Source organism: Thalassolituus sp. (assembly GCF_984348125.1).
The window spans coordinates 112,675-164,298 of record NZ_CFHJLR010000006.1 but is presented as its reverse complement, the minus strand read 5'-3'; the positions used below and the strand labels follow the sequence as shown (position 1 = coordinate 164,298).

The 51,624-nt window shown below is 54.1% G+C and carries 59 protein-coding genes and 1 pseudogene (1 of these 60 only partly in view); 15 read left to right on the top strand and 45 right to left on the bottom strand.

Features of this window, described 5'->3' with window-relative positions:
* Positions 1-101: 101 nt before the first annotated feature.
* Positions 102-599 (top strand): annotated as a pseudogene (locus AC5E51_RS06655) (ISL3 family transposase); the annotation flags it as partial.
* A 75-nt stretch (positions 600-674) separates the two neighbouring features.
* Here AC5E51_RS06655 and aroE read toward each other — a convergent pair.
* From aroE to AC5E51_RS06625, 6 genes are all read right to left on the bottom strand, one after another.
* A complete protein-coding gene (gene aroE / locus AC5E51_RS06650; protein WP_068435095.1) occupies positions 675-1,499 on the bottom strand; it encodes a shikimate dehydrogenase in 825 nt (274 codons plus the stop codon).
* Positions 1,500-1,523: 24 nt separating this feature from the next.
* Positions 1,524-2,471, bottom strand: coding sequence for an oxygen-dependent coproporphyrinogen oxidase (gene hemF / locus AC5E51_RS06645; RefSeq protein WP_068435093.1), 948 nt, complete (start codon positions 2,469-2,471; stop codon positions 1,524-1,526).
* Between the two features lie 17 nt (positions 2,472-2,488).
* Entirely contained in the window at positions 2,489-3,034 is a 546-nt protein-coding gene (gene tsaC, locus AC5E51_RS06640) for an L-threonylcarbamoyladenylate synthase type 1 TsaC (RefSeq protein WP_068435091.1), read from the bottom strand.
* Positions 3,035-3,286: 252 nt separating this feature from the next.
* A complete protein-coding gene (locus tag AC5E51_RS06635; RefSeq protein ID WP_301377865.1) occupies positions 3,287-4,099 on the bottom strand; it encodes a chemotaxis protein CheW in 813 nt (270 codons plus the stop codon).
* Positions 4,100-4,168: 69 nt separating this feature from the next.
* The gene (gene dprA, locus AC5E51_RS06630; RefSeq protein WP_301377866.1) at positions 4,169-5,419 is read right to left on the bottom strand and encodes a DNA-processing protein DprA; all 1,251 of its coding nucleotides are present in this window, start codon (positions 5,417-5,419) and stop codon (positions 4,169-4,171) included.
* A 74-nt stretch (positions 5,420-5,493) separates the two neighbouring features.
* Complete coding sequence (locus AC5E51_RS06625) at positions 5,494-6,555, bottom strand: LysM peptidoglycan-binding domain-containing protein (protein ID WP_297533322.1); 1,062 nt, start codon at positions 6,553-6,555, stop codon at positions 5,494-5,496.
* Positions 6,556-6,660: 105 nt separating this feature from the next.
* On the opposite strand from AC5E51_RS06625, the gene def reads away from it, so the two are divergent.
* The 6 genes from def to AC5E51_RS06595 are packed head-to-tail and all read left to right on the top strand — an operon-like array spanning position 6,661 to position 12,815.
* Positions 6,661-7,182: a peptide deformylase gene (gene def / locus AC5E51_RS06620; RefSeq protein WP_301377867.1), complete on the top strand. Its 522-nt coding sequence runs from the start codon at positions 6,661-6,663 to the stop codon at positions 7,180-7,182.
* A 3-nt stretch (positions 7,183-7,185) separates the two neighbouring features.
* Complete coding sequence (fmt, locus tag AC5E51_RS06615) at positions 7,186-8,136, top strand: methionyl-tRNA formyltransferase (RefSeq protein WP_301377868.1); 951 nt, start codon at positions 7,186-7,188, stop codon at positions 8,134-8,136.
* 2 nt (positions 8,137-8,138) lie between these two features.
* Complete coding sequence (gene rsmB / locus AC5E51_RS06610) at positions 8,139-9,491, top strand: 16S rRNA (cytosine(967)-C(5))-methyltransferase RsmB (protein WP_297533323.1); 1,353 nt, start codon at positions 8,139-8,141, stop codon at positions 9,489-9,491.
* A 24-nt stretch (positions 9,492-9,515) separates the two neighbouring features.
* Entirely contained in the window at positions 9,516-10,889 is a 1,374-nt protein-coding gene (gene trkA / locus AC5E51_RS06605) for a Trk system potassium transporter TrkA (protein ID WP_068435082.1), read from the top strand.
* A 1-nt stretch (position 10,890) separates the two neighbouring features.
* Entirely contained in the window at positions 10,891-12,339 is a 1,449-nt protein-coding gene (locus tag AC5E51_RS06600) for a TrkH family potassium uptake protein (RefSeq protein ID WP_068435081.1), read from the top strand.
* A 23-nt stretch (positions 12,340-12,362) separates the two neighbouring features.
* On the top strand, positions 12,363-12,815 hold the full coding sequence (locus tag AC5E51_RS06595) for a hypothetical protein (protein WP_297533324.1): 453 nt from the start codon (positions 12,363-12,365) through the stop codon (positions 12,813-12,815).
* A gap of 9 nt (positions 12,816-12,824) precedes the next feature.
* On the opposite strand, the gene vapC is transcribed toward AC5E51_RS06595, so the two are convergent.
* The 3 genes from vapC to AC5E51_RS06580 form a co-directional block, all read right to left on the bottom strand.
* Positions 12,825-13,223 carry a type II toxin-antitoxin system tRNA(fMet)-specific endonuclease VapC gene (gene vapC / locus AC5E51_RS06590; RefSeq protein WP_297533325.1) on the bottom strand — a complete coding sequence of 133 codons (399 nt, stop codon included), beginning with the start codon at positions 13,221-13,223 and terminating at the stop codon, positions 12,825-12,827.
* The gene (gene vapB, locus AC5E51_RS06585; protein WP_297533326.1) at positions 13,223-13,453 is read right to left on the bottom strand and encodes a type II toxin-antitoxin system VapB family antitoxin; all 231 of its coding nucleotides are present in this window, start codon (positions 13,451-13,453) and stop codon (positions 13,223-13,225) included. Before vapB ends, vapC begins: the two co-directional genes overlap by 1 nt.
* Before the next feature lie 99 nt (positions 13,454-13,552).
* Positions 13,553-14,386 carry a hypothetical protein gene (locus AC5E51_RS06580; RefSeq protein ID WP_297533327.1) on the bottom strand — a complete coding sequence of 278 codons (834 nt, stop codon included), beginning with the start codon at positions 14,384-14,386 and terminating at the stop codon, positions 13,553-13,555.
* Positions 14,387-14,625: 239 nt separating this feature from the next.
* Between AC5E51_RS06580 and AC5E51_RS06575 the strand changes: the two genes are divergently transcribed.
* The 3 genes from AC5E51_RS06575 (at position 14,626) to AC5E51_RS06565 (ending at position 18,057) form a co-directional block, all read left to right on the top strand.
* A complete protein-coding gene (locus AC5E51_RS06575; protein WP_491778339.1) occupies positions 14,626-15,465 on the top strand; it encodes a DUF6160 family protein in 840 nt (279 codons plus the stop codon).
* A 177-nt stretch (positions 15,466-15,642) separates the two neighbouring features.
* On the top strand, positions 15,643-17,130 hold the full coding sequence (locus AC5E51_RS06570; RefSeq protein WP_068435962.1) for a SulP family inorganic anion transporter: 1,488 nt from the start codon (positions 15,643-15,645) through the stop codon (positions 17,128-17,130).
* A 72-nt stretch (positions 17,131-17,202) separates the two neighbouring features.
* Entirely contained in the window at positions 17,203-18,057 is an 855-nt protein-coding gene (locus tag AC5E51_RS06565; protein WP_301377869.1) for a universal stress protein, read from the top strand.
* Positions 18,058-18,144: 87 nt separating this feature from the next.
* Here AC5E51_RS06565 and AC5E51_RS06560 read toward each other — a convergent pair whose 3' ends face one another.
* The 11 genes from AC5E51_RS06560 to AC5E51_RS06510 form a co-directional block, all read right to left on the bottom strand.
* Positions 18,145-21,288: an efflux RND transporter permease subunit gene (locus AC5E51_RS06560; RefSeq protein WP_301377870.1), complete on the bottom strand. Its 3,144-nt coding sequence runs from the start codon at positions 21,286-21,288 to the stop codon at positions 18,145-18,147.
* Positions 21,289-21,297: 9 nt separating this feature from the next.
* Positions 21,298-22,206 (bottom strand): efflux RND transporter periplasmic adaptor subunit, encoded by a 909-nt coding sequence (locus tag AC5E51_RS06555; protein WP_491778338.1) that lies wholly within the window; start codon positions 22,204-22,206, stop codon positions 21,298-21,300.
* A 26-nt stretch (positions 22,207-22,232) separates the two neighbouring features.
* The gene (locus AC5E51_RS06550; RefSeq protein ID WP_491778337.1) at positions 22,233-22,991 is read right to left on the bottom strand and encodes a DNA adenine methylase; all 759 of its coding nucleotides are present in this window, start codon (positions 22,989-22,991) and stop codon (positions 22,233-22,235) included.
* Positions 22,918-23,133, bottom strand: coding sequence for a zinc finger domain-containing protein (locus AC5E51_RS06545; RefSeq protein ID WP_491778336.1), 216 nt, complete (start codon positions 23,131-23,133; stop codon positions 22,918-22,920). Before AC5E51_RS06545 ends, AC5E51_RS06550 begins: the two co-directional genes overlap by 74 nt.
* Before the next feature lie 135 nt (positions 23,134-23,268).
* Positions 23,269-23,496 carry a hypothetical protein gene (locus tag AC5E51_RS06540; protein WP_491778335.1) on the bottom strand — a complete coding sequence of 76 codons (228 nt, stop codon included), beginning with the start codon at positions 23,494-23,496 and terminating at the stop codon, positions 23,269-23,271.
* Complete coding sequence (locus AC5E51_RS06535; protein WP_491778334.1) at positions 23,496-25,262, bottom strand: hypothetical protein; 1,767 nt, start codon at positions 25,260-25,262, stop codon at positions 23,496-23,498. The genes AC5E51_RS06540 and AC5E51_RS06535 overlap by 1 nt, the downstream gene beginning before the upstream one ends.
* A complete protein-coding gene (locus AC5E51_RS06530; protein ID WP_491778333.1) occupies positions 25,259-25,990 on the bottom strand; it encodes a hypothetical protein in 732 nt (243 codons plus the stop codon). The genes AC5E51_RS06535 and AC5E51_RS06530 overlap by 4 nt, the downstream gene beginning before the upstream one ends.
* On the bottom strand, positions 25,987-27,006 hold the full coding sequence (locus AC5E51_RS06525) for a hypothetical protein (RefSeq protein ID WP_491778332.1): 1,020 nt from the start codon (positions 27,004-27,006) through the stop codon (positions 25,987-25,989). The genes AC5E51_RS06530 and AC5E51_RS06525 overlap by 4 nt, the downstream gene beginning before the upstream one ends.
* Positions 27,006-30,542 carry a hypothetical protein gene (locus tag AC5E51_RS06520; protein ID WP_491778331.1) on the bottom strand — a complete coding sequence of 1,179 codons (3,537 nt, stop codon included), beginning with the start codon at positions 30,540-30,542 and terminating at the stop codon, positions 27,006-27,008. Before AC5E51_RS06520 ends, AC5E51_RS06525 begins: the two co-directional genes overlap by 1 nt.
* A gap of 1 nt (position 30,543) precedes the next feature.
* The gene (locus AC5E51_RS06515; protein ID WP_491778330.1) at positions 30,544-30,930 is read right to left on the bottom strand and encodes a hypothetical protein; all 387 of its coding nucleotides are present in this window, start codon (positions 30,928-30,930) and stop codon (positions 30,544-30,546) included.
* The gene (locus AC5E51_RS06510) at positions 30,927-34,730 is read right to left on the bottom strand and encodes a phage tail tape measure protein (RefSeq protein ID WP_491778329.1); all 3,804 of its coding nucleotides are present in this window, start codon (positions 34,728-34,730) and stop codon (positions 30,927-30,929) included. The genes AC5E51_RS06515 and AC5E51_RS06510 overlap by 4 nt, the downstream gene beginning before the upstream one ends.
* Here AC5E51_RS06510 and AC5E51_RS06505 point away from each other — a divergent pair.
* A complete protein-coding gene (locus AC5E51_RS06505) occupies positions 34,729-34,977 on the top strand; it encodes a hypothetical protein (RefSeq protein WP_491778328.1) in 249 nt (82 codons plus the stop codon). The two genes, AC5E51_RS06510 and AC5E51_RS06505, sit on opposite strands and share 2 nt — an antisense overlap.
* Positions 34,978-35,056: 79 nt before the next feature.
* Here AC5E51_RS06505 and AC5E51_RS06500 read toward each other — a convergent pair whose 3' ends face one another.
* The 23 genes from AC5E51_RS06500 to AC5E51_RS06390 form a co-directional block, all read right to left on the bottom strand.
* Positions 35,057-35,833 carry a phage tail tube protein gene (locus AC5E51_RS06500; RefSeq protein WP_491778327.1) on the bottom strand — a complete coding sequence of 259 codons (777 nt, stop codon included), beginning with the start codon at positions 35,831-35,833 and terminating at the stop codon, positions 35,057-35,059.
* On the bottom strand, positions 35,833-35,988 hold the full coding sequence (locus AC5E51_RS06495; protein WP_491778326.1) for a DUF7210 family protein: 156 nt from the start codon (positions 35,986-35,988) through the stop codon (positions 35,833-35,835). Before AC5E51_RS06495 ends, AC5E51_RS06500 begins: the two co-directional genes overlap by 1 nt.
* Before the next feature lie 31 nt (positions 35,989-36,019).
* Positions 36,020-36,448, bottom strand: a complete 429-nt coding sequence (locus AC5E51_RS06490) for a phage tail terminator protein (protein WP_491778325.1) — start codon at positions 36,446-36,448, stop codon at positions 36,020-36,022.
* A complete protein-coding gene (locus tag AC5E51_RS06485) occupies positions 36,448-36,948 on the bottom strand; it encodes a phage protein Gp36 family protein (RefSeq protein WP_491778324.1) in 501 nt (166 codons plus the stop codon). The genes AC5E51_RS06490 and AC5E51_RS06485 overlap by 1 nt, the downstream gene beginning before the upstream one ends.
* Positions 36,948-37,280, bottom strand: a complete 333-nt coding sequence (locus AC5E51_RS06480; protein ID WP_491778323.1) for a DUF2190 family protein — start codon at positions 37,278-37,280, stop codon at positions 36,948-36,950. Before AC5E51_RS06480 ends, AC5E51_RS06485 begins: the two co-directional genes overlap by 1 nt.
* Entirely contained in the window at positions 37,277-37,615 is a 339-nt protein-coding gene (locus AC5E51_RS06475; protein WP_491778322.1) for a hypothetical protein, read from the bottom strand. The genes AC5E51_RS06480 and AC5E51_RS06475 overlap by 4 nt, the downstream gene beginning before the upstream one ends.
* Positions 37,616-37,624: 9 nt before the next feature.
* The gene (locus AC5E51_RS06470) at positions 37,625-38,560 is read right to left on the bottom strand and encodes a major capsid protein (protein WP_491778321.1); all 936 of its coding nucleotides are present in this window, start codon (positions 38,558-38,560) and stop codon (positions 37,625-37,627) included.
* An 11-nt stretch (positions 38,561-38,571) separates the two neighbouring features.
* Positions 38,572-39,552, bottom strand: coding sequence for a hypothetical protein (locus AC5E51_RS06465; protein ID WP_491778320.1), 981 nt, complete (start codon positions 39,550-39,552; stop codon positions 38,572-38,574).
* A 249-nt stretch (positions 39,553-39,801) separates the two neighbouring features.
* The gene (locus AC5E51_RS06460) at positions 39,802-40,152 is read right to left on the bottom strand and encodes a Mor transcription activator family protein (RefSeq protein WP_491778319.1); all 351 of its coding nucleotides are present in this window, start codon (positions 40,150-40,152) and stop codon (positions 39,802-39,804) included.
* The gene (locus AC5E51_RS06455) at positions 40,149-40,592 is read right to left on the bottom strand and encodes a gp16 family protein (protein ID WP_491778318.1); all 444 of its coding nucleotides are present in this window, start codon (positions 40,590-40,592) and stop codon (positions 40,149-40,151) included. Before AC5E51_RS06455 ends, AC5E51_RS06460 begins: the two co-directional genes overlap by 4 nt.
* Before the next feature lie 244 nt (positions 40,593-40,836).
* Positions 40,837-41,055 carry a hypothetical protein gene (locus tag AC5E51_RS06450; RefSeq protein ID WP_491778317.1) on the bottom strand — a complete coding sequence of 73 codons (219 nt, stop codon included), beginning with the start codon at positions 41,053-41,055 and terminating at the stop codon, positions 40,837-40,839.
* Positions 41,052-41,600, bottom strand: coding sequence for a hypothetical protein (locus AC5E51_RS06445; RefSeq protein ID WP_491778316.1), 549 nt, complete (start codon positions 41,598-41,600; stop codon positions 41,052-41,054). Before AC5E51_RS06445 ends, AC5E51_RS06450 begins: the two co-directional genes overlap by 4 nt.
* Positions 41,593-41,817, bottom strand: coding sequence for a hypothetical protein (locus AC5E51_RS06440; RefSeq protein WP_491778315.1), 225 nt, complete (start codon positions 41,815-41,817; stop codon positions 41,593-41,595). Before AC5E51_RS06440 ends, AC5E51_RS06445 begins: the two co-directional genes overlap by 8 nt.
* Positions 41,801-42,445, bottom strand: coding sequence for a DUF3164 family protein (locus AC5E51_RS06435; protein ID WP_491778314.1), 645 nt, complete (start codon positions 42,443-42,445; stop codon positions 41,801-41,803). The genes AC5E51_RS06440 and AC5E51_RS06435 overlap by 17 nt, the downstream gene beginning before the upstream one ends.
* A gap of 231 nt (positions 42,446-42,676) precedes the next feature.
* A complete protein-coding gene (locus AC5E51_RS06430; protein WP_491778313.1) occupies positions 42,677-43,387 on the bottom strand; it encodes a hypothetical protein in 711 nt (236 codons plus the stop codon).
* Positions 43,384-43,704 (bottom strand): hypothetical protein, encoded by a 321-nt coding sequence (locus tag AC5E51_RS06425; protein ID WP_491778312.1) that lies wholly within the window; start codon positions 43,702-43,704, stop codon positions 43,384-43,386. Before AC5E51_RS06425 ends, AC5E51_RS06430 begins: the two co-directional genes overlap by 4 nt.
* Positions 43,701-43,973: a hypothetical protein gene (locus AC5E51_RS06420; RefSeq protein WP_491778311.1), complete on the bottom strand. Its 273-nt coding sequence runs from the start codon at positions 43,971-43,973 to the stop codon at positions 43,701-43,703. Before AC5E51_RS06420 ends, AC5E51_RS06425 begins: the two co-directional genes overlap by 4 nt.
* An 11-nt stretch (positions 43,974-43,984) precedes the next feature.
* Positions 43,985-45,124, bottom strand: coding sequence for an ExeA family protein (locus AC5E51_RS06415; protein ID WP_491778310.1), 1,140 nt, complete (start codon positions 45,122-45,124; stop codon positions 43,985-43,987).
* Positions 45,118-46,845, bottom strand: coding sequence for a hypothetical protein (locus AC5E51_RS06410; protein ID WP_491778309.1), 1,728 nt, complete (start codon positions 46,843-46,845; stop codon positions 45,118-45,120). Before AC5E51_RS06410 ends, AC5E51_RS06415 begins: the two co-directional genes overlap by 7 nt.
* A 2-nt stretch (positions 46,846-46,847) precedes the next feature.
* On the bottom strand, positions 46,848-47,738 hold the full coding sequence (locus AC5E51_RS06405; RefSeq protein WP_491778308.1) for a hypothetical protein: 891 nt from the start codon (positions 47,736-47,738) through the stop codon (positions 46,848-46,850).
* A 12-nt stretch (positions 47,739-47,750) separates the two neighbouring features.
* Positions 47,751-48,047, bottom strand: a complete 297-nt coding sequence (locus AC5E51_RS06400) for a helix-turn-helix domain-containing protein (RefSeq protein WP_491778307.1) — start codon at positions 48,045-48,047, stop codon at positions 47,751-47,753.
* The gene (locus AC5E51_RS06395; RefSeq protein ID WP_491778306.1) at positions 48,044-48,247 is read right to left on the bottom strand and encodes a hypothetical protein; all 204 of its coding nucleotides are present in this window, start codon (positions 48,245-48,247) and stop codon (positions 48,044-48,046) included. Before AC5E51_RS06395 ends, AC5E51_RS06400 begins: the two co-directional genes overlap by 4 nt.
* Before the next feature lie 12 nt (positions 48,248-48,259).
* Positions 48,260-48,475, bottom strand: coding sequence for a helix-turn-helix domain-containing protein (locus AC5E51_RS06390; protein WP_491778305.1), 216 nt, complete (start codon positions 48,473-48,475; stop codon positions 48,260-48,262).
* Positions 48,476-48,569: 94 nt separating this feature from the next.
* On the opposite strand from AC5E51_RS06390, the gene AC5E51_RS06385 reads away from it, so the two are divergent.
* The 4 genes from AC5E51_RS06385 to AC5E51_RS06370 all read left to right on the top strand — a co-directional run bounded on the left by AC5E51_RS06385 (position 48,570) and on the right by AC5E51_RS06370 (position 50,922).
* Complete coding sequence (locus AC5E51_RS06385) at positions 48,570-48,935, top strand: helix-turn-helix domain-containing protein (RefSeq protein ID WP_491778304.1); 366 nt, start codon at positions 48,570-48,572, stop codon at positions 48,933-48,935.
* A 53-nt stretch (positions 48,936-48,988) separates the two neighbouring features.
* A complete protein-coding gene (locus AC5E51_RS06380) occupies positions 48,989-49,702 on the top strand; it encodes a hypothetical protein (protein ID WP_491778303.1) in 714 nt (237 codons plus the stop codon).
* Positions 49,703-49,772: 70 nt separating this feature from the next.
* Complete coding sequence (locus AC5E51_RS06375) at positions 49,773-50,381, top strand: DUF4124 domain-containing protein (protein WP_491778302.1); 609 nt, start codon at positions 49,773-49,775, stop codon at positions 50,379-50,381.
* A gap of 94 nt (positions 50,382-50,475) precedes the next feature.
* Complete coding sequence (locus AC5E51_RS06370) at positions 50,476-50,922, top strand: hypothetical protein (protein WP_491778301.1); 447 nt, start codon at positions 50,476-50,478, stop codon at positions 50,920-50,922.
* Positions 50,923-50,981: 59 nt separating this feature from the next.
* On the opposite strand, the gene AC5E51_RS06365 is transcribed toward AC5E51_RS06370, so the two are convergent.
* Both AC5E51_RS06365 and AC5E51_RS06360 read right to left on the bottom strand, forming a co-directional pair.
* A complete protein-coding gene (locus AC5E51_RS06365) occupies positions 50,982-51,254 on the bottom strand; it encodes a hypothetical protein (RefSeq protein WP_491778300.1) in 273 nt (90 codons plus the stop codon).
* Positions 51,244-51,624: the 3' portion of a hypothetical protein gene (locus AC5E51_RS06360; RefSeq protein WP_491778299.1), read on the bottom strand. 39 nt of this gene lie beyond the right edge of the window; 381 of the gene's 420 nt are visible here — the last part of the coding sequence; its start codon lies beyond the right edge, outside the window — the gene reads right to left on this strand; the stop codon is at positions 51,244-51,246. The genes AC5E51_RS06365 and AC5E51_RS06360 overlap by 11 nt, the downstream gene beginning before the upstream one ends.

The following is a 51,624-nucleotide window of genomic DNA, read 5'->3' as shown; positions in this document are numbered from 1 at the left end:
ATCTCCATTACCATTTGTTTTTCGAAATGTAAGTGACAATCATTACTATTACGTTGGGCGAAACTTTACGGTTCCGTAACTATAAAGTCAATTGCTAATCGGCTCACGACGTCTCAGACCGCGAGCGTCTCATCATGGAAACCTGGACAGGGGCCTTCCCCCAGCTCCTGGCAGCCTATGAGCACAAGGAGCGGTTCTACCACATCTGGGGCTGTGCCACCCGGCGGGATGCTGAGAAGGCGTTGGCTGCCTGGGTTGACGGCATCCCGCAGGGGCAGAAGGAGGTCTGGAAGGATCTCGTTAGCGCCGTCAGTGGCTGGCGTGAGGAGGTGCTGACCTACTTCGAGACCGACATCCCAATCACCAACGCCTTCACGGAGTCGATCAACCGGCTGGCCAAGGACAAGAACCGCGATGGCCGGGGCTATTCATTCGAGGTGATGCGGGCCCGGATGCTCTACACCACCAAGCACAAGAAGAAGACGCCACAGACCAAGGAATCTCCGTTCCTGGGCAAGGCCACCATGACCTACAGCATGGGTCTCCCCGAGGCCGAGAAGAACTACGGCGTCGATCTATCAACCTTCTGGGAGGATTAAGGTTTTGGTGGATCAGAGGGGATCATCAACCACTTAATCCGGATACCCTTATTTTACTGCTTGCTGTAAACAGGCTTAGCGGCGACGTTCATTCCGTAACGATTGCATCACCCGCGCAGTCTGGGGGCGTACCCCGCGCCAGACATAGAATGCCTCAGCGGCTTGCTCGACCAGCATGCCCAGACCATCGATGGTGCGAAGAGCACCGTGATCTTCAGCCCACTGGTTAAACACGGTCGTATTGCTTCCATACATCATGTCGTAGGTCGTTGTATTCTGATGGATGACCGATACAGGTATCGGCGGCATTTCGCCAGCCAGACTGGCAGATGTGCCGTTGATAATCAGATCAAAACTGCCGTCGATATCGGTAAAGCCACAGGCTGAAACACGACCGAGGTCGGCAAAATCTTTTGCCAGCGTCTGCGCTTTTGATTCGGTACGGTTGGCAATGACGACCCCTGCGGGCTGTTGCTCCAGAAGTGGTTGCAGTACTCCCCGAACAGCACCTCCGGCGCCGAGGATAAGGATGCGTTTTCCCTCCAGAACCACCGAGTGGTTAATCATCAGATCTCTGACCAGACCAGCACCGTCGGTATTGTCGGCGAGCAACGTACCATCAGGCATCTTCTTTAACGTATTAACCGCCTCTGCGCGTTTAGCACGGGCGGTTAATTCATTTGCTAAGCGGTAGGCATTCTCTTTGAAGGGAACCGTCACGTTTAATCCGCTGCCACCGTGTTCAATAAAGCGTCTGACTTCACCCTCGAAGTCATCCAATGGTGCCAGCAGCGTTTTGTAAAATAAGTCCTCACCGGTCTGCTCAGCAAAGGCATTCTGAATATCAGGTGACTTGCTGTGCGAGATCGGATTGCCGACTACTGCATAGAGGTCGGTCATTGCGTCTCCTTACTGCTGCCGGTACTACACCCAGTCCCGGTGAGGCAGAAAATCTTTGTAAAGGCGTTCTTCGGGACTACCTGGTTCAGGGTTCCAGTCGTAATCCCAATGCGCGACAGGGGGCATCGACATGAGGATGCTCTCCGTGCGCCCGCCGGTTTGCAGGCCAAAAATAGTACCGCGGTCAAATACCAGGTTGAATTCGACATAACGGCCTCGTCGGTAGCATTGAAACTTACGTTCCCGCTCGCCCCATGGCATGCCTTTGCGGCGTTCTATGATGGGGACCACCGCATCAATATAGCCATTGCCGACCGCCTGCATAAAGGCGAAACTGCGCTCAAAGTCGACTTTACCATCCCAGTTGTTCAGGTCATCGAAGAAGAGGCCACCAACGCCACGGGTTTCATTCCGGTGTTTCAGGAAGAAATACTCGTCGCACCATTTTTTGTATTTCGGGTAAATATCTTCTCCGAATGGGACGCACAGGTCTTTAGACACCTGGTGCCAATGCACCACATCTTCTTCAAATGGGTAATAAGGCGTGAGGTCGAAGCCTCCGCCAAACCACCAGACAGGCTCTTCACCTTCTTTCTCGGCGACGAAGAAACGTACGTTAGCGTGCGAGGTCGGGATGTACGGGTTCTCTGGGTGGATCACCAGAGAGACCCCCATCGCCTGAAAACTACGACCTTCAAGTTCAGGGCGGTTAGCCGTGGCTGATGCTGGCAGTTTGGCGCCGCGAACATGCGAGAAATTTACACCGCCTTTTTCGATGGTGCCGCCGGTGATCACTCGTGTACGACCGCCGCCAGTGAGCGCCATCGGGTTGTTACCTTCCTCTTCGCGGTCCCAGGCGTCTTCGACAAAGGTGGCTTTTCCGTCTGCCGCTTCGAGCGCGGCACAGATTCTGTCCTGCAGGTCGAGCAGGAAAGATTTTACTGCCTGAATATCACATGAAGTGTTGGCCATTGGGTCTCCTGAGTTGCTCAGCGCAAGCGCTGGCCGTCGAGTGTTCGGATTTCAGAGGGTTGGCGTCGTCCGCCCAGCGCACCGGGTAGCAGGCAATTGATACCTGACGGGAAGTACTGCCTGACGCGCAACAGTGTTCGGGCGGGTTCTTTACCTGCCGGATTCGCTGAGGTAGACACCAAAGGGCCCACTTCATTGCAGAGTGCGCGCACCATCGGATGATCGCTGATCCGGATAGCGAGACTGCTGTGTTTGCCACGCAACCAGACAGGTACCGAATCATGGCAGGGCAGAACCCAGGTCACCGGGCCGGGCCAGGTGGCCATGACGGTGTTTCTATCGTCGTCGGACAATGGCTTGATCCAGTCCTGAAACTGCTCCAGCGATGAGCCTACCAGTACGAGGCCTTTATGCTCAGGGCGTGATTTCAGATCAAGGATTCTATGCACTGCCTGCTTATCGGTCGGGTCGCAACCGAGGCCCCAGACAGCTTCCGTCGGATAGGCAATAACGCCACCAGAGCGGATACAACGCAGGGCCTGATGTAAATGCCAGGGATTCACAGAAGGGTTCCGGTAACTTTGATTGAAAAGATTGCGGAACCCTACCTCAAGCCCGGCGTGGCGGCAAGGAGGCGACCTTGAGGTAAGGCATGGTGAATAAGGTAACCTGTTATTTTGGCAGCTTAGACAGTAAAGCTACGGCCTGCTCTGGGGAGAATCCATCCGATGCTGGAGCAAAGCCCATACTGTGTACAGCGAGGCTCAGTTAAGCGCGAGGGTTAGTAGTCTACCTGGTTTCTACTTAGCTTGTTTCTATTTGGTCAGATGAGCCGGTTCCAGGCGGATGAATAACTCGCCTTCGCTTTTTTGCAGGAAACCATCGTAGCAGGCATGTTGCAGTTCCTGCTCCTCATCAGGGAGCCAATGGCGATTGTCGAACTCGATAATCTGATCAATCGAGTCGAGTTCAATACCGTAGGTTCTGCCTGCTGCCCGCAATATCACCACCACGGGCTTAAGCATTTCTTCGAGGCGTGCGGTTGCCTGATCAAATAATCGTAATAACACCTTCAGGGTGGAGTGCTTCTCGTCATTCAGAATGCGGTTGGCCTCTTCGGCTTTATCTTCCTCATGCGCCATTTTCAGCAGCCGGGTCGCCAGAGAATGGATGCGCTTATGTGGCTCATCGAACTGAGCCATGATTTTGTGCAGCTCTTCGTCATGCGCTTTGTATTTGTCGTACCAGAGGCCAAAAGCGCAAAGATGAGGGTCGACTGCCTTTTTGAATTCTTCGCCATGATTGATGCTGTGCTCAAGCGCTGTAATCCAGTCAATGTGATCCTGGCGGCGTTGCTTCAGCATGGAGATTAGCTGTTTACATTCTTCGAGTTGCGAGGTTGAGCCAATCAGACGGCTGAAATTAAACAGAGGAATCTGTGTTCCCTCGTAGGTGAACATACGGCGAATGCCAGATTTGCCGCCGGGCACATCATGTGGGTCGATTGCATCCAGTGTGGTGATGTACTGAATCGAATCCACGGGTAGAGCGTACTTTGCCCGTGGCAGATGGAAGGTAAGATAGCTTCCTGCCACATCTGACTGTGTGGCAACGGCGGTCTGGTTCATCGGTAGCTCCTCCTCATTCGATAAAGTGTAGATCAGGCCGGACGCTTTACCATTCGCGGTATAAGGATTTCACCGTACCCGGCAGTATCCGCCCGGTGCCTGTAACAGCCAGCCTTCAAGTTCCAGCATCAGAAGTTCTCCGAGCAACTCAGATATTGGGCGTGAGCTGCGAAGAGCAATCACGTCGACCGGCGTCGGATTAAAATCAATGTGATTGAGCAGTTCAGGAGCCTCGGCGCTGGGCGTGGCCAGGTCATTGGTGCTTTGGGTGTGCGAAGAGTTGTTTGCTGTATCAGTAAAGCCCGTGAGCCCTGGTTGCTGCGGTGCGTGCCTGGGTAGCTGCTGTTGTTTCTGGTGGGGTTGCTGGAATGGTTGTTGAAATGACATGCCGGTTGAAAGCGTGGCCTCAAGGATTTGCTGCGCGTTTTCGACAAGTAGCGCGCCTTCGCGAATCAGTTGGTGCGGCCCCCGGCTGAGTGGGTTGCCGAGTGCTCCCGGTACTGCCAACACATCTCTGCCCTGATCGGCGGCCATTCGGGCAGTAATCATGGTGCCGCTTTTGATCCCGGCCTCGACCACAAGGGTCGCGCTACTCAGACCACTGATGATGCGATTACGGGATGGAAAGTGGCGCGCCTGAGCTTTGGTGCCGGGGCTGAATTCACTCAGCAACAGGCCATGCTCCACGATACTAGCCGCCAGGCTACGATGTTTTGCCGGATAAATAATATCGGGCCCGGTTCCCATCACGGCAATGGTTGCTCCTGTCGATACCGCACCGCGATGCGCTGCGCCATCAATACCAAGCGCCAGTCCACTGACCACAGCCATTCCGGCAGAGGCAAGTTCAGCCGCGGTATCTATCGTCCATTCGAGGGCGCTTGCAGATGCCCCTCGACTGCCAACCATTGCAATCGCGGGTTGCTGCAGTGCGCTCAGATTGCCTCGATACCAGAGAAAAATGGGCGCATCGCGGAGTATATTCAGGGATTCGGGGTAGCCTGCGGTACCTGCCAGCAATACGCCTTGATTCGGGTGCTGGCACCAGTCTTCCAATATTTCAAAGCCGCGGCTGAGTGCGGCGTCATTGTGCCAGCGGTCTGCCTGTTCGGGCTTCAGGCCAAGCTGGATAAGGTCCCGAGGGCTGCATTGTGACAGGGCTTCCGGATTCGTCAGGCGACTGCGTATTTCGTTTAGGGCGATATTGCCCACGCCAGAAATACTGCGTAAACGCCACCAGGCGAGCAGTGTACTTCGGTCAGGATGAGGAGCGGCAGAGTCGCCGTTGGAGCTATCGGGTGCGTATGTGAGTCCATCCATGGACATGCGGCCTCCGTGGCCTGCCAGACTCACCTCGTCAAAGCGTGAGTCTGTGATTGGTCATTCAGAAATTGTCAGATTTTCGGTGACTCAAAGTAATCGCCTACTTTCAGCGGACGCTGAGCGCGCATGATCAGCGCATAGGACATTTTTTCGTACACACGGAAAACCATCATGCTACCGGCATCCTCTGCTGGCAGACGAATCTTCTCTTTCTCAACCGGGTCGTAGACTACTTCGCCCGCTTTCTTGATCAGCATGACATGCCCGACGTCCATGCCGTCGCGCTCACCGCGGTTAAGAGCAACAACATCGAACTGTCCGACGTGAGATACACCATTGGTCACTGCCAGAATCTCACCAGCAATACGCTGACCCGGAGCCTTAGGAATAAAACGGGATTTCAGTTCGCGGTCTTCTGTTTCGAGCAGACGGTCGCGGGTCGAAACCTGCTGGTTAGTTTTCTCCAGCATCAGGGTGATGACATCGCCCTCAACGGTTTCAACTGAAGCCTTACCGATATCGGTGGCTTCCATACCCAGTACTTCGTCAGTGACTGGATCAACAAAGACGTCGCCTTTACGGAAAATGCCGTAAGCAGAAGCCAGCTGGCCGTCCACTTTGCCACGTGCGTACACCTTGGTTCCGGCGCCCATCAGAACGCGACCGTCGGCACCGCTGACAATATAAGGGGCTTTCGCGAGCTCTTCTGGTTCAACGATGCGGTGATCACGCAGGAAACCCTGAATCGCATCCATCGGGATGGCGGCAATGGCGGCTTCGATAGGTTGAACACGTGCCGAAGGAGACATTTTCACGTCGCCCGGGCGTAGTTTAACGGTGCGGGATGCTTGTCCGCGCTCCATTACAGTTAGTTTTTTCTGGCCATCTACGTCAATCAGGCCGATCATGTCGCCAGGGTAGATAAGGTGAGGGTTGTTGATCTGGTCGTTCTGGTACCAGATTTCAGGCCATTCCCAAGCGTTGCCAGTGAAGCGTTCTGCGATATCCCAGAGGGTGTCACCCTTTTGTACCGTATAGCGCTCAGGGGCGTCAGCTCTGAGTTCCAGTGCGCTTGCACCGGCTGAAAGGCACATCAAACCTGCAACGAGGAGTCGTTTGATGGTTTTGCTCATCCTTTATTCCCTTTATTATTAGCGTTCAGGGTGACGTTGAATTGGCTGCCACGCGGCCATATTAGCAAGTCACTACCATAAAATTCCATAAGTAACGCATTTCTCATGGCCATACTAGATATTCTGGAATTCCCGGACCCACGTCTGCGAACCGTTGCACAACCTGTTAAAGAGGTCGACGCACGAGTGCAGAAAATCGTCGACGACATGTTTGAAACCATGTACGACGCACCCGGCATCGGCCTGGCAGCCACCCAGGTGAACATTCATGAACGCATCATCACGATTGATGTGTCCGAAGACAAAAGCGAGCCACTGGTGTTTATCAACCCGGAAATTACCGTGCTTGATGGCGAGCTGGAGTCGATGCAGGAAGGCTGCCTCTCGGTACCTGGCTTCTATGAAGACGTGACCCGGGTTGAGCATTGCCTGGTGAAAGCCCTCGACCGCAAGGGTGACGCGTTTGAGCTTGAATGTCGCGGCCTGCTGGCGGTATGCATTCAGCACGAAGTCGATCACCTCGAAGGTAAGCTGATGGTCGATTACATCTCTCCGATGAAGCGTAATCGCATCAAAAGTAAGCTGGATAAGAAACACAAAATCGAAGCCCGTCAGGGGAAGCGTTAATACATGGCTTTACGCATTGTTTTTGCCGGTACGCCGGATTTCGCCGCCGTTCACCTCTCTGCGCTGGTTAACAGCGAGCATCAGGTAGTGGGTGTTTACAGTCAGCCAGACCGTCCGGCGGGGCGTGGAAAAAAGCTTCAGCCCAGCCCGGTAAAACAGATTGCGCTTGAGCATGATATCCCTGTGTATCAGCCGCTTAACTTCAAAGACGAAGCCGATGTCGATACGCTCCGTTCACTCAATGCGGACGTTATGGTGGTGGTGGCTTACGGCCTTCTGTTGCCGAAGAGTGTGCTGGATGCGCCGAAGTTTGGCTGTCTTAACGTTCATGCATCGCTGTTGCCACGCTGGCGTGGTGCCGCACCGATTCAGCGCTGTATCGAAGCCGGAGATATGGTCACAGGCATCACTATCATGCAGATGGATGTCGGTCTGGATACTGGCGACATGCTGAGTAAGGTCACGACCGGAATTAATCTCGATGATACCGGCGGCTCACTGCACGACCGCCTGGCTGAGATGGGGCCGGGAGCACTGCTGAAGACGCTGACGGATGTTGAAGCAGGCACCCTGACGCCGGAGCAACAGAACGACGCCGCTGCCTGCTATGCCCATAAACTGAGTAAGCAGGAAGCACTGATTCAGTGGGATGCATCTGCAGACGAGCTGGCCCGCCGGGTTCGCGCGTTTAATCCTTTCCCTATGGCTTATACCCTTCTAGGTGATGAGCGTATCCGGATTCATGCCGCTGTCGCGCTGGAGAAAGCCACGCAACTGGCCCCGGGAACGATTGCACATGTTTCTGCCGACGGGATCGAAGTTGCCTGCAAAGAAGGTGTGCTGAAACTCACCAAGCTACAGCTTGCCGGTAAAAAGCCCATGGCTGTGGCCGACATCATCAACGGCCAGCCGAATCTTTTTCAGCCGTTTTACGTACTTTCTTCTGAGCTCTGATCATGCAGAATCTATACGGGCGCGGTAAAGCCAGTGCCATAACACCGCGTCATGCGGCGACACTTGCTGTGGCTGCGGTCATGTCAGGGCAGTCTCTCAATCAGGCGATTCCTTCGCTCGAAGATCGCATCGAAGACAGCGAACGGGGTTTCTTTCGCGACCTGACGTTAGGCAGCTGTCGCTGGTACTTTCGGCTCAATGCGCTGACTAAGATGCTGTTGAAGAACCCTTTTCCCGAGGAAGATCAGGACCTTCACGCTCTGATGATCGTCGGGCTTTATCAGCTGGTGATTCAAGGCAAAGCGCCTCATGCAGCAGTACATGCCACAGTCGATGTCTGCGAAGAGATGGGCAAGGGCTACGCAAAGCCGGTCATCAACGCCTGCCTGCGCCGTTATGGCCGGGAGTATGAGAGCTTACTGCCACTGCTGGAAGACAACCCTGTAACGGCAACCAGTCACCCGAAATGGCTGGTCAAAATGCTGACCAAAGCCTGGCCTGAACAATGGCCGCAGATCCTCGATGCTAACAATGAGCGCGGCCCGCTATGCCTTCGTGTGAATCAGCGTCACGTCAGCCGGGATGAGTATCTACGGCGTTTACAGGAAGCCGGTATTGAGGCCACCGCAGGTGAACACAGCCGCTCAGCGATTTACCTTGAGGCATCGTGCGATGTCACTACGCTGCCGGGGTTTGCCGATGGTGATGTCAGCGTACAGGACGAAGCTGCGCAGCTGGCAGCACAGATACTGGCGCCAGCAGATGGTGAGTGCGTACTCGATGCCTGTGCTGCTCCGGGTGGTAAAAGCGCTCACCTGCTTGAGTCTGCAGACATACGCCTGATGGCGGTGGATACCGATGAAGCCCGACTTGAGCGTGTGCACGAAAACCTTGAACGTCTGCGACTGAGTGCGGATATCGCCTGCGTCGATATGTGCTCGGACGAACCCTGGTGGGAAGATTACTGCGGCGATGAGCCGGGTTTCGATGCCATTCTTCTGGATGTACCATGTTCAGCAACGGGCGTGATCCGCCGCCATCCGGATATCCGCATGCTGCGCCGCCGCGAAGACATTGCGCAGTTGGTTGAAGTGCAGGCCGATATTTTAGAGCGCGCCTGGCAGATGCTGAAGCCGGGCGGACGCTTGCTATACGCTACCTGCTCGGTGCTGCCTCAGGAAAATAGTGAGCAGATTGTACGTTTTGTTGATGTGCATCCGGATGCAACGCTCGTTACACTGGACAATGACTGGGGAATCGCCTGCATTGCCGGGCGGCAGTTATTTCCGACGCCTCGTGGACACGACGGCTTCTACTACGCGCTCTTGCACAAAACTGCAGACAATAACTGCTGAAGGCAGACGGGACTCTGAGCTGATATGAAGATTATTATCCTTGGCGCCGGACAGGTCGGGGGAACACTGGCAGAAAACCTCTCCAGTGAGAAAAACGATATCACCATTATCGACACAGACACCGATCGCCTGCGCGAACTGCAGGACCGTATCGATGTTAAAACCGTTTATGGTCATGGTTCGTTTCCGCACGTGCTGCGCGACGCCGGGGCCGATGATGCTGACATGCTGGTGGCGGTCACGAATTCTGACGAGACCAATATGGTCGCGTGTCAGGTGGCGTATACGCTGTTCAGAACCCCCACCAAGATTTCCCGTATTCGCTCCAACGCTTACCTTAAGCAGACCGACCTCTTCAATGTTGATGCCTTCCCGATTGATGTACTGATTTCGCCAGAGCAGGTAGTGACAAAGTACATACGCCGCCTGCTGGAGTTTCCGGGGGCACTGCAGGTACTCGACTTTGCCGACGGTAAAGTTCAGCTGGTCGCTGTTAGGGCCTATTACGGTGGCCCTCTGGTCGGTCAGGCGATCTCAACACTCAAAGATCACCTACCTAATGTGGAAACACGTGTAGCTGCGGTGTTCCGTCGCAATACCGCCATTGAGCCCAAGGGTGATACCGTCATCGAAGCCGACGATGAGGTGTTCTTTATTGCGGGTCGTGAGCACATTCACACCGTGATGAGTGAGTTGCGTCGTGCGGAAGACTCATACAAACGAGTCATCATTGCTGGTGGCGGTAACATCGGTTACCGGCTCGCTAAAGCGCTGGAGAAACGCTACCGGCTGAAAATAATCGAGCACAACCCTGAGCGTGCGCGCTACCTGAGTGAAAATCTCGACCGCACCGTTGTCCTGCATGGCAGTGGTACGGATAAAAGCCTGCTCGAAGAAGAGAATATTGAGAATACCGACGTCTTCTGTGCCCTGACCAACGATGACGAGGTGAATATCATGGCCTCGCTGTTGGCGAAGCGCCATGGCGCCCGTAAAGTGATGACCCTGATTAACAAAGCGGCCTACGTGGATCTGGTGCAGGGCGGCATGATTGACGTGGCGATCTCACCACAACAGGCAACCATCGGCAGCCTGCTGACGCATGTTCGTCGGGGCGATGTGGTTAATGTTCACAGCCTGCGCCGTGGCGCTGCTGAAGCCATCGAGGCTATCGCTCACGGTGACAGCATGTCATCTAAGGTGGTCGGGCGTCGTGTGGGTGAAATTAAATTACCGCCGGGCACGACAATCGGTGCCATCGTTCGCGGCGATGACGTCATTATGGGACGCTCTGATGTCGTGGTTGAATCGGATGATCACGTCATTCTGTTTGTGATGGATAAACGCCACATCGCCGATGTGGAACGACTCTTCCAGGTGGGCTTGGGCTTCTTCTGATATGCACTTTACTGTGATTGCCCGGGTACTGGGCATCTTCCTGATGTTGTTCAGCCTGACCATGCTGCCGCCTATGGTTGTATCCATGTGGTACGACGATGGCGCTACCGAAGCCTTCAGCGTCGCTATGTCTCTCGTTCTTGGGATCGGCTTCTTCAGCTGGTTGCCATTTCGCGGTGTTAAAAAAGAACTCAAAACCAGAGACGGATTTATCGTCGCAGCCTTGTTCTGGCTGACGCTGGGTCTGGCAGGCACATTACCTTTTATGCTCGCCGAAAACCCCGGCCTGAGCTTTGCCGATGCCTTTTTCGAATCCCTCTCGGGCTGGACAACCACCGGTGCGACGGTGATGACGGGCCTCGAATATCTGCCGAAATCGATCCTCTGGTATCGTCAGCAACTGCAGTGGCTGGGCGGCATGGGGATTATCGTTCTGGCCGTGGCTATTCTGCCGATGCTCGGTATTGGTGGCATGCAGCTGTTCCGCGCTGAAATGCCGGGCCCTCTGAAAGACTCGAAACTTACTCCGCGTATCACTGAGACTGCGAAAGCGCTCTGGTACATCTACCTGTCGCTGACCATTGCCTGCGCACTGGCTTACTGGCTCGCGGGTATGAACACCTTTGATGCCATCGCGCACAGCTTCTCGACGGTCGGTATCGGGGGCTTCTCAACCTATGACGCGTCCATGGGGCACTTCGACAGCGCACTGATCGAAGCCATTGCCATGTTCTTTATGCTGGTGGCGGCACTTAATTTCTCGCTGCATTTCTATGCCTGGCGGTACAAAACCGTGCGCCATTACTTCGTTGATTCCGAAGTGAAGTTCTTTCTGTTCGTCATGTTTGGTGGTGCATTACTGACCGTCATTGCACTCTGGATGACGGATACCTATGACTTTGGTGGCGCGGTTCGCTACGGCTTATTCGAGCTGGTGTCGGTTGCCACGACGGCTGGCTTCGGCACTGCTGACTTCTCGGTCTGGCCGGTATTCCTGCCTGTACTGCTCTTTATGATGGCATTCATCGGTGGCTGTGCGGGTTCGACCGGTGGTGGCATGAAAGCCATTCGTATCCTGTTGGTATTCAAACAGGGCCTGCGCGAGATTCATCGACTGATTCACCCCAATGCCATCATTCCGGTTAAGCTCGGCAAGCAACCGGTAGCCGACCGGATTCTGGAATCGGTCTGGGGATTCTTCGCGCTCTATGTGGTCACCTTTATGGTGATGATGCTGGCTTTGATGGCGACCGGGCTGGATCAGGTCACCGCGTTCTCAGCCGTTGGCTCCTGCCTCAATAACCTCGGCCCGGGGCTTGGCGAGGTCTCTGCGCACTACGGTAATATCTCCGATACCGCTAAGTGGATTCTGGCCCTGACCATGCTGCTCGGGCGTCTGGAGATTTTCACTTTACTGGTTCTGATTACCCCGAGTTTCTGGCGGAGTTGATGTTGAAAGTTAGGGACAGGGATATGCCTTCTAAGATCAGGTTGCAACGTGTCAGTGATCAGCGTTTGTTCATTGCAATCGCTGCTGTCGTTCCCTTGTTCTTTATCACTTTAGCTTATGTTGAACAGGGCTGGAGTTTGTTTGACCCGAAAGGACAGATTTGCATAGCTGTGTCAGCTCTCCTTTTGACCGCCTACTGGTGGCTACCTTCAGGCTTCTTCCCGAAATCACACAGGGAATCGATTGAGGTTGATCAAAAGAGCCTCCAGATTGTGCGCGGAAAACAGGTATGGAGAGGGAATTTTAGTGATTGGCAGGCGTTCAAGGTTGAAATGGTTGTCAGTCAGCTCGGTTATAACTGTTGCTTGATTTTCTACGGACGTGAGGGGAAGGAATTCAGCTTCTACTTCCGTAACTTTATGGCATCAGAGATTGAAAGGTTTCTGAAGGACACTCCTCTCCGTAAATGGCAATGAATTGATAAGCTAAACCCAATTTTCTACTCGTAGACCAGGAACCCGTTGAAACTCACGCTCGTTATTGGTCACAACGATAAGACCGAGAGAGCGGGCATGCCCTGCGATCATTTGATCGTACGGGCCGATAGGACATCCACTACGAGCAAGTTCAGCCCGGATCTGCCCGACGTGCTGCGCAGCGTGCGCGCCAAAGTCCAGAACTTCCAGTCGGCTCGCAAACGATTCGACAACTTTCAGATTACGCTCGGGATTGGTAGATTTTTCCGCACCGTATAACAATTCCATCAGGGTGATAGAGGATATTGCCATCTGCCCATCGTGTGCATTGAATCTTTCCCGGACCTGCTCAGGTTTGTTTTTAATTGTGTAGATCACGATATTAGTATCGAGCAGATACTTTATCATCAGAAGTCCTCTCGCGATTGCTCCCTCGGTTGTTCACGCTCAGACATAAAGTCATCCGTAGCGCGCAAACCTTCAAACCAACTATCCCAGCTCTCACCAACTGGAGTGATGATGCGTGCGTTTCCGACAGAAAAGATATTCACCTTTTTCACATCGTCCGCAAACTCAAGAGCTCTAGGAATTCTTATCGCTTGATTCTTGTTGTTCGAGAATATGGATGCTTCTGCCATAAAACTAGCCTCACTATACAGAAGGTTGGTTCAGTTAATATGATATTCGATTCAGTATATGTCAACAGCATATACCTGGTGGGATTGATGCTCCGCTGACTAGCGAACGCTGCCGCTGCCTTTAGGAGCGCGGGGTATTTGGTTCAGACGAAGCTTCACCAGGGCATACCCAAACAGATACAGGGTCGCGATCAGAAGTGCGGCGGCAGTACCCAGCTGCAGTCCAAGTAAGGGATAAATCTGAGTGACCGAGACGACGTAAATCACCATAGACACCAGACCCTCAGGGTACTGTTTGACTGTTGCGGCGACAACGGGCGCACCGTAGCTTAGTTGCAATACGATGAGTGTCGGGAAAAAACTAACCGGAAACGCTGCCAATAAGCCCGCCTGTGAGGGGGAAAGCCAGTGCGCCAGCGCGGTAATCCCGAGTACGCTGATGGTAGCCATGACCGCACGGAACAGAATCGCTGGTGCCGGACGTTGCCAGAGGTTGTCGCTGTTCAGTGCGACTTTGGCGTCAGGTACAGACCGGAGAAGCCGGCTTGCTGCGGCGATAAGAGTCAGCATAATCAGCGCGTTCTGCCACCAGTTGGCGTTCCAGTATTGTAGCGGCGCAACCGTCGTCAGAAATGCGCTGAGCGCCAGCAGTGCAGGGATCAATACGTGTCTTGGCCGGTGCCAGCGACGGCTTGCGTATAAGTAGCTGATGGCCAGTGCCAGGCTGCCTGTCAGTCCAATCAGAGTATGTGTCGCGCCTTCCGCTGCGAAATCAGAGCCCAGTTCAAACCCCATAAAGTAGAGAGTGATAGCACTACCCAGCGGGAAGCCGGCCAGTACGCCCGCCCAGGCGGGGCCATAGCGCCGTGCGACAACGGCCAGCATAACGACCGTTAGAAACGTAACCAGTATCTTCGTGAGTAAGAGCAGCAAAAGGAGAACCTCAGACGTAATTCCGCGATGATAGCTGACGCTCAGAGTAGTGTCAGGTGAAGATCAATACAGTAAAACGGGCCATATAGAGGTGTTTGTTATCTTATCGGGTCACTTTGGCGCACCCTGACTAAACTCGCTGGCGAGGCCGTTTAACGGGGCATATTCTGGTTCCTGCAACAGTAGCCAGAGGGATGCGGTACTGGCTTATTCTCGCGAACGACGCAGGGATAAGAACAATGATAATAAAACCAACCGTAAGTCTGGTGGCACTCCTGCTACCAATGTCAGCACTGTCTGAACTGCAATCTCTTGACGAATATGCCATGAGTACAGTTTCCGGGCAGTCCGGGATCAGTATTGAAATGGAAGCTCAGATGGATATCGGTGAAATCATTTATACCGATGAGGGCTCTCTCGCAATTACTGAGGTCTTTCTTGGTGGTGCTGACCGTGATGATCTGTTTGTCGAAGGTTATACCGCAGCCAATGGCGGTACCCCTTTTATTCAGAATGTGTCCTCGCTTCTCGATGACCTGAAGTTGGATATCGATATCTCAGCAGAGGGCGAATTGTCGCTTAAATTTTTCCCGGTTGGTTTTGCCGCACCTGTGGATTTCAGCATCCGTACAGAAGCCTGGGAAATACGCGATGCCGATGGTGCTCCCAAATTTACTCTGATTGATAACTTTAAGATGGACGGCATCTTTACCCAGTTATGGGCCAAAATTGGGTACGACGATGAACTCGGAACAGATCGTCTGAATCTGGAAATGATGATCGGCATCGATGATCTCGACTTTGATATGCCGGCACTTGGTCTGGCGATACGTGACTTCCGCATGACCCGCTCTGACTACGACGACAACCCTAATCTATTGAGTGCCAACGCGCAGATTGAGGCAGATATATACAGCGGCCAGAACTCCCAGGGCGGTGGTGCACTCGCAATCGATAATATCGGGATGAATGCGGATATCACTGTTGGGTCCATTCAGGTAGGTGGACGCTCAATCGGTTCAATGAAAGTCGATAACCTCAATATGGTTGGCGGCAGTCTGAAAATTTACGGCCACTGAAACCCTCCACTCAGTGGGTTTTGCCAGCTTACCAGGGGCGGTAAGCTGGCTTTTTTGTGTCTGGCCCTCTGTCTCTTCTTAGTTGCGAGTTGCCCCACTGATCAAGCTCTGTACAATGCCGGCTTTTCCGCCTGAGTTCTTCGGGTGCGTGTCTTAATAGTAAGTGAGCAGTTACTTATGTTGAATACTCTGAAGCGCGAGTGGTTTTCAAACGTTCGCGGCGATCTCTTGTCGGGCACGGTCGTTGCTCTGGCTTTGATTCCTGAGGCCATTGCCTTTTCTATTATCGCCGGAGTCGACCCGAAGGTCGGCCTTTACGCGTCTTTCTGTATCGCGGTTATCATCGCCATTGTGGGTGGTCGTCCGGGCATGATCTCGGCAGCAACGGGTGCAATGGCGCTGCTGATGGTGACCTTGGTAAAAGAGCACGGTCTGCAGTATCTGCTCGCGGCCTCGCTACTCTGTGGTGTGATTCAGATAGGGGCGGGCTTCTTAAAACTCGGAGACCTGATGCGTTTCGTGTCGCGGTCTGTGGTGACAGGTTTTGTGAATGCACTGGCGATCCTCATCTTTATGGCGCAATTGCCTGAGCTGACGAACGTGACCTGGCATGTATACGCCATGACCGCCGCAGGTCTGGGTATCATCTACCTGTTCCCTTATGTGCCTAAAGTAGGCAGTTGGCTCCCGTCGCCGCTGGTGTGCATTCTTACCATGACAGCCGTTGCGATCTACTTTGGAATCGATGTACGTACCGTGGCTGACATGGGTGAATTGCCGGATACCTTGCCTATTTTCCTCTGGCCAGACGTACCGCTGACGCTGGAAACTCTGTGGATTATTCTGCCGTACTCGGCTGCTCTGGCGGCCGTTGGTTTGCTGGAGTCGATGATGACAGCCACCATCGTTGACGAACTCACCGATACCGACAGTGATAAAAACCGCGAATGTAAGGGGCAGGGTGTGGCTAACATCGGTTCTTCCTTGCTGGGCGGCATGGCAGGTTGCGCAATGATCGGTCAGTCGATCATTAACGTGAAATCCGGAGGACGTGGTCGATTATCCACCTTTGTTGCGGGTCTGTTCCTGTTGATTATGGTGGTCTTCCTTGATGAGTGGATCGGTCAGATTCCGATGGCCGCATTGGTTGCTGTGATGATCATGGTGTCGATTGGCACTTTCTCCTGGGAGTCGGTGATCAACCTTAAGAAACACCCGTTATCCACCAATATTGTGATGCTGGCCACAGTCTCTGTGGTTGTTGCGACGCACAACCTTGCACTGGGTGTACTCGTTGGCGTCCTGCTGGCATCCTTGTTCTTTGCTAACAAGATTGGCCGTTTCATGGTCGTGAAAAGCGAGCAGGATGCACCGGGCGAACGCACCTATAAGGTGATTGGCCAGGTGTTCTTTGCGTCGTCGGATGCGTTCAGTAAGTCATTCGATTTCCGCGAAGCGGCTTCTAAAGTCACTATTGATCTGACGCATGCCCATTTCTGGGATATTACGTCAGTATCTGCTCTGGATAAGGTGGTGATTAAGTTCCGCCGCGAGGGAGCAGAGGTCGAGCTGCTTGGAATGAATGAAGCCAGTGCCACGATTGTCGACCGTTTCGGTGTTCATGATAAGCCGGAAGAAGTCGAGAAAATGATGGCAGGTCACTAACAGGCCGCCATTAACAATCGGTGAGGTTCACGCGCTGGTTTCGCTGTCGAAAGAGAGTGAGAAGGAGTAACGATGAAACAGATTACGGCATGTATTGATGCCTCCCCGGGTGCAATGGCGGTGGTGGATGCCGCTTCCTGGGTCAGCCAGCGCCTGCAACAACCACTGACTCTGCTGCACACTCTTGAGAAGGTCGATAAGAATGCGGCTGACCTTAGTGGCAGCATTGGTTTTGGCAGCCGCGAGCATTTGCTGGAGCAGCTCACTGAGCTGGATGCTCAGCGTGCGAAGCTGGCGATTGAAAGTAGTCGTATCATGCTCGAGTCTGCAGAAAAGCGGGCGAAAGAGCACGGTGCTCAGGACTGCACTGTTCAGCAGCGTCACGGTCGTCTGTCGGAGGAAGTGCTGTCCCTCGTTGACGATACTCGTGTGCTGGTAATGGGACGTCAGGGGGAAGACCATCCGGACCCGACGGTTGCTACGCTGGGCAGTCAGTTGGAGACGGTACTCCGTTCAGTATCCTGTCCGGTGCTGATTACAACGGGCGTATCTTTTCGTACACCTACGCGCTTTATGGTGGCGTATGACGGCAGTGAAGCTGTCGAACGTGCGTTAGATGCGTACGCTGACAGCCCACTTCTGAAAGAAGCAGAGTGTCATCTGGTCATGGTCAACCACACCGATGCAGAGCATGTCGCTAAGTTTACGACTGCACAGCAACGATTGGAGAAAGCTGGCTTTAACGTGGTGACTCGTAAATGCGAGGGCGATGTCCTGTCGATTCTCAATGACTATCAGTTTCGTCATCAGATCGATCTGATTGTGATGGGCGCCTACGGCCACTCGCGTATCCGTCAGTTCTTCGTTGGTTCGCATACCCGCAATATGGTCAGCCACAGCAAAGTACCTATTCTGCTGCTGCGTTAACGTAGTCATGATAGAAGTGCTGCGCTGACAGAAAGAAAAGGGGCCATCGGCCCCTTTTTTATTTTGAGTCTTATCTGACAGCCTTCACTATCGACTGAGGCTCGCTTTGTTGTGACTTCGCCTGTGAAGCCAGAAGTAGAGCACAGGCACAACAAACAAGGTTAATGTGGTTGCCGAGATAATGCCGCCGATCACCACAGTGGCGAGTGGCCGTTGTACTTCTGCGCCAATACCCGTATTTAAAGCCATCGGTACGAAGCCAAGCCCCGCAACCAGAGCTGTCATCAATACCGGGCGCAAACGCATGGTCGCGCCCTGAATGACAGCGTCGCGCAAAGCGACGCCCTGATCACGCAGTTGGCGAATGAAGGTCAGCATGACGAGGCCGTTCAGTACCGAGATTCCGGACAGTGCGATAAAGCCCACGGCCGCTGAGATAGACATAGGCATTCCTCTCAACCACAGCAGGAATATTCCGCCGGTCAGGGCCAGTGGTACACCGCTGAAGATAATTAAGGCACCGCGCAGATTCCCGAACGCCGAGATCAGCACGAACAGGATAAGCGCCAGAGTGGCTGGTACCACCCAGCGCAGCCTTGCTTCGGCTGACTGGAGTTGCTCGAAAGTGCCGCCGTATTCCAGCCAGTAACCGCTGGGTAAACTCACCTCTGAGGCCGCTTTCTGCCGGACCTCTTTGACGAAACTGCCGAGATCACGACCACGCACATTGGCACTGACGACGATGCGACGCTTGCCGTTTTCGCGACTGATTTGTGCCGGAGCTGGCGCGAGAACGACATCCGCGACTTCGCTCAGAGGCACAAATCCGCCATCAGCGAGCGGTATAGGAAGCGCTTTGATCAGGTCTGCATTCTCGCGCAGAGGCTCGGGAAACCTGACGACCAGGGGAATGCGTTGGTCCCCACGATAGATCAGCCCCGCTTGCTGTCCGCCGACAGCCGTCGATAGCAGAGACTGAATATCATCGACCGTCAAACCATAGGCCGCCAATTTCTGGTGGTTTGGATGAAGTGTCAGCACGGGTAGCCCTGTGACCTGCTCGACCCGGACATCGGCGCTACCGTCCACTGAGTTAAGCAGGGCAGCAACCTCATTCGCTGCAGTAAGAAGCTGGCTCAGGTCATCACCGAACACTTTGACGCCAAGGTCGGCGCGTACTCCAGAGATCAGTTCGTTGAAGCGCATCTGGATGGGCTGAGTGAATTCATAGTTATTACCCGGGAGTTCCCGCACGCTGGCTTCAATCTGCTCTACCAGATCCGCTTTATGCCGCTCCGGGTCCGGCCATTGTGCCTTGGGCTTGAGGATGATGAAGGTATCCGCGACATTGGGCGGCATAGGGTCGGTCGCGATCTCCGGTGTGCCAAGCCGGGAGAAAACAGTCTTAACTTCAGGGAAGGTAAGAAGGCGCTCCTCAAGTAATACCTGCATATCTAACGACTGTTGTAGAGAGGTGCCGGGAATACGCAAGGCATGGAGTGCAATATCCCCTTCATCCAGCTGAGGAATGAATTCTGAACCGAGGCGAGTGCTGAGAATCACGGCGCCAACGATAAGCAGGGCGGCAGAGCCGATCAAGATCACAGGAGCCCGCAAGGCAGTGCGCAGAAGTCGCTCATAAAGTGACTGGTAGCCGTATCGCTTTGATTCGACAGACGACGCGCCAGATGGCTCGGTATGATGAACGCCTGTCCCGTTCCTCAGAAACACAGCGATAGCGGCAGGCACCAGCGTGATACTGATGATCATGGCGGAGAGCAGGGCGATCACCACGGTCGCTGCCATCGGATGAAACATCTTTCCTTCGATGCCGGTGAGGCTGAAGATGGGGATATACACCAGAGTGATGATGGCGACGCCGAACAGGCTGGGTTTCATCACCTCTGCGGTTGCTGAGTACACCAGTTCAAGACGCTCGCGCAAGGTCAGGGCTGACCCGCTGGCGCTCAGGCGCCTCACGCAGTTTTCGACGATGATGACAGCGCCATCAACGATCAGGCCGAAGTCCAGAGCGCCCAGACTCATGAGGTTGGCAGATACGCCGGCCTGAACCATGCCGGTGATTGTTGCCAGCATCGCCAGAGGGATAACCGCGGCGGTAATCAGTGCTGCACGCAGATTGCGCAACATGATGAACAAAACAAAAATAACCAACAAAGCGCCTTCAAGTAGGTTGGTCTGTACCGTCGCCAGCGTCTTGCCCACCAGGTCTGTGCGGTTGTAAACGACTTCGGTCGTCACGCCATCGGGGAGACTGGTTGCGATATCTTGCAGGCGGCGTTTAAGCGCTTCCGCAACCTCTTTCGGGTTTTCCCCCATCAGCATCATGGCACTGCCCAGTACGGTTTCTGAGCCACCGCGTGTCGCCGCGCCTGTGCGTAACTCTTCGCCCTGAGTGACCTCAGCAAGGTCCCGGATGCGCACAATGGCCGTACCGTTGCGAGCCACCACGGTATCGCGGATATCTTCTATCGACTTCAGTTGACCGACGGCTCTTACCAGCTGTTGTTCCCCATGGACTTCGATATAGCCTGCGCCACGATTGCTGTTGTTGCGCCTGATCGCGGAGACCAGCTGAGGCACCGTGATCTGGTGTTGCAGTAACAAGGCTGGGTCAGGGCGGATATGAATCTGCTCTTCGAAGCCACCGCTGGTATTGATCTCGGCGACGCCCGCAACCTGAGCCAGTTGCGGGCGTATTATCCAGTCCTGCACGGTACGCAAAGCCATTGCATCGTACGGGCTGCCATCCGGCTGACGAGCATCGCTGTCGGCCGTGACGGTATAACTGAAGATTTCACCCAGTCCGGTACTGATTGGCCCCATCACCGGCTTCAGACCTTCAGGTAGGGCGTCGCTGATTTGGCCCAGTCGCTGATCAATCAGATTTCGTGCGTGATAGATATCAGTGCCGTCTTTGAAGACGACCGTCACCTGTGACAGGCCGTAGCGCGATAAAGAGCGCGTATATTCGAGTTGTGGCAAGCCGTAGAGCGCAGTTTCTACCGGAAACGTCACCCGTTGCTCGGCTTCCAGAGGCGAGTATCCGGTAGCTTCCGTATTAATCTGAACCTGAACGTTGGTGATGTCCGGTACAGCATCAATGGGTAAATAGCGATAACTCCAGAGTCCGGCGGCAATCAGAACCAGGCTGGAGGCCAGCATCATGAAGCGTCGCTCCACTGCCAGCCGTATTATGGCATTCAGCATGTGACCTCCTTAGTGCTGATGGGCAGCACCGGATTTTCCGATGTCTGCTTTTATCAGGTAGCTGTTGTCGGTCACGTATTCTTCGCCCGGATTCAGCCCGGCCGTTATTTCGGTGAACTTCTCGTCACTGGCGCCGGTGGTAACCGGGCGTGCCTGGTACTCGCCGTCGTGATGTACAAACACCACGGTATTGCCTTCGTGGGTTTGCAGAGCACGATTCTCGACTCTTACCTGCGCGACGGTTTCGGCGGTTGTGATGTGAACAAGTGTCACCTCGCCCGGCGTCAGGTCGTCATGTGAGTTGGACACCTTAGCCCGCGCTCGCCAGTAGGGCCGGCCATGAGCGGGAGGGGCAATGGAATCGATCTGTGTCGAGATATTGTGGGCAGGCAGAGTTACTGGCTGTCCAGCTGCAACCTGAGTCCTTTGAGATGGGTGTACTGGGATTTCCAGCCAGAGCCCGGACAGGTCAACGATCACAAATAAGGGTTCGCTGCTCGCCAGGTTGCCTGACGCCGCATGGCTGTCGCTGATAACGCCTGAAATCGGTGATCTGACCTCATAGCGACTCAGGCTTTCATTGCTTTCGATGGTGGCCAGTGTTTGCCCTTTCTTAACGCTATCGCCGGGGGCGACCCGGACATCGGTAATCAGGCCGGGAAAGCGCCCGCTGAGCTGGATCTCCTGTTGAGGCGGTACTACCAGAGTCGCGAAGATGGGGAGTGTTTCGTTTACAGCACCAGACGATGCAACCGCCGTTATGATGCCGTTTGCGGTGGCCATCGCAGCAGAGATCTTCGTCGTCTCGCTACTATTATCATGCTCATGCTCATGCTCATGCTCTTGGTCATGACTATGCTGAAGCGCGCCGCGATAAATAGCGCTTGATCCTTGCGATAAATTAGCCCCAGCATCCATTGCCGAGGCTGCAACAGAATTGCATTCTACGTTGAGTAGATCAATTCCTTCACTTCCTTCCTTTTATGAGCACCTCCTGCCGTATAGGCGTATGGGATCTCAACGACATCTAACCCGGAGAACAGTTCTCTGATCGCTGGGTGGTCGTTGATGCTGATTACCATGCGTCCTTCTATTGAATCAGCGAGCGCCCTGAGAGAGATGTACTCGTCCCATTCAAACGGCACACCATAGCCTGCTGTTTGCCAGTACGGTGGATCGATGTAGAACACAGTACCTGGTCGATCGTATCGTTTGATTACGTCTTGCCAGTCCATGTGTTCAATTACTGTCCGCGCCATCCGGTGGTGTGCGGCCTTCAGGTCTCGTTCCAGTGTGTTGATGTTGAAGCGCGGAGGTGCTGTCGGGGAGACACCAAACGTCGGCGACTCTACCTTCGCACCGAAGGCCATCTTCTGCATGTAAATGAAACGAGCAGCTCGTTGGATATCTGTGAGCGATTCTGGCTTCATCATCTTCAGCCAGTTCCAGTTATCCCGGCTCACCAGCGTCCAGCGGAACTGAGCGTGCAGCTCCTCCATGTGGTATTGCACCACGCGGTAGAGGTTGGTGATGTCTCCGTTGATATCGTTGAGGACTTCGACCTTTGAGGGTTCTTTGCTGAAGTAGATACCGCCCGCGCCAGCGAACGGTTCTACATAGCAGGTGTGATCACCCAGCATGGGCAGGATGTGTTTTGCCAGTTTGCGTTTGCCGCCCGGCCACGGCACTAGAGGTTTCGACATTGCTGTCTCCTTTACTCTGGCGCTCGCGGCACTCGGTTATATTCATGGTTTTACAGCGCGTACATTTGATTTCTATATGCGCTTTTCCGCTGACGACCGCCAGCAGATTTTTGCAGTGTGTGCAACGCAGTTGCGTTTTCATGTGAATCACCTTGTTATCTGGTAGGATTCCTCGGCTCGTCGACGAGCAGGGAAGCCTTGCTGATTCACAGTGCGTCATCACTGTGTCTTGGGGTTGATCGGTAGTTGCAGCTATCGATCAACCGCTTCCTTCTTCTCAGACTTCTACGGTCTGAACAGGCAGATCGGGTGCCCGGCTGATAATCCTCCCTTGTTGAATGATGGCTTTCTGTCCTGCGGCGACGGTGTCGCCCGTGACACGTATTGTGGAGCCACTTCGCAGCGTGACGAGACTTGTACCGTCCGAATTCACGGTGGTCACTGTCACGATTGCTTTTGCACCTGGTGCGAATAACTTACTGTATGACGCCCACGGATTGCTCATTACGCCTCCCACTCTATTGGTCGATCCAGAGTCAGCGTCTGAGTCACTGAGGCGAGACCTCGCCCCGGTGCGGAGATGCTGATCGCATCGACATACGCCCGGAATGAATCAGCGCTGTCGTCATAGACCACAGCGACGGTCTCGCCGGGCAATGGAATGCCTGGTTCTGTTTGTTGGGATTCTGGTACTTCAACCGTCAGCGAATACATCATGCGAATACCAGATGCCGCAATATCCTGCTCCCCACGAGACTTGTTTGCCTGATAGTCAGTCAGCCAAGCATCGGTCACATCGTCACCCGGCTTGTCACCAGCGGTGCCGTATCGCACAACGTTGAGAGCCACCGCACCGGAGACACTCTGCTCGCCAGATACAAACACAGCGTTGACCAGGTCACGATGCTCTCGCCACGATTCTCGGGCCTGTACCTGGTGAATGCTGATGGAGTGATCTGGTGTAGCAGTAGCGAGATTCCACGGTAGCGGCCAGTAACGTGGGCGAACTTTAACGGTACTGCCAGTCAGGTCTGCCTGAACAATCCCGCCAGCCACAGATGCCAGGCGTTTAATCACCTGAAGCGGGTTCTTGCTTTGGTAACTAAAAGAAGACCCAGCCATCGGCCAGTCAGTGATCTTTGCTGTGTCCCAGTCCAGCGTGTACCCAGTGCCAGATAGCTCTGCCGTCGCCGCCTGCACCGCTGTGGTACTCGCGATCGCTGAAGTACGAAGCGGCGCATACGGTGAGCCGAGATACTGAACACGGCTAAAGCCCGTCACCGACCAGCGACAGTTCAAAGCGTCGGTGTCGACGGTTTTGCTTTCGCGTACCTTCGATATGAAACACTCCCAGCGCCATCCATTGATCTCAATAGCGACTTCCTTCTCGCTAGACAGATCCGGCTCTACCAGCGCTGCCGCAGCGTCGTTGTGCAGATCAAACTGAACACGCCAGGCAGTGCTGTCACGATCAAGATCGAGGCGGAGGTTTGTGGCATCGAGCGGTTCGTTGCCAGGCAGTGCGATTACATTAACCAGGTGCATGGTGATATAGGTCTCCCGATCGTCCGGTGCGTAGACGGGCGCACCGGGTAATAAAGGTGGCTCGACCAGATATGGCAGATCCGGTGAGTAATGGAGTGACTCCCCAGCGCCCCATGGCAGCTCAGACTCCGACTGTTTCTCCGGTGGCTGGTATGCGCGCAGCGCAGACAATGTACGAATGGGAAACGCGGGCAGATCAGTTAAATTGAAACTCGCAATACGAACGACCGGGCTTGGGATATATGGGGCATCGTTTAACTTGATGCTGCCTGATACGCCTGTCAGCAATTCAGACTGCCGGAGGTCATACTCGGACGGTCTGATCGAATATATGTTTGTACCAAGTTGCGGAGCCTGCAATTCAGTTGCATGGGCTGCAGCCTGGTGGATCTCAACCGACACAGACCCAGCGAGTGAAACGGACGCGAGATGGATATTGATTTGCGCATCAGATTGCAGCGGTACCGGGCTGATCCACGGTAGGTCGGTTGTAACACAATGATGATGGTCGCCCGCTGATATTGCGATAGGCGCACCGCTGGACAGCGAGATCGGCACAGACCACGCGGCTACACTGCTGACCGAAAGTGCCAGTGCAACACCACTGCCAATCACGATTCCTGCAGACAGGCTTGCGCGTTGATGCAGACCAATAGACGCACTGTTCTTCAAGCTCTCACCAGCACCGGACACGCCACACGCAGCTACCGCATATAACCTGGTCATACGATAAACGGCCCTTCGGAAACGGGGCGATAAAACGGAACCGCGATCAGCTGCACTGTGCCAGACCAGACCGTTTCATCTGCCGTAGTCGGCCAGACAGGTTCAACACCCAGTGTGCCGGACTGAACGACCCGGTACGTATATCCGTTGTACTGCGTAGGGTGTACCCGCTCGCCAGCACCGCGAGCTTCACCATCAACGTGAGGCAGACCGTAGTCATCAAACACCGTGATCAGCATCTGCCCGGTATAACCCTGCCATTTAAGCGTGTACTGCCCGTCACCGGGATCAGACATAGTCCGCGCCAATTGATACGGAGGATCTGCATCCAACGCCGTGGCAATCACATTACGAGCGGCGGGTTGATCAGCGACACGTACAGAGCCAGTAAACGAACCCGGATCGCCAGAGCTTGCCGCATCACCTGACGACTTGAACGAAATATTGACCTGCTCAGAGTCGTATACGTAGTCATCTACCCACCACACGCCGTCAGCGATACCGTCACTGATTTTGAATGCCAGTAATTTATACGCCGCATACTGATCAATCATCGCCAGCGGAAACCGCAACGCATCACGCACAACGATGACAGACTCAGGCGCGGTCAGAGCACGCACAAACTGCACAATAAAAAAATCAGAACCAACTGGCAGATCATGCTGCAACTCAACGACCGGCAACGCAGCACGCCTAATAACCTCAGCGCCCGCAGAAAAAACAGTCATGACCAATCCGCCTGATCGAGGGATATAAACACATGGTCGCCGTAATTGAATGGCGCCCACAAATAATTTTTACCGCCGATTGTTATCGTATCTGTCAGCGATACAATCGACAGTTCCGCCATCACCGAGTACAGTGCGGCCACCCCAAAACCAGGGACGGTATGCAGCATCGGCAGCACCGCAGTTTGATATGAGTCAGCCTGAGCCGTGAACTCCTCCGCAACAAACAACGAAACAGGAACCACACTCAAATTGCGATACGCAGCCTCGTTAGCACCGCCCAAACCACTACCGCTAGGAGTCGCGCAGTACGGGTACACCCATGAAACGCACTCGCCAGTCACCCACGCACCATCTTTGTTGATAGTCGCGACACCCTGACGGTCACCCCGCATCGACCAATAGACGCTATTGCCTGGCTGCCCAGCACCCTGCAGTATAAAGTTCGGCCCCGTGGGCTGCGAGACAGACCCGCCGCCAACTAATGAGTCTGCAGAGCCAAAAAATATGTTCTGGATTTTATAATAATTACTAGAGTCATGATCCGCCGAAAACAACGAATCATGGTATAGGCTGAACCAACAAATCGCGAAATGCTCATTAGCAATAATGCACCAGTGATCACACTGACTGGATTGAGCAAAACCAAACAGCGAATAATTAGACGAACCCGAACTACTGTCCGTGAGATCTGAAATATCAGCGGCATAACGACCGCACCGGACATTCAACCCCGTCACCGCATCAATCATCGCAGACGCGGTAAAAATAAATGGACCGTAGTTGCCGTAATTATTGTATGAGAGGCCCAGGACACCAGACTGATTCGAATTTGTAAATGTACACACGCCATCAGTAGCCCACACATCGTACACTACAGACCAGCCCGCAGCGGGTTTAGAGCCGTAGCCGGTAACGAGTGCCGCTTTTAAAACCTCATAGAAGCCATTTTTGCTGTCATTCGTTACAACCGGCGCACCGGGGTCATCACTGCGGTAAATCGTCGGAGCGCCCATCAGTCTGCATCCCCCATAAATTCAATCACAATTGAGTCATCAGCGATCTGCTGATTGCTGGGCGTTACTGTGCGGATGATTTCAACGGGTGCAGCCGCTGCATCAGTATTAAATCGCACCACGTTTGACGATACCCAACCGCCACCCCAGCCGTCAGAACGAATAGTGAAGTACGGGGTGCCGGTCATAGGGTTGACCGGTGAGAAGTCAGCATTAATGCTGCCAGTGCCGATGACACCACGCTGCTCAGACACGCATTCAAATCCGGTACCGGATGTAAATCGCAGCTTCCAGCGATCCTGCACGCAGCCCAGGCTATCAATCAGAATGGGGTAGTTCAGGTCATCGTAGCTGGCTACTGATGCATCGCCGATCAGCTCATCACGCCATTCAGTCGAGTCCACTTTTTGAAAAAACGTATCTTTGATCCGTGCCTGCAAATCCCCCGTCTCGACCATCGCGCTGACGTAACTTTCGTCCGCGATGTAGTCATGGGTAAGTTGCAGATTCAGTTGTAGCTGCCCCGTCACTAACGCATTCGTGATAACGGCCCGGTCTTCTATTCGGTGATTTACAATCAGCGGCAACGTGAGTGAGTTGCCGTCATCGTCCTCAGCACTGAACGGATCTGCCAGCGTAGCGGTACCGGCAGCTAAATCGACGGTGTATTGATCGACGGCCAATAACGCACCGAGCGCGTCTTTAATGACAATTACAGAGCAATCGGTACGACCACAATCGACCACCTGGCCCGCGACTGGCGAGGCGATATTGACCGTGTCGGTATGATGCACAACAACGAGGTAGCCATCCTGCAATACCGGCACTTCGCCATTCGTCGGCAGGCGAACCGGATTCAGACCGAGCCGTTCAGGGTCTTGCGGCAGTGTTGTGTAGGCAACGGCGTTATATGTCAGTGTTGATAAAATCACCGGCTGAGTGAACGTAATTTCAACGACTCCGGCGATACTATCGACACTGCCGCTGGCGCTGCCGCTACTTGTTGTCGCGGGCACAAACGGCAGCACGTAGCCATTGCTAACACCGGGCTGGGGTAGCTCTGTTACTGTGTCGTTATCATCAAATGATCCAGTGATAACGCCGTCGTTATCTGACACAGCACGCATCAATGCGCCGTCTGTAGAGCGCCGTGCCAGGAACTGCAAACCAGAACTACGTAGCGGCGCAGCCGCAGTGCGAAATACAACACTTTGAACAGCAACCGCTGCACCCAAACCCAGCGCTGCGGCATCGAGGGTGCCGCTCAGCGAATCAACAACATCACGCACCGCGCTGTAATTAATCTCAGCCATGCCGTTCACGCTATCGATAGACCCGGCTGTCAGGCCTGCGCCGGTCGTCATATTGAATGCGCGATACAACACGCCGGCGCCACGGTCGATTAGCTCATCATTATCCAGCGTCAACACAACACTGCCGGGCACCAGCGTATCTGTCGAAACTGGCACCTTTAACGTCAGATCGTTCACGGGAATAGTTTGTGTAATCGGGATACCCGCCGTGGTCGAACGGTAGCTGATAGAAGCCGTTTGCGCTTCAACGCGCATCGTTTTCTCTGTAGTTACTTGCTGCCAGCCACCGAGCACTCCGCTTTGCTCCGTGTACTCAGGCACCCGTCGGGTAAATGCAGTACCATCAACGGTGATAATGCCTGTGGCGTAGTCGATTGAGCCGACAATGATGCCACCCATGTAGCGCGCCTTCAGGTGCCCTTGAGCATTGGAAACCAATCTCTGCGTGCTACTGATACGCGACTCGTAGACTGTGCCACCAGACAATGTGCCTGCGGTATATGTGAACTTCAGATCAAAGCTGATTGACCCCGGTACGATGTTCGTCTGGCCAACGTCAATCGTGAAACTACTGCCGGTACTCTGAGCAACAGACTTACTTGCCGTCAGCACTGCCGCGTTATGCTTATCGTAAGTAATGACGACATCAGACGTGGGCAGATTAGCCGGTGTGAATACAACCGTATTACCTGTTATTGATCCAGCACTGCCAGACAGCACACCCGATGCATTAGCGGTTTCGGAGTAGTTACTGGCATTGCGTGACCAGTCAATTTGCAACGTTGATTCGAGCGGCACATCATCGAGATCCAGTTCAAACCATGCATTGCGTGCGCCGGTATCTGCGACTTCGTACGGGGTCTGCGCCCAGGTATAGATGATCTGTGAGTTCAAATCTGGTTCGCCAGGCAACGTTATTGAGCCACTTCCGGTCGCGTAGTTAATCGTGCCGCTCGCACCCGGTCCAGACAGCGCACCTGTGCCGTCATCCGTCATTGAGTACCATTTACCGAGATACATGAAATCAACACGCAGTGTGCCGGGTGACGGCGGCGGCGCAAGCTGGAATGTGTATGTAACCTGCCGATTTCCAGCAGTGATTAATACAGAGTCTGTATACGGTGTCAGTTCAACTGCGACACCTGGTATGTAACTTACAGAACACGATCGGGAGCCAGAGACAGTGAACGCTAGCGTGCCTGATGCTGCATTGATTGAAACGTCACTCAAATACTCAGAGCCAGACAGCAGCCGCAGTCCGCCATCGGCTTCATCGTGTACACCACCTCCGACCGTAAACTGCAATGAGCCAGGCACCCATGCGGTAGGTAACGTAATAAATTGCGCCCCGTTTAACGTGCCCAACGAACGTGTTTTTGTCGAATTGGATGTTGGTTGCACCATCTTTTGTACGATCCCCGGAGACTGATCAACGTACGCCGTTTCGCTGGTCGATGCAGGGATGATCGGCTGAAATATGCTATCCACCGTTACGCTGGAGTCGCCCGCACTCGCATCCGAAGCGAGTGGACGCATGCCATAATACTTAGCACTGTTGTTACTCTGGGTTTTAAAGATTTCCGTCGGGTGGTTCGCTATCGGCGATGGGTCTACGCCTGCGAAATCCGTAGACAACTGTTGAGAAATGCGAATTGTCATTTCTTGTGCGCGGTAGGTTTGATAACGCTCCTGCTCATCTACGTATGTGTACGAGGCAGATCGCACATCAACATTCATCACCTTAACTGACTGCTCATCTGCACCATCAACGAGAAACAGAACCTCGCCAACTTCAGGCGCATCATTTACGTTATCCGCATAAACAACGATGCTGGTCTGCCCCTGACGCTGCGTGCCGACGGGACGCAATGGCGATCGATTAGACAACACAACATATTGCTCAATCTTGTCTTGTATCTCTGCTCGCTCAGCGTAGTGATCACCTGTGCTGAACATCATTGTGCTGATGTTAGGGGCGATAGCGTCTTTCGTTAAAATAAAACCACTGCCCAGAAACATATCAGTATTTGCAGCACGGATTGCGCCGAATAGTCGGCGGATAGAAACACCGCCACGCGCTTGCAGATTCTGGCTGATGTCAGCCCACAAGTTATTGATGTCGCCCGACACCAGCGCGGTGCCCGTCATCATACCGCCGCCATCGGCCTCGTCGGTATTGCGTTCAGCACGCATCAGTTTTACGTCAGCTGCGTTAATTGCCATATCAGGCTCCTACAGTAATCAGGTAAATAGTGAGTCGGTAAAGAGTGTTGTCGTCAGGGTTCGAAAGTGGCGTCGACAATGGGTACTCCGGGGTCGCTTCAATGCCGCCTTGTTCAAGATCGAACAACACCTGGTGCGTATCACCATTATTCAGCGTCAGCGTTCTCGGGGTATCAGGCGCGTTCTCCAACGCAGTCAGTGCAGCCAGATCAGCTCGCGAAACCCACGCGCCTGTCAGCGTTATTGGACGTCCGTGCAGTAGAGACTGGTGGCTAACAACAGTGCGACCGGTCACCGACCGGGTTTTGCTCTGCACGTGATTCTTAAATGACATTTCATCTGACCAATAGAGGTTTTCAGGTAACGTGATTGAGTCGATCTGCATCATCCGCCACTCCTGTTTTTAAATTCTTCGAGCATTTCCATAAACGTCGCTTTATCTGACGCAGAGTCAAAACTCGCCGTTGTTTGCTTATTACCTAGCGTGATGTTGACGTTGTACGTACTACCCGATGATTGCGCAGGCTGAGCGCCCGACGACGATGAGCTGTTATTTGACAAGGAGGATTCACGCGACTGCTGCTGGCGTTCGCGGCGCACGTCTTCGAGGGTCTTCAGGGCCTTAGAGTAGTACTCGATCGCCTGGTCATTTCCCCACTTACGGGCTTCTTCCAGTGCTTGCGCCAGTTCCATGCGTTTCTCTTCGTACTCCCGTTGATCGATTGCATCTTGATTGCCCTGCAAACGATCCAGCTCGTCCTGCAGGCCAGTTAATGCAGACTTTGCGGCATCGGTCATGCTTTCGAGTTTGCGGGTCGCGCTGTCGATCGCAGACTGCAATTGGCTAAGATCTTCGTTACCCAGCAGGTCCATCGTCTGCAGTGCGTTCTGCGCTTGGTTAATAAACCCTTCATTGAGACGGGAGCCAGATTCAATCGCGTTGGTGTATTCCAGGAACTTCAGCTTCTGTTCCTGATACGCAATGATGGTTTCGTCCTTCGCCTTCAGGACCGAGTTTTTCCACTTATTGATGCCGGTTGCATCAAACGTCTGGAGATTGTCGATCGCGATTTTTCCCAGCTCTTCACGGGCCGCCGCGAGGGAGGCTTTCAGCGCATCGACTTCGGTGACCGTGCCTGACGACTGCAAGCCAAGTTTGTCATCAAACAGCACGCGGGCCTGCTCACTCAGGCCGGACATTTCATTGCGTACTGCGCCGAACCAGTCAGCCAATGAAGCGGCCACAGCCTGCACATCGCGCGTTGATTGCTTAGTCGCATCGCCGAGGTTTTTCGTTGCATCGGCGGCCTTGTTCGCCCCCTCAGCTACGCGATCACCAGATTCCTCACCGGCGTCGCCCAGGTCTTCCTGCTCGCCCAACAGCCCCTGCAACGCATCGCTCAGCCCCAGCATCGCCGCACGCACTTTTAACTGCTCAACCACGACCTGGCGCTGCGCATCAGAAACATGCTTATTGGCTGCAACTGCGGCTTCAGCGTACGCAATGAACGCCGCTTTCTGATCTGCCAGCGGCGCTTTCATCTCACGCAGCGCATTAACGGTTGCCAGTGCCTGATTCGCTGTCTTCTGCAGTTCGGCCTGGCTGGTCAGGCCGAGTGAGCGCATGGCATCTTCAACCGAATCAATGCCTGGCTTAATCTGGTTCAGCGCATTGACCTGGTCTTTCAATTCACCATTCAAGCGCTTTACCTGGTCAGCAGAAAGTTCGCCGCTTTCACCCAACTCAGCAACGCGATCGCGCAGAGCTGACACTGCCGCTGCCGTATCAGCTTTACCCACCGCGCCGCGAATCGCCTGTTCCAGCGCAACCATACGTGCCTCGCCGGTTTCGCCCATGCTGATCATGGTGTCGCGGATCAGATCCACCTGAGTGATGGCATCCTGTGCAGCCGGGCTGATTTTACCCAGTGCGGCTTCTGCACTCAGGCCCAGCGTTTCGAACGACTGGCGCAGCACCAGCTCGTTGTATTCGGCGAGTTTTTCGGCAGACAGTTTCCCATCCGTGAACGCCTCAACGAGACCTTCCTGGAACTTAGTGAGATCCGCCGCACTGGTTTCGCTGATCCACTTTTTCAGCTCTTCGGTGAGCAGGCTGGCACTGTCAGAGGCGCTATCGATCTGCTGGGTAAATTTCTGAATACCGGCGGCATTTGTAAGATCCAGCGCCGCGAATTCATCACGGATTTTTTGGGCAGCCTGTGCAGACTTAATGGCTGCGCTTTGTGCTGCATCGCCCAGCTCATCGAGTTTTTCACGTGGCTTATAGGTGTCGGCAAACATATCGCCGTAGATGTCATCGACATTTTGCAGGCGCTCCTCGAGGCGTTTTACCGAGGCTTCCCAGTCTCCGGTCTCAATCACATCGAAGACAAAACGTATCCGCTCCGCAATTTTGGTCAGGCCTGCCATTAAAGCAATGCCAGCACGCTCAACCTCAACAAACTCGGCGCTCAGCTGCTTACCGATGTCCCAGCCGATCCAAGCCGAAGCAGCAACGCCGCCAGCTACTCGCATAGCTAAAGCAGTTGCTCCAACCTGCTTAGAAAGGAGTTTCAAGTCGGTATTGGCTATGGATATCTCTTTGCGGATATTTCCAAAGGCTTTCGAGCCGACCACACCGAGCGACAAAAACAACAGGCGAAGCGCCCCGGCAGACACAGCGACGGTGCCGAGTGAGGTTGCAATAGCGGCAATGGCCGGGTTCGCTTCGGTAAATTCAGCCAACGCACGCGCCACATCGCCGATCCCAACGGCAGCAGCACGGATAGCAGGTAAAAACACCGAGCCCAGATTGATTGCGGCCTCTTGCAGGCCATTCTGCATCAGTTGAATCTGCGCCTCAGTGGTTTCCATCCGGGCGGCAAATTCTTTACTCATGGCACCGGCAGTATTACCCGCATCGGTCACACGGTTCAGACTGGCTTCGTAATTATCCAGGCCGTTAAGCAGGCGGGCTATGTCGTCCTGATACTCCTGTCCAAACAAACGAGTGAGTACTTCAGGCCGTGCCTGGTCGTCCAGTTTCGCCAGTGTGGCGAGAAACTCATTCAACGCCTGCTGCGGATTGTTGCGAATATTCTGTGCCAGTTGCTCAGCAGACAGGCCCATTGTCTCAAGCGCCAGCTTAAAATCGTTACCCTGAACATTGGCCGTCTGCAGTTTACTGAGTAATGCATTAATGCCGGTACCGGCCACTTCGGCTTTGGCACCCATCTCGATCATCGTGGCCGCTAACACCGCCGCCTGATCTGCCGTGAGCTTAAACTGGCTGGCCGTGCCGCCTATGCGAGTGAGAACATCGAGGATATCCGCTTCGCGCGCTGCGGTGGTATTCCCCAGCACGTTAATGACGTCGCCCAGCTCTTCGACGTTTTCAATCGGGATGTTAAAGATGTTGCTGAGCTTAGCGACGGCGTTGCCTGCTTGCTCAACCGACAACTCAAACGCCGTACCCATTTTCGCGGCCAGAGTGACAAACTGATCCAGTTTCTCGATCGGTACACCCAGCTGGCCACCTTGCGCAGCAATGGCGGCCAGCCCCTCTGCGGTAATCGGCAGTTCGCCCGTCAATTCCTTAATGCGATCAGTCAGGGCATCAAACTGCTCATCGGTGCCGTCGACCACTTTGCGCACATCGGCCATCGCTGACTCAAAGTCGATGGCATAGCCTGCCATGGTCGCAAGCCCCGCCGCACTGGCCGCCAGCCCGGCAATACTGCCCCCGGCATCCTGCAGGGCATCACTCCAACCGTTGGTCTCGTGTTTTAAATGACGAATGCGCTCTTCGGTTTTTAGCGCCGCCTGCGCGAGTTCTTCTTGTGTGAGGGTGCCGCTGGTCTTCAGGCGCTGGTAGGCTTCGCGTGTTTCGTCGATCTCACGCTGAATATCGGCGTGGGCTTTCAACCCCAAAATGTCTTTATCCGCGGCTAACTGAGCGCCTTTATTGTAGGTGTCGTACAGTTGTCGGGTTTCGTTATCCAGTTCGTCGACCGCTTTTTTGCCCAGTTTGATGTCCGCAACTAACTGGCCAAACTCATCAACCTCGGCGCTGCTTTTACCGATATCCTCCATCGCGCCTTTAAAAGCCCGCCGGAACGCGCTAAGGTTAGATTCTCCTTCTTTCTTATCCACTTGCAGTTTAAGTGACAATTCGAGGTCTTTACTCATGGACAATACTCACTCTGCTAAACCTAAAAGAAGCCTGAAAGAACAGTTTGTTGAAGGCATGATCTTTCTAGCGATAATCGTTGGCGTTATTGCCTTTTTTGTTGCTGCCGCCGTTACCGGCTTTGATCCTGGACTATTTTTTCAAAAGCTCTTCGGCTTTATCACCATCGGCGCCATTGTTGTTGCGATCGTGGCATTTGTCGCAGCCATCGTAATCCGGCTATTCAAACTGCTGTTCGGTAAATAGCGGAATTACCGATTCAAAAAAAAGGCGGCTATCAGAGCCGCCTTTTTTGTTGAGCTCTGTCAGGAGCTGTCGTCTGTTGTCACACCTGCTGAGTGGTGTAATAACCAGACTGGCCGCCGCCTTTTGAGCTGTCTTTCAGTAACTTACCTTCCAGGCTGATCTGCCCCAGCGCGTCACCGATCAGCGAGATCTCATTCGCTGAGCCCAGGTTCACTTTGTGCAGGTCAACGATGTTCGGCTTGTCACCGTCCGCTTCGTTGACGCCATCAAACGTGATCGCCCAGTTTTTACCGCCCTGAACCAGCGCTTCGACCTGGCTGTACGCCGCGTGGGTGTAGTCAATCAGCACTGGCAGGCCTACGGTTTCATCTGGCAGGGCTTCAATCTCAGTCGCGATCGCGCCAGTCGCCAGAATGAAAATACCCGCACCGCGCACTTCGTAATCAGTGCCTTCGGTGTAGGTGGTATTGCCGTCATCGCTGGTCACTTCCACCGTGGTCGGCTGCGGGTGTGCCAGGCGAATCAGCGCGCCTTTGTGGGCGGTACCGGCTTCGTCAGTCACTGCTGCACCCGCGATCGCAGTGGTGGTGCCCTTAGTCGCCATTGCGAGGTTGTCGGCATTGAGGTCATGCATAGTGATGGCAGCCGTTACGGCGTTGATACGACGCACTTCTGCGTGCGTACCGCCACCGGCGCTGGTGTAGTCCTTCTGCTCGATCACTTCTTCGTCGTGAGTGAGCGTCAGCACCGATACGTTACCGATGTGATACGCAGGGCCGTTTGCGAGAGCCGCATCGCGGATATAAACCTTGCCAGAGCCCAGATAGGGCTTATAAACCTGTACACGTTCGCCCATTACTTAGACTCCTCTGCAGCGATGACATTGTTTGCGGCCAACCATACTTTTTGTGATGGCCGGACCTTAATTTTGTCGTCCTTGGCGTACGGCTTACCTGCGTGGGTGTGCGCCTTTGCCAGAATGACTTCAACTTTCTCTTGTGGCTTTTTCATCTCAGCTCCTTTCAGTGCTTTCGTCAGTGCATTAATCAGTGCGTTGTAAAACCGTCTCCACTGACCACGCCAGCGGCACATATAAAAACCCGTTATTGCCTGCCGGGGCTGGCGCATTTGCCAGGGCCAGCGGGCCGACGCTGCCAGCAACGTGATGGCCCAGCAATTTACCCGCGATCTTTTCAGTCAGTGCGACTGCATCCTGCCGGGCATCACTGCCACCGCGGCGATCACGCACGTTCTTTACAGCGACCACGGTCAACCAGGTCATGGCGACCTGAGCCGCTTTTTTATCGGGGCGATCCCCGACGACCCGGTAGCCGTTATAAATAACGTGCACCGCAGGTGTTGGTTGGCGGCTCTCCTCGATGTCGGCCAGATCATCTGCCGTCAGAATATGTACATCAGGCAGCTGCTCTTTCAGCGCGTTGACCAACTCTTTCTCAATATTGGTAAACATCAGTAACCATCCCAGTTAAACGCGGAAGGTCGAGAATTTACCGTCATTCGTCCTGGTTCGTCTGGTGTACTGGGCTGCTCGTAATTCAACGACGCACGGCCAGCGGCCAAGTCTTTCAGGTAGCCTTCCTGCTCTGCGAGCGCTTTACGCATGTCGTCAGACTTATCCAGGCCATACAGTCGCCCCAAGGTCAGAGCGGCAACTGCAAAGGGCAGCCCCGTGTTTTCATAATGTTCGGCGGCCAGCGGTACCAGTTCGCGATAACGCTGATTCAGGTAGCTATCTGCATACCGGCTGACTGACTCCAGCGCATCTTCCAACTGGGTCAGAGTGGTGTCTGCGGCAGCACTCAACGCCGGGTCATCGAGTGACTCTCCGTTGTACTTCTGCTGCAGCAGATCACCCGTCAACCCCGGATCGCCACTGACTAACTGGGACAACTCTCTCCAGCCACCAGTCGCAACCTGGGCCAACTCTGCGACGGTCGCATACGCCACCATCAGATACCCCGTACCACGCGAATCACGTCACCGTCAGTGGTGGCCGCATCCAGCGCATAGCCGTTGCCAACACCGGCAGACTGCGCAATCGCTTTGCCGTCGGCATCAGATTCAACCTCGGTACCTGCAGTGATCGCGCCACCGGCTTCAACCAGAATCAGTCCCGCCACATTGACGGATGCCTGATCGCCAGCATCGGCATTAAACTCAGCTGCGCCCAGCGCCTTAGCGCCTGCGCCACAGACGTCGCCATCCATGCCAATAAAGCGGCGCTGTGTGAGCGCGGCGGCGGCGGTGATTGATAAAACCAGAATTGGGTGATGCGTTTTCATGCGCGTTCTCCAGTCAGGCGAATCACACTGCGGGCCGACAGGCGCTCAGCTTGTTTCGCGGTTAAATAGACGTACTCATTGGGAGCGTAGGTCTCGCCGTTGTGAAGCAGCGGCTCCAGTACCTGGTACTCCAGCTCCTCAGTCACTTTGGCTTTGGCTGCGGCTTCTTCGTCCGCTTTAGCCTGAGCTGCGGTTTCTTCGTCCGCTTTAGCCTGAGCTGCGGCTTCGGCATCTGCTTTGGCCTGGGCCTCAGCGTCTGCTTTGGCCTGTGCTTCAGCCTTGGCTTTTTCTTCAGCCGCTTTTTTCTGAGCGGCGGTCGGTTTGGTTGTAGCCATGGTTACTCCTTAGCCGTTGGTGTCGCTGATCAGGTAACCAGCGGTTGCACCGACCAGGTACGGGCGGTAAATGTCGGTCTGGCGTACCAGTTCGATCTTTCCGTCTTCAGTACGGGAGTCCATGACCAGAGAACCTTTCTTGCGGATGGTGTAACCGAACGCCGCGTCATACATAGAGCGCTCCATGTCCTGCTGCTTTTGCGGGACGTACGCCATCACGATGTTGTCACCCCAGACATCGGACACATCGTCAGAGCCGTCAGCAGAAAACACTGAGGAACCGATAATGATGTTCTCGATTTCAAAGATGTCCTGCAGGTCTTCCAAGCGGATCAAACGCTTTGATGCGGTCGACAACAGTTCGCGCATCTTTGGATGGCGTTTCATTACGCGCCAGGTGGCGTTGCCGATCACCATGGTGTTCGGGTCTTTCGCGATTTTCTTGCGAATCGCGTCTTTACCGTCGGAGATCACACCCTCAGGGTCAGAGTTAGAACCATCAGTGAACTGGCTGTTGCCAGACAATGTGATTTTGTTGCTCGCTGCATAGTTGGCTCCGTTCTGTGCCAAATCAGCACACGCTTTTTCACGGCGCAGCTGAATACCCTGCGTCACAATATTTGTTGCATGCGAACGCAGAGGGAACGCAGCCTCAGCGCTTTCGCGGTAGTCGATCGGGTATTCCAGATCGTGCTCGTCGAGGTTGATATCGAAGCCATCGATATCTGACGGCTGAATGCGATTCGACTTGGCACGCAGCGCACGCAGCGTGTTGTAGATTTTGAAATGTTCGTTGCCGAACTTAGGGATTTTCCCGGCTTCGGTATCGATTTCCACGAGCGGGAACAGCGCTTCGGCGGCACCAAACATGTTGTTACCAAAGCCGATCGCCAGTTGCGTGAGAACCGGATCGACGACGCGCAGGTTAGATAAACGTTGTGGCATGGGTCAGCTCCTTATTTGCTGGCCACAGCGTGAGCCGCTGCAGCGTATGAAACATTGTTTTTCTGCATGTGAGCGCGGATCTTCTGATCCAGCTCCTGCAGCTCTTTAGGCGTGCCTTCGGCGTACTGCACAGAGTCGTCTGCGCCGTCATCCGCACTGGCCGCCTTGTCGTGCGTGGCACTTTCGCCGAATTCAACACGCTGCGGCATCGCACCCAATTTATCTTTCAGTACCAGGTACAGGGGCTTGGCGTCGTCGCCTTCGCCGAAGTTCAGGTTTTCAGACGCTTGCAGTGCGTCCAGCGCAGCCGTCATGACTTCCACATCGTCTTTGCCGATACGGGTATCAGTGGCGAGCTGTTCGCAAAAATTCGCGTTTTCTTCATGGGCGCGATCAGCCGCGTCTTTCGCACGAGCAGTACGCTCGGCTTTCAGATCGGCTTCCAGCTTCTGGTTTTTGGCTTCAAGAGCCGCAGCTTCTTCGGGAGTCACAGTCGTTTCCTCTTGTGAAGGTTCAGTGGTCGGTTCAGGAACAGGATCAGCGGCAGGCGCTTCAGAAAATTCGATAGTGATGCAGTCATCCGCCTCAGCGAATTCAGCCGGACGCAAACCTTTAATAGCTGGAGGCTGCGCACCTAAAAACGCAACGTGGCGCAGGTAATAAACACCAGGCACAGGGTTGTGCGGGCTGTTAGGTGGATAGAAAGATGCTGAGACTTTTTTAAATGCACCGGTTTTATGCATCTCCGCGAAATCGGCGTTTACCTGGTGCGGTGTTGCTTCAGGGCCGTCAGCCGCCATACGCATTGATTGCACCCAACCATAGGCGGGTGCGTCATCTTTCGGGTGGCCGATGCATAGAGGGGCTTCGTGGAGTGCGGGGTCGTACGCATTCACGGTAGCGGTCAGATCAGATTCGCTGAACGTCAATTCCTGACCACCCATATCAATGTGGGTACCAGGGCGGAACAGGTGAATAACTGGAGTTGGCATCTAAATCACTCGGTGCGTTGAGAGTGATGCCAGTATCGCGTGTGATTTTGGGGCCGTCTTTTAACGGGCTTTAAAAGATTTTCAGGTTTTCAGGGAGGGGGATTTCTGGCTCTTGGCCAGTAAACTTCCTAGGGATAAAGAAAGTGCAGGGATCGTAGCAGATTTATTCGTTCAGGAAGCGCGTCATGACGCGTCAAAAGCGATTTTATAAAAAAAGTCGGGGCGATGTACCAATTCGCCAAAAACAGCTCACAGGAGCGATTGCTGGCCCTCGACACTGATCAACTCATTTACCTTCTTGATGATTGCATACACGCGAACCACAGAGAGTTTGTATTTATCTGCCAGCTCGGCGTGGTTATGCCCGTCAAAATCGCGATACATATCCAGATCGCGCTGGCGCAGCCTCATGTGTGTGTTTTTACCGAAGTACAGAAGCTGACCCGACCAGGCGGCAGCCAACTGATCAACCACACTCAGCGCGAGCTCGTCAGCTTTCTCTTGGTTTAGCCCTGTTTCAGCTGCTGCGGTAGCGATCGTGTCAAACAGATCGGCGAGCATTTCAGGTGCGTCGCGCATGATATTACGAGCTGCTGTCATTGCTGTTCTCCGTTTGCCTGGTCGTTTGTTTTTTTAGCGTCGCGCTCGAGGCGCTTGCGCCATTGCTTCAATGATTCAATTAATCGGATCAGGGTTCTGTTATCGCAAAACTGAGGGGCTTCGTACCTGTTGCCAGTCTGGCGGCGCACGTACGATCGCAGTGCAGCGTCAGATGAGTTATTGAGCAAACCGGCACGGCCCATGTCGCGCCAGACCGCGATCAGCTTTTCTTCCAGCGTGGCATTGCCTTTGGGTTTGCGGGGCGGACGGGATTTAAAGCCACGATCTTTGAATGCCTGGAGCGCGGTTTTTAACTCGCGCTCATTCATGGCTGCGCAGCTGGTTTTTCCAGTCGCGCCTTTCAGCACCTCGCGATAGTTCTCATCGTCGAGGCCGAGCTGGCTTTTCGCGATATGGATTTGGGCTTTTAAATTAGCCATGATTTAAACCTGTTTTAATCGTTGATTGATAACACACTCGCACCACGCGACCTCGTGCCTCGGCGAGTGTGCGAGGCGTTATTCGTGCTCAGTGATTTCCGAACACTTAAACGTTTTCTTTCCAACATAGAACGAACCTTGACGCTCGCACTCTGTCGCTATTGTTGAGTGCGCCCATTCCCAGCCTATCCATGTACCAAACACCAGCATCAGCAGAGCAAAAAACATTTTCACCTCCAGTAACTCAATTACACTTCGGGCATGGTCGACCACGTTTATTCGTAGCAACCGATTCTGTGTCGTAAATGTGCCCGGTGTTATAACCGCACCGGGCGCATTCAAACTCAATGCAGTTTTTGCCGTCAGGGAATACACCGGCATCGACGACATGCATCATCACTCTGCGTGGTGTCCGGCGTTTCGTGACACCGGCGGCGCCGTGGAGACTGAGTTGCTCACTCATGCTCCCACACTCCTGCGCTGCAGGTCGTCACGGATGTCCAGCAGCAGGCTGCTGAGCGGCTCTTCTGTCATGCCTGCAAGGCGATGCAGCGCCATGCTTTTATCTTTTACGTTATCCAGCGGTATACGAGGTGTGCTTAAACGCTGCTCCATACGGTTAAGAACGTCGTCCAGGGTTTTTACTTTCGGCGTTGCTGGCGTGGTCATTTCTGGCTCCGGTAACGGCGTTTCAGTTTTGGGTTCGGCTTTCGGTGTCGTTACTGTTTTTGCGACCGCCTTCGCTGCTATCGAAGTAGGCGATGAGGCGGACGACTTTTCCTCAGGAATGATCGTTACCGTGTTCTGATCGCGGGAGAAATACTCTCCCACGAGACCCCACACATGACGCCCGCGCCGTTCCGCCTTGTTATCGGCTTCAAGTACTTCAAGCCCGGCCTGCACCATCTCCTGGTCTTCGCAGATTTTGTCCGCTATTTGCCGGGCAGACAGGTAGCGACCAGATGCGCGGATGGTTTTGAGAATGTTGTCAGTCAGTAACTTATCCATGCTGGGCCTCACGTTTAATCACAGGGATGGTTTGTTCCAGGTGCTGAATTTCACGCTGTGCGCTGTACACCTCTTGCTGCATTTCTGCGGCTTTTATCCGCAGGTAATTCAGCTGCAGCAACTTGCCTTTCCGGCAGTGACCACAGGCGCGGAAGTTCGCCAGGCGATCATCAATACCTGTGTCTTCACAGATCGGGCATTCAGCTTGCTCTGACATAGCCACCTCCAACCGCTGCTATATCGAGCGGAATAGGCCGATACTGGTCGCTGTCGTTTACGCGCTCGTATGCACGTACATACACCGTCGAACCATCAACAGAAATGCTATCTTTCAGCGCTTCACAGGCCTGAATCCACGCAGGGTGTTTGATCTCAAAGCTGAGTAGGCGCAGCAGTTCTGACGTTCGTAAGTTGCCACCCCGTGTGGTCTTAAATGCTCCCTCAATCAATACTCGTACATCGTTCTCAACAGAGGCCGTCACGGAATCCAGATATTTCGTGAACAGACTCTCTGCCGCTTTTAACTCAAGGCCAAACGAGATCCGGCTAGCAAATACCCGCTGGATTTTGTATCGGCCATCGTAACTGCTGATGCTGATATTGCCCTTTTCACCGCCGAGCTTTTCGCCGTACTTCTCTGCGGCAATCTGGATGAGGTCACGGATATCATCGAGCGCACGGCGCTTGAATCGCACCAGGTTCATGTGAATATCCTTTGCGCTTTCGGCCAGTTCGATCGCAGCCTGATCTTTCAGCTTGTCGATCTCTTTGACGTTCTCTTCGCGCACTAAATCTCCATGCTGGTTTTGCATGTAGCCAGCGGGAATTTCTGTCTTGCTATTCATTTTTGATCCTTTTTCTCTTTGCCACTGAATGCGTATGTCAGGTTTTCCCGACACCGCACCGGGAGCTTGTTACTTGTGCGCGTATTTGAGCAGCGCACTGGTTCTACTGCTGATTCAATACGTACAGGCCCGCACTGAGGGCACATGCCGATCCAGCTTTTCATATTTGCGTTAGTAGTCATGGAGGGCTCCGGTTTTTTCGATGGCTGTTTCTGGCCTGGGTTAAATCAATTACGCCGCTCGGTTTCGGCCTGCGCGGGCGGCGATGCTCTTTGCTGACTCGGTCGCGAGTTCGGTCAGTGTTTTCCAAAAGGGTTGGGAGTGACCGCTGCGTCCTGCAGCGGTCTCCCCAGCGTCGGGTGCTGCTGTGTTTAACCGATTCTGTGTCGTAAACAGGCTCCGCGTTGTCAGTACCACCAGGCATTGCAGCAGCACCATTGCGATCATCTGCATCGCGATCGGCAGGTACGTGCTGAGCGTGTCCGGTACCGGCGTGGTCTGTTCAGCCTGTAGGTTGGCAAGCTCGCTGCGGGCAGCGCTGAGCTGCTCTTGCGTACTGACGATCAGGCCGTGCCAACCGGCCCTGTATTCGCTGTTGGCGTTGTACTGGGCTAATGACGCCTCTAACGACTCAACGCGGGCCTGAGCGGCTTCTGTGCGTGCTGGTAGGCTGTCTGCGGCCTGAGTTGCCGCCTGTTGTTGTTCGAGCACAGGTGAGGCCAGCTCATGCAGCGGTGCGATCAATGCCAGCGCGGTTGCGCAGGCGGCAATGATGTTGCGCAGCCAGTTATTCGCAGACCAGAGCCAGATGGCTCCGGCTTCGATCACTACAGCCCAGAGCCAGCCGGTTTGGGCGTCGTACTGGCTCCACCATTTGATTGAGTGCGTCTGCAGTAACACCACGGCGCCGATCAGTAAAAGAAGTGCGGGGATCTTTTTCATAGCAGCTCCTCCCATTCAAGAACGGAGCCCATCAAAACGGCCCGAACCATGGTGCACTGGTTGCGAGCGACGGTGCCGATGATTTTTACGCCAGGCACTTTGCGCGCAGAGGCCGTTTGCATGTAAGCGAAGTTATCTGCGATCGCAACACTGTGAATCGCAACGCCGGAATCTGACAGCAATTTCACAGCATCCGTCGCAGCATCGAGGCCGCAGGCGATTTGATAGTTTTGCTGGTTGGTTTCCAGCTGTTTTTTGCGGTAATCCGCGTCGGTGATTTCAACGACGTTGTCTGAAATTGTGGCTGTGTCGCTCATGGCTGAACCTCCCATTCAATACGGCAGTTATTGAGTTGCGCCTGCATCCGTGTGACGCGGCCCTGGGGGCTGCCACGGTGTGAAAACCGTACGCCGTCGAGCGATCGTACCGCCGCGCAGTTCTGCACGGTCAACACGGGTTTAACGCGGTTCATGTCGATGTCTAAAATGCAGACATCCAGATCTGTCAGTTTTCCTACCGCATAGGCGACGTTGCCCAGCCTGTCGATGTAATGCGTGTTCACGAGTTGATGATTTAACTGAGTCATGAGCTGCTCCCTTAAACCGCTTTAATCACGTCGGCGGTGATTTTCGGTACGCCCAGGGCTGCGGCCTCGTTCATGGCTGCCGTGATCTGATTACCGACCGCGAGCGGGTAAAGCAGGCTGATAGGCGTGCTGGATTTCTGCCGACCAGGCACGGTCAGTTTGGCGCGCAGCGCGTCGATGGCGTTGCCGTCAAACAGGTCACTGACGCGTTTTCCTGCGTTCTCCAGGCGGTGGGCGATGTACGCTTCAAGCTGATTGTTCAGCGGCTCCAGCGTGATCATCTCAATGCGCTGGACTACTTCGCGCACTTCTGGGCGGTTTTCTGCCAGCTTCTGGGTCAGTTCCGTCTGACCGATCAGCACAATACTCAGCAGCTTGTTGAAGCCGTCTTCCAGTTCAAAAAATCGTTTCAGGTGCTTCAGCGTCGGGATGCTCAGGCCATGTGCCTCTTCAATAATCAGAATATGGCGATGCCCGGCACGGCGTGATTCACGCAGTACGTCGTGCAGCTGCTTGTAACGCGCCTCGGCGGTCTGGCGAATCCGGGCTTGTGGGTCAACGGTACGGATGATCGCGGCGGCGATATCCGTGGCCTTCAGGGTTTTGCCTTTTTTGTCGTTATCCTCCAGACCCAGAACGTAGGGCTCTATCACAACGACCGGCAGCTCTTCGCGCATTACGCGGTCCATCAGGTCGCGACGCAGAGTTGACTTGCCCGCGCCCGATTCACCGCACACAGCGATAAAGCGCTCGCTGGTTAGCGTTTGCGCTAATGCCAGGCGAACGTACTTAACATCGGGTGCGGCATCGAATACCTGGTTAGCGTCGGTCAGTTCACCAAACGGGTCAGCGAACAACGCGAAGTGCTTACGGGTGGCTGGGTACAGCGGCTGTTTTCGTAGTAACATGTCGTGGTCCTTCGATTCATCAGTGGTGGTGGTTTCGAACAGGACAGCCAGCGTTGCAGCGCTGGCACCTGATTCACGCAACAACGCATGGATGCTTTGTTGCAGTTCTTCCTTCCGGCCTGCTGGCCAGATTCCGTGATTACAAATAGCGCTCATCGCAGGGCGGCTGATACCGATCGCGTCAGCGACGGCTTTACGCGTCACGCTCAGGCCGTGCAGCGCCTTAATTAAGTTACTCAGCATGAAGAGCCTCCGGCCTTGGTGTCGGCATTCCATTCGCTCAACAGCGCGTCGATGTGCGATTCAGGAATACGGTTGTCGGGGTAGCGACTGGCCAGCAGATCAAAATGGCGCGCAGTCCAGTGCATACGCTGTTTCAGCAGCTGAGCGGCCTCTACGTGGTTCAGTTCGCGCTCGGCCATCGCACGCGTTGATACCAGGTGTGCGGTGCCCCGGCGTGGCAACACCGCAACCTGTGGTACATCGTCGAGGTGCTTGTAGGGGTCAATACGACCACCAAATGGGAGCTTTTTGGCTTTGGCGGCTGCGGTGGCTTCGTCATCGGTGTCTACCTCGTAGATCAGGCGCTGGATCTCTTTCCGGTTAACGTCCAGCTCGGTGTCTGCGTGGGCTGAAAATGCCTCGCCAATAACGGGGGCATCTGCTCTGAATCCGTATTCGTCGATTTCAACCGCAATGACCGGGTGAAGGATCTCTTTGCCCGCGTCATCGTAAAGAACGATCCAGGCCCGGCCCGGCTCTAGCGGATTGATCGTCAGGTTGAGTTTTTCGCGGATGCGTACTCCCGGCACCTGAGAAACGTCGTATCTGGCGTTGTTAAAGCGCACCGTCAGGGTGTCTTCTACGCGGCATGGCTTAGGCTCTTGCGTGAGCAGATCGCGAGCCAGATCTATATCAACAATGCGCAACTGCGCCTGCGTGATTTTCATCCAGGCATTCAGGCGGGTCATGCCGTGACGGCTGTGCTGCTTGGTTGCGTTGTACCAGGCACACCAGCGCTGGCCTTGTTCGTTAATCCAGTCGATCGTGGGTACGTCACAGTATTTAAAGCCGCGCTCGAATGAGGTCTCGACGATATTCTGGGCATTCTCAACCTGCCCGGTTGCACGGCTGTTCTGTACGGCGTGGATGCGGTAATCAATACCCAGCGCCACAAGAAAACGCAGAAAAGTCTTAGTCGCGGCTGAGCCGGGGTCGAAGTACAGAGTCGTCGGTACGCCGTACAGCGCGCAGCCCTGACGCTCTCGCATGGCTTCCAACAGGCTTTCTGCCAGATTGGCTATGCTTTCACCACCTGCGACATACCAGACGAAAATCGCGCCACTGGTGTGATCGGTCACAACATACCGGGTCAGGCGTTGACGTTTGATTTTTTCGAAGTTGCCGGGCTTGTTCTTGTAAAACACGGCAGGGTTCATGTCTTCCAGGCCACTCTCTGGCACGTAATACAGCACGCTGATTGAGGCGTCGATTTCCCAGACATGATTGGGATGCAGCGAGCGCAACTCCTTCGCGGGCGTTGGACGGCGCAGCTGATCTGGATGCAGGCCGTAGTGGCGTAGCGCCCGAGCGCAAGCATTATCTGAGAGCAGCAGTACTTCGCCGGTTTTTTCGTCGATGCGCTCAGCGCGTATCATGCCGTTGGCGCGCAGCTCTACCAGGGCAGCACTGATGCTGCCCATCTTTTTGTTGTTGTTACGGTAAGCCTGCATCAGGTAGCCGCTCAGAATCAGCGCCTCGTCACGGGTAAGCGCGACATTGCCTGCATCTGCACGCTTTTTACGCCCCACCTGTAAACCTACAGCTTCAAACTCGCGGTATAACGTTGCCATGCTCACCCCAAACCGTTCGCAGGCGCGCCTCAGCACCGCCTGCTTCTTTCCGTGGCCGGCCTGCTGTGCATCACGCCAGGCATCGACCAGCATTTCTGCATTCAGCGCCATAATCAGCTCTCCGGCTGGCCTGCTTCGAAGTCCAGATAGTCGCGATCACCCGTTTTCGGGAACGCTTCTTCCAGAGCGAGGATTTCTTTCTTCATCTGAAACAATGCAGCGTGGGTGATCTCATCAGAGTCGCCCCCGTGCAGCGCGTGGTGATCAGAAATATCGACCAGCGCCTTGCGGAATACCGTGCCCAGGGTGGTCGTGATCTGCTGTGTCAGGGTCGTGACTTCGGTCAGGCTGCGTTGCAGATATTCGTCAGGCTCGACCAGCTTTGACGATTTGCCGTCGAGCTTGGTGTTCAACTCGTCGATCTGGGTGTTTTTATTGGCGAGCAGCTTGTCTTTGGCTTCACTCTGCTGCTTAGCATCGCGCAGCTGTTTGCGCAGGTCGGAGACTGTCATGCGGTCGATGTCGTCGATACTGATGCCACGCACCGATCCGGCGAACTCCAGCTCTTTGATTTCTTCGTCATCGAGTACGACCAACTCAAAGAGTTTGGATTTGCTGAGCTTTTCTAAATGGTGCGACATCGCACTATTTGAAAACTTCATGGTTGCTTGCATGGTGCGCTTCACCAGGGTGTGATCAAGGCCAAGGCGCTCCACGCGATCCATAAACTCACCGTGCTCACACTGCTCCTTCAACAGCAACAAGCGAGCGCCCATACCAAACAGCTCAGCGGCGATACGTGAGCGAGCATCAGCGATACCCGCCTCCAACGCATCCGGATGCATCGGGCCGTCGTAGCGCAGCTCCAGCGCCAGTGCCTTTGCGTTTTCCTGCTGTTCAAACGACACCTGCACCATGCGGTTGGCAGCTTCGCCAACGCTGTCAGGAATCACAGGTTCCTTGTCCTGGTGTTCAAATACATCGGGGTTAGGTTTACGTGCCATAGTCGATAGTCCTTACAGGTTGGTGGTTATACGGGCGCGGGTTTCCATTAAGCGGTTCTGCGCCTGGTCAAAATCATTCATTACCGCCACTGCTCGTTGTGCGACGCGGAGGCTGGCGCGAATGCGGTTGGTCTCTGGAATGCGCTCAGCCCAGCCGGTTTCTTCCAGTGTTTTCAGATACCGGGAGACATTCGGGGCGCTGTAGCCAGTTGCTTTAACAACGTCGGTCGGCGTGAGGCCGTGAACCGTATGGCGCAGTAACAGATCCAGCACCGTCAGGATCGCAGCGGCAGATTTATGGGTGCTCATGCGACGGCCTCTTCATCGCTTTCCAGCGCATCAATCAGCCAGTCCAGCGTCTCTTCAGCCTCTGCAGATTTGCAATCGACCAGGCGCTTGCAATACGCCGCACTATCGTCATCCCAGCCTGTAGCGGTGAGGTTGACGCCGTTAAGCTCGTTGATGTGGCGCTGGCACCCGCAGCGGCTACAGGTAAGTGGTGTTTTCATTCGGCAACCCCCTTACGCCAGTAAGTTCTGATCAATGGTTTCACCCAAAGCACGAAGAATTGCGCGTGTCTTTTGGCCCCAAGGCTCGCCTGCATGCCCTCCAGCATGGCGATCAACCACGTTAAGTACGGTGCTGTATTTAAAGCCGTTCGCATCACTCCATGCCTTCAGGGTTGTCCCCTGATCGTAGAGGGCGCGTTTAACGGCTGCGGCATCTGCTTTGCTCATGGTGTAAACTCGCTTTAGTTTTGGTTAATTGGCTTAAGTTGGGTTTAGTTTGGTATTCAAACGAATAACTGTCAAGCTGTTTTGAGGTATTTTTATGAATGATCTTGGTGGGCGCCTGCGGGAGGAGCGTGAGCGTCTTGGCTTAAGCCAGTCGGAAATGGGGGAAATTGGCGGAGTAAAGAAGCTTGCGCAGCTAAATTACGAAAAGGGTAACCGCCAGCCAGACGCCTCCTATTTAACGGCAGTTTCCGCCATTGGTGTTGATGTGATGTACGTTCTGACCGGTCAGCGTGGAACACCTGAACAGCCAGTGCTATCGCGCCGGGAGGCAGCCTTGGTGGATAACTACCGCCACTGCGCTCAGGAGGATCAGCAAGCCATCGACCGGGTGGCTCTGAACGCGGCGAAAACGCAACCGGATTTGCTGAATAAAGACAAGGGGGTTAAAAGTGCGTCTTAATGTTGGTTTTTGTAGAATGATGTAGGGTTATAAATAGGATTCACGGAGGAGTAATGTTCAGAACAGTTTTTATTTTTTTCTTGTTTTCAACTATGGCGCATGCGCAGACACATATGTGCAAGAACGGTGGCACCGTAGTGTTTCAGGACCGGCCCTGTAACAGCGCCCTGAGTAAAACAGACGGTCGGCTGTGCGATAGATCGCTGGAATATTATGAAGCGGCGACTCAATCGGGAAGAGCAACTACTGCCGATAAAATGTGCCTCTCAGAAAAACAAAAAGAAAGGGTAGAAGAAAAACGTAAAGCAGAAGCCGCCCGACTGGCGGCAGAAAAGAAGGCTCAAGAAGAACTGCGTCAAGCGGAAGAAATTAGAATACGCGCTGAACGCCTGAAAGCAGCTGAAGAAGCCAGGGCTAAAGCTATAACGCAGGAATTGGCGGCCAAACGTGAAGCTGCTGAAAAAAGAAGCAAACAGATCCAGGCTGCGAAAGATATGGGGATGTATTTTGTTGAATATCGCGTTCTTGGGTCGGCGCTAAATGCCAGTATCCATATTGAAGCCCTTGAAGGCCAGGAGCAACACAACGTTCGACTGGATTGGGATTGGTGGATGCGAGTGCCATCAGGAAAGAGCTTGTATTTATCGGCCCAAAATGAAAGCGAATATGGAGACGTTACTGCAGAAATATGGGTGAACGGCGTAAAAGTGAAGTCAGCAACATCTACCGCTGGTTATGGTATCGCGACGGTCAGTGGAAGACTTTAAAAGGAGAAGGATATGAAATTACAAGGCGCTGTGATTAAAGAGCACAAACTATAGACAACCAGGAGGTCTTATGAAAATTGCTACTCTCACACTACTGCTCGCACTAACCCCCGGTGCCTGGGCAGGCTCGTACTATTCGTGCACTGACGCAAACGGTAAGAAATCGTTTCAAGCCATGCCATGTAATGGCATGGCGGTTGAGGTAGAAAAAGTAGAAACCAGAATGCCTAGTAATAATTCGTCTGCACGACGTTGGGGTTTTCGACGTTCCACTGACTCCATGACAGGACTAGAAACATGTTCGGCTTCAATGAGATTTTACGTAGGTAGGGTTCGCAACGACTTTGTCTTTGCACGTATGGCGATTTTCAAGTTTGAAGGCCAAGCATACTTAGCGGTAGCTACTGAGCAACAACACCCACTCATCCACAACAATATCTCCGGGCTCGGCATTAAGGTTGGAGACAATAGTTTCCAGGAGTTCAACTTTAAGATTGGACAGGATAGCTTAGGCTATGACCCCACAATCAGCGCTTTACTTATATCCCAACTTTCGACGTCAAAAGATGTACAGGTTCGGCTCAGATTCTGGCCGTACGATCAGAAGTATGACACCCAGAAAATCAAATACTCTGATTTCAAATCAGCCCTATCAGAAATTGAACGTTGTGAGATATGAAGTCATTGGAAGAATGTATGGCTGCTCTGTTGGATAGAATTTCAAAGGAAGCGAAGAAACTTTCACACTAATAATTGACAAGGAACCCACGGGAATGGATACCCAACTCATTACTGGCTTACTTACGGCCACAGCCGCGATCGGTGGCGTAGCGATCGCACAATTTGGCGGACTCGCTCTGTCCCGCCTCAACAAATCCCAGGAACGCAACAAAGAGCTTCGGGCGCGACTGGAAGAACTGGCTGACTGCGTTCACCTTTCCAGCGAGTGGTGCATGGCAGCAATAGAGGGTGCAGAGCCCGTGGTGCTTTGCTCCTCAGCCCGGCGAGTACACGTACTGGCGTTGCTGTATTTCCCTGGAATGAAAGAAGATGCAAAACTGTTGTTGCGCACCACCTACGAAATCTACTCCTGCATGACCAACGATACCGACCCGGCTGCAAACGTCGAGGTGAGACTGAGTGAAGCGTCTAAATCGTTCAGAATCGCAGCTAACAACCTTGACACTCTTGCAGCTCATGAAGCGATGAAACTGTTATAGAAACCCCGTTTCCGGGGCGGTGGCGGGAGGATGGCAGAGCGGGCGCTCCGCCGGAAGGATCAGGCTGTAATAACTCCCGCCGAATTAGTGCCCACAATCTTTAGCGAATCGACGTTTCGCAGACCTTCAATGATGACCAGCGTTCCAGCTGGTACTTCACCTTCCAGTACCGAGTAATCAGACGCGCCACTCAGCTTGACGTGAACCTGGGCAGCAGCTGTACCAGTATTCTGAACATTAATTACATCAACCGGGCACAAATTTCCCTCGGTCATACTGATTGCTACTGCGCTGGCGACATCTGCTGCACCTGTGAATGCCTTAGAGACCATAGGGCTGTCCTCCTGTTTGCCAATCGAAAGGCCGACCAACGCGCCAGTCGATCGCGTTCGTGCAATGCCCAGGATCGACCGCATCCAATAACCAGGCGACGGCTCGGTCGATCGTGCGCCAAACAAACACGGCGGGATGTCCATGCAGCAACGATTTACCGAGACGCGAGCTGATAGTTTCTCTGCTGTCATGCCACAGGTACGCATTCGCCCAGCAGTCGTACCCTCGCCACAAGTGATAGGCCTTATTTTTTGCAAATCGTCGCGTCGGCGGAAGTGCATACAAACACACCAGAATGATGCCAGCGATCGGCGCTGTCGTTGGCACGATCAGCAGCGACAATGCGATCAGTAAAATTAACACCAGGGC

Bases quoted from the DNA above. Each gene is read 5' to 3' on its own strand.
- AC5E51_RS06370 (WP_491778301.1), top strand. From the start codon at position 50,476: ATGGATACCCAACTCATTACTGGCTTACTTACGGCCACAGCCGCGATC.
- vapC (WP_297533325.1), bottom strand. From the start codon at position 13,223: ATGATAAAGTATCTGCTCGATACTAATATCGTGATCTACACAATTAAA.
- AC5E51_RS06400 (WP_491778307.1), bottom strand. From the start codon at position 48,047: ATGAGCACCCATAAATCTGCCGCTGCGATCCTGACGGTGCTGGATCTG.
- AC5E51_RS06430 (WP_491778313.1), bottom strand. From the start codon at position 43,387: ATGAAAAAGATCCCCGCACTTCTTTTACTGATCGGCGCCGTGGTGTTA.
- aroE (WP_068435095.1), bottom strand. From the start codon at position 1,499: ATGACCGACCTCTATGCAGTAGTCGGCAATCCGATCTCGCACAGCAAG.
- AC5E51_RS06385 (WP_491778304.1), top strand. From the start codon at position 48,570: ATGAATGATCTTGGTGGGCGCCTGCGGGAGGAGCGTGAGCGTCTTGGC.
- vapB (WP_297533326.1), bottom strand. From the start codon at position 13,453: ATGGCAGAAGCATCCATATTCTCGAACAACAAGAATCAAGCGATAAGA.
- AC5E51_RS06470 (WP_491778321.1), bottom strand. From the start codon at position 38,560: ATGCCACAACGTTTATCTAACCTGCGCGTCGTCGATCCGGTTCTCACG.
- AC5E51_RS06465 (WP_491778320.1), bottom strand. From the start codon at position 39,552: ATGCCAACTCCAGTTATTCACCTGTTCCGCCCTGGTACCCACATTGAT.
- fmt (WP_301377868.1), top strand. From the start codon at position 7,186: ATGGCTTTACGCATTGTTTTTGCCGGTACGCCGGATTTCGCCGCCGTT.
- AC5E51_RS06445 (WP_491778316.1), bottom strand. From the start codon at position 41,600: ATGGATAAGTTACTGACTGACAACATTCTCAAAACCATCCGCGCATCT.
- AC5E51_RS06530 (WP_491778333.1), bottom strand. From the start codon at position 25,990: ATGACTGTTTTTTCTGCGGGCGCTGAGGTTATTAGGCGTGCTGCGTTG.
- trkA (WP_068435082.1), top strand. From the start codon at position 9,516: ATGAAGATTATTATCCTTGGCGCCGGACAGGTCGGGGGAACACTGGCA.
- AC5E51_RS06600 (WP_068435081.1), top strand. From the start codon at position 10,891: ATGCACTTTACTGTGATTGCCCGGGTACTGGGCATCTTCCTGATGTTG.
- AC5E51_RS06515 (WP_491778330.1), bottom strand. From the start codon at position 30,930: ATGATGCAGATCGACTCAATCACGTTACCTGAAAACCTCTATTGGTCA.
- AC5E51_RS06380 (WP_491778303.1), top strand. From the start codon at position 48,989: ATGTTCAGAACAGTTTTTATTTTTTTCTTGTTTTCAACTATGGCGCAT.
- AC5E51_RS06390 (WP_491778305.1), bottom strand. From the start codon at position 48,475: ATGAGCAAAGCAGATGCCGCAGCCGTTAAACGCGCCCTCTACGATCAG.
- AC5E51_RS06455 (WP_491778318.1), bottom strand. From the start codon at position 40,592: ATGGCTAATTTAAAAGCCCAAATCCATATCGCGAAAAGCCAGCTCGGC.
- AC5E51_RS06545 (WP_491778336.1), bottom strand. From the start codon at position 23,133: ATGAAAACGCAACTGCGTTGCACACACTGCAAAAATCTGCTGGCGGTC.
- AC5E51_RS06500 (WP_491778327.1), bottom strand. From the start codon at position 35,833: ATGGGCGAACGTGTACAGGTTTATAAGCCCTATCTGGGCTCTGGCAAG.
- AC5E51_RS06525 (WP_491778332.1), bottom strand. From the start codon at position 27,006: ATGGGCGCTCCGACGATTTACCGCAGTGATGACCCCGGTGCGCCGGTT.
- AC5E51_RS06575 (WP_491778339.1), top strand. From the start codon at position 14,626: ATGATAATAAAACCAACCGTAAGTCTGGTGGCACTCCTGCTACCAATG.
- AC5E51_RS06550 (WP_491778337.1), bottom strand. From the start codon at position 22,991: ATGTCGAAACCTCTAGTGCCGTGGCCGGGCGGCAAACGCAAACTGGCA.
- AC5E51_RS06570 (WP_068435962.1), top strand. From the start codon at position 15,643: ATGTTGAATACTCTGAAGCGCGAGTGGTTTTCAAACGTTCGCGGCGAT.
- AC5E51_RS06460 (WP_491778319.1), bottom strand. From the start codon at position 40,152: ATGACAGCAGCTCGTAATATCATGCGCGACGCACCTGAAATGCTCGCC.
- AC5E51_RS06405 (WP_491778308.1), bottom strand. From the start codon at position 47,738: ATGGCACGTAAACCTAACCCCGATGTATTTGAACACCAGGACAAGGAA.
- AC5E51_RS06535 (WP_491778334.1), bottom strand. From the start codon at position 25,262: ATGACCAGGTTATATGCGGTAGCTGCGTGTGGCGTGTCCGGTGCTGGT.
- hemF (WP_068435093.1), bottom strand. From the start codon at position 2,471: ATGGCCAACACTTCATGTGATATTCAGGCAGTAAAATCTTTCCTGCTC.
- AC5E51_RS06475 (WP_491778322.1), bottom strand. From the start codon at position 37,615: ATGGCTACAACCAAACCGACCGCCGCTCAGAAAAAAGCGGCTGAAGAA.
- rsmB (WP_297533323.1), top strand. From the start codon at position 8,139: ATGCAGAATCTATACGGGCGCGGTAAAGCCAGTGCCATAACACCGCGT.
- def (WP_301377867.1), top strand. From the start codon at position 6,661: ATGGCCATACTAGATATTCTGGAATTCCCGGACCCACGTCTGCGAACC.
- AC5E51_RS06440 (WP_491778315.1), bottom strand. From the start codon at position 41,817: ATGTCAGAGCAAGCTGAATGCCCGATCTGTGAAGACACAGGTATTGAT.
- AC5E51_RS06510 (WP_491778329.1), bottom strand. From the start codon at position 34,730: ATGAGTAAAGACCTCGAATTGTCACTTAAACTGCAAGTGGATAAGAAA.
- AC5E51_RS06520 (WP_491778331.1), bottom strand. From the start codon at position 30,542: ATGGCAATTAACGCAGCTGACGTAAAACTGATGCGTGCTGAACGCAAT.
- AC5E51_RS06395 (WP_491778306.1), bottom strand. From the start codon at position 48,247: ATGAAAACACCACTTACCTGTAGCCGCTGCGGGTGCCAGCGCCACATC.
- AC5E51_RS06415 (WP_491778310.1), bottom strand. From the start codon at position 45,124: ATGCTGAGTAACTTAATTAAGGCGCTGCACGGCCTGAGCGTGACGCGT.
- AC5E51_RS06635 (WP_301377865.1), bottom strand. From the start codon at position 4,099: ATGAACCAGACCGCCGTTGCCACACAGTCAGATGTGGCAGGAAGCTAT.
- AC5E51_RS06425 (WP_491778312.1), bottom strand. From the start codon at position 43,704: ATGAGCGACACAGCCACAATTTCAGACAACGTCGTTGAAATCACCGAC.
- dprA (WP_301377866.1), bottom strand. From the start codon at position 5,419: ATGGATGGACTCACATACGCACCCGATAGCTCCAACGGCGACTCTGCC.
- AC5E51_RS06565 (WP_301377869.1), top strand. From the start codon at position 17,203: ATGAAACAGATTACGGCATGTATTGATGCCTCCCCGGGTGCAATGGCG.
- AC5E51_RS06485 (WP_491778324.1), bottom strand. From the start codon at position 36,948: ATGGTGGCGTATGCGACCGTCGCAGAGTTGGCCCAGGTTGCGACTGGT.
- AC5E51_RS06495 (WP_491778326.1), bottom strand. From the start codon at position 35,988: ATGAAAAAGCCACAAGAGAAAGTTGAAGTCATTCTGGCAAAGGCGCAC.
- AC5E51_RS06450 (WP_491778317.1), bottom strand. From the start codon at position 41,055: ATGAGTGAGCAACTCAGTCTCCACGGCGCCGCCGGTGTCACGAAACGC.
- AC5E51_RS06555 (WP_491778338.1), bottom strand. From the start codon at position 22,206: ATGGATGCTGGGGCTAATTTATCGCAAGGATCAAGCGCTATTTATCGC.
- AC5E51_RS06625 (WP_297533322.1), bottom strand. From the start codon at position 6,555: ATGAGCAAAACCATCAAACGACTCCTCGTTGCAGGTTTGATGTGCCTT.
- AC5E51_RS06420 (WP_491778311.1), bottom strand. From the start codon at position 43,973: ATGACTCAGTTAAATCATCAACTCGTGAACACGCATTACATCGACAGG.
- AC5E51_RS06490 (WP_491778325.1), bottom strand. From the start codon at position 36,448: ATGTTTACCAATATTGAGAAAGAGTTGGTCAACGCGCTGAAAGAGCAG.
- AC5E51_RS06365 (WP_491778300.1), bottom strand. From the start codon at position 51,254: ATGGTCTCTAAGGCATTCACAGGTGCAGCAGATGTCGCCAGCGCAGTA.
- AC5E51_RS06595 (WP_297533324.1), top strand. From the start codon at position 12,363: ATGCCTTCTAAGATCAGGTTGCAACGTGTCAGTGATCAGCGTTTGTTC.
- AC5E51_RS06435 (WP_491778314.1), bottom strand. From the start codon at position 42,445: ATGAATAGCAAGACAGAAATTCCCGCTGGCTACATGCAAAACCAGCAT.
- AC5E51_RS06540 (WP_491778335.1), bottom strand. From the start codon at position 23,496: ATGAGCAATCCGTGGGCGTCATACAGTAAGTTATTCGCACCAGGTGCA.
- AC5E51_RS06375 (WP_491778302.1), top strand. From the start codon at position 49,773: ATGAAAATTGCTACTCTCACACTACTGCTCGCACTAACCCCCGGTGCC.
- AC5E51_RS06560 (WP_301377870.1), bottom strand. From the start codon at position 21,288: ATGCTGAATGCCATAATACGGCTGGCAGTGGAGCGACGCTTCATGATG.
- AC5E51_RS06505 (WP_491778328.1), top strand. From the start codon at position 34,729: ATGGACAATACTCACTCTGCTAAACCTAAAAGAAGCCTGAAAGAACAG.
- AC5E51_RS06480 (WP_491778323.1), bottom strand. From the start codon at position 37,280: ATGAAAACGCATCACCCAATTCTGGTTTTATCAATCACCGCCGCCGCC.
- AC5E51_RS06410 (WP_491778309.1), bottom strand. From the start codon at position 46,845: ATGGCGCTGAATGCAGAAATGCTGGTCGATGCCTGGCGTGATGCACAG.